This window comes from Microcoleus sp. AR_TQ3_B6 (assembly GCF_036702785.1).
Taxonomy (GTDB): domain Bacteria; phylum Cyanobacteriota; class Cyanobacteriia; order Cyanobacteriales; family Microcoleaceae; genus Microcoleus.
On sequence record NZ_JAUBVJ010000010.1, the window covers coordinates 57,672 to 115,342 of the forward strand.

Sequence of the window (57,671 nt, forward strand, 5' to 3'; positions counted from 1 at the left end):
CGGCAACTCTAACGGTGGCAATGTTAGCATCACTAGCGCTAATGGAAGTATTTTGATTGGTGAACAGGGCATCCGCACCTACTCTTATCCTCTAAGTGAATCAGGTACTACCGCCCTTAATGCTAACAGCGGTTCAGTTAAGCTTGAAGCTTCTGGTGATATTACAGTTGGTTTTATAGCCGCATTTGCAGGTCAAGGTACTGATACTGCTGTTAAGTTTGGCTCTGGCGCTCCTCCTATTTCTGTAACTGGTACATCCAATGCAGGAAACCTCAGTGTCACTACTAAAAATGGTTCAATTACTGTTAATTCAGCTATTGATCTGTCATCTGACAAAGCCACTGGTGGTTCAATTAATTTCCAGGCTGGAGGTAATATCACCACTGGTGAAATCCGAACGCACGGTCAGCAACAGGGTGGAAGCATAAATCTGAATAGTGGTGGTTTTATAGATACAAAAGCTGGGAGCTTATCTGCGTTTTCTGATAAAGGCAATGGCGGTAAAATTAGCTTGGAAGGTTCTGGCAACATTACTACCAGCAACATTAGCTCAACTGGCTTCCAAAACGGCGGTTCCATCACCTTTAAAAGTGGTGGCAGTATCGATACAACCGCCGGAATTATCAACGCAATGGGCGGCAACAACGGTGGTAATATTTCCCTCGAAGCCACAAAGAATATCACTACAGCCGGAATTGGGAACTCGGCTGTATTGTTAAGCGGGTTCAATGCCAATAGTGGCAATCTTCGCATTCAAAGCGGCGGTAACATTAACACAACTGCCGGCCCAATTATTACCGCTGCGGCGAATGGTAAGGGCGGAGATATTACCATAAACGCTCAAGGAAATGCTTCGACATCGGATATTAATTCCCGCACTTTCGCTCCCAGTACCACTGTGACTGGTGGCAATATTGATGTGAAGGCAAATGACTCTATTACTGCCAGTGGCGAGATCGCAACTAACCGCAACAACATTACTTTTAACGCTCCAGTAACATTAGGTAACGACCTCTCGGTCAAAATTTTAGAGACTGGCGATATTACTTTTAAGTCTACTGTTGATGGGCCTTACACTCTTACTGTGAAGCCAGAGGCGGGAATTGTGCAGTTTGGCGATGCTGTTGGCAGCCTCAATCCCCTCAACAGCATCAATATTCAAGACGATCTCCCCAAAAATCCCGTCGCAATTAACATTATTACTACGAATAACATTACCGCCCAAAATATTACCTCAACCGCCGGAATTTCTTTGGATAGCGACAAAGGAGAAATCACCACAGGTAATCTCGATACGACTTCCCCTAATAATGGCGGTAATATTGCTTTGAGCGCTGGAACTAATATTTTGGCGGACGATATCAATACCTCGTCTGGTGGTAATGGGGGCAGTATCTTGCTCGACGCTACCGGAAGTATTACTGTTGGTAAAATTGACTCTTCGGCGCAGGGGAATGCAGGGAATGTCACGGCTTATAACCGCAGCACTTCTGGCAATATTACTGTGAATCAAATTAATGCTCAAAGTCGCAGCGGTATTGGCGGAAATGTGGAGATTCTGATGGGAGGGTTTTTTCGATCGCTAACTTCGTTCACAGACGGAAACTGCATCAATGCTAGCATTTGTACCGCGGGAAATCCTGGAGATAGCAACGGCGGTACTATAATTATCCGCCACGGAGGCGCAGGATTAACGCCGTTTATTGTTGGTGATCCTGCCACAAATGGAACTGCGGGTGCAATTACTAGGGGAAATTCTAATCCTAATCAAACAATTTTGCGGGATAATTCCTATCTTTATACTTACAGACAGGATGCCGATCGCATTCAAATTATTTCCGTACCGTCGCCAACGCCTGCACCCACACCCACAGTTACTCCAACGCCTACACCCACACCCCCAGATCCTCCAACGCCTACACCCACACCCACAGTTACTCCAACGCCTACACCCACACCCGCAGATACTCCAACGCCTGCACCCACACCCGCAGATACTCCAGAGCCCGCACCCACGCCCTCACCGCTATTCCCACCGCGTTTACGCGTCGCACCATCACCAACACCCGAAAGCTCGATCGCACCCTCCCCAACACCCGAAACTTCGATCGCACCATCCCCAAATCCCCAAATATTTATCCCACCTGCCCCAACACCCGAAACTTCGATCGCACCATCCCCAACACCCGATCCGACTGGTTTTGACTTCAAACTACCTGAATTGCCCGGTTTATCATCCATACTGCCACCCCGCGCGCGCCCCACCACCCAGCCCTCAACACCCACAACGCCAAACGCTGCTGCCCGCATAGCTTCGACACCTACCCTTCCCTCTGTTTCCCAAATCACCTCCTCCTTCGCCACTCAACCTGCGATCGCCCCCCAACCTTCAAACGCGCCAAATCCGGCGCCCACAGCCCCTCTTACCTCTGTAACCCAGCCTGTAGATCAAATTCAGCCAGCGCCTGCAAGTGCGATCGTCCCCGCGCCTGCAAGTGCGATCGCCCCCGCCCCTGCAAGTGCGATCGCCCCCGCCCCTGCTGTCAGCCAAAGCCAAGATCCCCCACAAGAGTTAGCTTATTTAATTGGCGATTTATTGGGAGCTAAAACCTCTATTAGCCAAAACGCTGCAACGGGAAATACCCAATTTAATTGGGAGCGCAACAACGAAACAATTATCTCCATAGAACTTCCTTACACCCCATCAGTTAACACCATAGCCGGAGCCGAAGCAGATAACCTGACTTCTCCACAGCCAGCCGCTGACAATTTAACTGTTTCAGTCGCAGAAACTCCGCCGGAAATAATCGATGAAACTCCTAGTTTACCGATTGCTACTTCTGAACCATTTGACATCAACCTTTCTAACTTGTGGGAGACAATTGCTGCAATAAATACAGCGCCAGTTCAAGAATCACCGACTGTTGCTCCAGCACCCTCACCAGTTCCCGCCCCCTCACCAGTTCCCGCACCCGCACCAGTTCCCTCCCCCGCACCAATTCCGACTCCTGCACCAACTCCCGCAGCAGAAACGCCAAATATCCCCAATATCCCCAATCAAAATTCCTCTCAAATAACTCGATCGCTCGTAGAACAAACTCTCGACCAAAACAATGCTAACGATGCTGTTTCCCTAATAGACCAACTGTTTGAACAAGATTACGAAAATTATTATGGGGAAAATTTCACGGATAAAAAAATAAACGTTCAATATTTGAGAGAAACTCTGAAAAAGATTAAGGAAGAAACCGGAAAACAAGCAGTCATTGTTTACGCGATCGTCCGGCTCAACGAATTATCCCTAGTTTTAGTAGTCCCCGACGGCCCTCCGATTCTCAGAAACATCTCTGTCGAGAGCAAAGATTTGCTAGCAACAGTGGCAGAGTTTCATCATTCCTTGGGTCAAATAAATGATTATGAAAATGAAGAATTTTTGCCAATAGCTCAGCTACTTTACCAGTGGTTAATTGCGCCGATTAGTTCAGATTTAGAAGGATTAAATATCGATACGTTAGTGTTTTCCTTCGATGCCGGTTTGCGCCAATTACCGCTAGCAGCTTTGCACGACGGCAAGCAATTTCTAGTAGAAAAGTACAGCCTCGGCTCAATTCCCAGTGTCAGCTTGACTAACACCAATTATCAAAGTTTGCAAAACGCCCAAGTATTAGCAATGGGTGCTTCAAAGTTTTCCCACACCGATAAAAACCCTTTGCCAGCGGTGCCGATCGAACTATCTGCGATCGCCGGTACCAGAAACGACAGGAAAAAGCAAGCTGCATTCAGCAGAAATGAAAGTTTTGTCAATCCTGCTGCCGAATTTCCGTTGTGGCCAGGCCGCTTTTTTCTCAATCAAGACTTTACCCTGGAAAATCTCAGCAGACAGCGACAGCAACAGGCTTTTGACATAGTTCACTTAGCTACTCACGCCAGCTTTCCCCTAGGTCCAAACGGACGCAAGGAAGCTGAGATCGATCTGTGGAACCGTTCTTTAGCCCTGGATGAATTTAGGCTGGCGAAGTGGTACGATCGCCGACAAGTAGAGTTATTAGTGCTGAGTGCTTGCTCCACGGCGATCGGCGATAACACAGCAGAAATGGGATTTGCGGGACTGGCCGTCCGCAGCGGTGTAAAATCAGCCCTAGCGAGTTTGTGGAAAGTTAATGATATCGGCACTTTGGGACTGATGACCGAATTTTACCGCCATTTGCGATCGCAGCCAATTAAAGCTGAAGCCCTCCGAAAAGCTCAACTGGCAATGATCCACAAACAAATTGTAGTAAAAGACGGTCAATTGCGGGGAACTGAAAGCGCGATCGACCTTACTCAATCGGCACAAGTAGCAAATTCAGATTTATCTCACCCGAAGTTTTGGGCCGGATTTACAATAATTGGCAGTCCTTGGTAATAGGCGATATCTGTAGGAAAACCGCACGGCCCATAGGTGTCAACTTAAGCTGTCAGTCGGTTCACCCGGTAGTCCGCCAGGGAATGAATTCCACGGGGCTTATAGCTAAAGTCCTCGCTATGAGGACTAATGAGTTTAAAAATTTTTCTTTTCAGTCCTCTTGAGAGGACTTTAGCTTTGAGGCAGGGGTTTCAACCCCTGTCGGACTATCGGTTTAACGTGTTTGTTGACACCAATGGGCACGGCCCCCTCTCCGGCGCCCAGAGTAACGAGGCCTACTATCTTTTTATGCCATAAATTTGCTATGAAGAGTACAACTCAACTCTAGTGGAGCAAAATCAGTGGGCACTTTTGATAAAATATTCAATTCAGAAGACAAATCCGAAGCAAGCTTTACTCCAGAGGAATCGCTAGCAGCCGTAGCACTTGTCGCAGCGGAGGCAAATTTCCCTGATACGAATGCTGATATCTTAGAAAGCATACTTTTGGAATCAGAAATATTTGCTGAATATTCCGAAGATGATATGTTAGCAATGTTTGAAAAATTCGACAGTATTGTCGCCCAAGACGGTTTAGGAGCATTATTTAATACTGCTTGGGAATCTATGCCAGATGAGTTAGTGTTGGATACTTTTGCAATAACCGCAGCAATGTTTGTCGGAAATGGAGAAATATCTCAGAAGCACCAGGCTTTTCTCCAGGAATTCCAGCAAGCATTAGGTGTGGAAGACGAGGAAGCGGCGGAAATTATCGAGGAGGTAATTGCTGCTTACTCGGAAGTAGAGGGCGAAGAGTTTGATGTAGATGGGGAATTGTACGTATCTCCTGAAGGCAATTTTAGCGTCCCCATTCCTGTTGACGAGCAACGAGGGGGTAGAATTGACGAGGAAGAAGGCTCTGTGGCATTTTCTGACGACCTTGGTGTTTTGCTGAAAATTGATTATTTCCCTATTGCTGGTGAAGTGGAAGAAACAATCGAGTCGGTTGGCGAGGAAGCTTATCTCAAGTCTTTTTTAGACAATTTTGTTTCTGAGGCAATTCTTACTAATATTGCCAACTCTAAGTTACTTCACGCGGAATATTTAGAAGATGAAGAAGCTTATTTCGCGGTTGTCGATTTGCCTGCGGGTGCAACTATGAGTATGCAGAAAAACCAGGATCCTGTTACTCGGCTGGATGCTTACCGGGGACTTATGGCTTTTATCGCTGACGATTTTTGCTACACGGTAAGCTGTCAGCGAATTTATCAGGAGGGGGACGAATTGGGTTCCCTTGAGTCTGAAGTTGAGGGAATTTTGAACAAGATTTTCGAGTTTATTGAGACTATCGAATTCTCGGCACTCGAATAATATCGATTCTGGTAACACCGTCCGTGATTGTTGACTGTTGAGAGTTGACTGTGTTGTTTGGCTTCCAGGCTCTACCTGATAACGCAGATTCGGAGGCTGTGCCTCCAATTTTTCTCCGCAATTGAGGCTCTTCCTCGCTTATATCGCTGTATTGGCTCGACCTCGGAACCAGTTCAATCTAAAATCTAAAATCTAAAATCTAAAATCGATTGACTGTTGACGGGCGGGTCAAAAAAATGAAAATTGCGCGAATTATTTGTTGGCCTGGGGATTCGACTTTACGCCCGACTTTTGAAGCAAGGATGTGATATCATTCCGGCCTGACTGCCGGAATTGATGTAAAATAGTGCGATCGAGAACAGGCTTTTTTGAGCGGTTCTCGATCGCACTTCCAGATACATTCAGTCAACCACAGTCCAGAGACAGCAGCAATTAGCCGCCATTTTCGACTAATTAGTAGTCTGAGCTTCCACCAATCTTTGCTTGAGTTCTTCCAGAGCGCTCGCCCAGCGCGGATCTGGCTGCACCGAGCCGGAATCGGCGTTCGACACCGTTGTTGCTGATTGATTGCGGCGAGACTTGTTGTTGTCACCCCGACGGCGATTGCTTTTGCTGGAACCTCCTCCACCTTGGGTAGGGGAAGCCTCCCGCTGCTGCGGCTGCGGCACAGGTACAGGCACCGACGGCGACGCCGATGCCGACACCAACTGCGGTGACTGCGGCGACGACTGCTGCTGATCTTCTTCGCCCTTCTCAGATTTACCCTTAGACCGGGGCAGTGCCTTCTCTATTTTCAGCGGGTTTTCTTTGAACATCAAGCCGTTGTATTTCTCAATAACTTGGTCGGCTTGTTCGTCGGTTAGCACCGTCACAAAACCGAAGCCTCTGCATTTACCAGTTTTGCGGTCTGTAATTACCTTTGTGGTAACAGATTCGCCCTCCGGCGCAAAAACTTCTTGCAATTCTTGGCGATCGAGTTCCTTGGGTAGATTGCCAACATAAAGACGAATAGACATGAAAAATTCCTCCAGACTTGGATTTTAATTAATTTGCTCGAAGATAATTCCCTGAAGTCAACTGAATATTTACTTCAGGGAAACACCACATAACCGGAGAATTTGCACATTCCTCCCACCAACCTTGACAGATCCCCCCACCTTTTAGAACAAAAAGATGATTTACTCTGATAAGGCAGGAACTTAACCGCCGATGCAGAGAGCTTTTAAATCTCAGGTTGTTGTGTAAACTTTTAGTCATCACTCAAATGTTGAGGCTATTGGCTATTCTGTATTACTTGCTTCCGGTTTTGATTCAGAATGTTTATAGCCAGGGCCGTGTAGAAATTTATGTCCAAGGATGTGTCAATTGCCAGCGATCGGAATGCCAGTATTCAGTTTAATACAGTGATGGGTAAAATCGCTAACATTTTTTTAGCCAGTAATCTTACCCCGCTCCTAATCTCGCTCCTAATGCTGAGAACTACTCACTTACCCGGTATCCCTTAATTTGGGCCCGGCAGCGTCCGACCATTCTTTAAAGGTATCACAGCCTTGGTAACAGAGCTAGTTATTTAGGAAGATTTCAGGGTTAATTTAACGGAAACTACATCTGAATCACTTTTGAGAATTCATCCCGCACAGCAATAATAGCGGTCGAAAAAAAACAGCCGACAAGCGGCTGGCTGTACTTGCTGTGTTGGGATGTTGACAATTTTTACGCAATGCCTTATCGATTTTAGCCAACTGAAGTTATCGCGCTATTTGCTTTAATCCAATTCATGTAAATAAATGTAACAGAATGTCGGCAAAAAAGCAACTTTTCTTTACGAAAGAAGAAGTCCGATGGAAGTCGCAAGGAGGAAGAAGAGTGTCGGGTGGGCCACCAGCACGGAGAACATCGTTAGCGCAGCCCTCGTAGACGATCGCCCATCCGCTGTTTAACTCAAAACCGATCGAGGCTGGGCGTTGTTGGCGACTCGCGCGGCAATCCGTGAAGCGTAGCTATCCCGTAGGGAATCGCTATTCCTCACCTTGGGCCCTGGATAATGATGTAGGCGCCCCAAATAGCAGCAGCAAAGGCCAAAACCGCAGACCAAATCGGATGTCCGCTGTCACTGACTCTCCCTCCTTGACTGCGGAGACTTTCAAGGTCGATCGCCACAGTAGCACCCCGGCGCAGCCAACCAATCGCCACAACAGATTTTCCGATCAAATCGCTAGGGCGAGTAGTGTCTTTGATAAAAAATTGCCACAAAGAGCCAATGTAGCCAAACCTCGAAACATAGTGCAACCTCACCAAACCAGTCTCCGTTTGCAAAATCAAATCTTGTCCCAACCAATTACCCATACCCGATCGCCCCAAAAGTTGCCCCGAGAGGCGCACCGGTTGAGCATCCAGCGGTAAAGTCTCGGGATTTGACAAAATTTCCGGCACACTCGGCGAAGCGGTTTCTTTCGGTGTAATGTCCGGGAAGAAATAATTGATCCGTATGAAAGTACCGAGAGAAAACCCGATCGGCAAACAGCCCCAAATAAGCGATCGATCGCCCCACAGCCAATCCAGCAGCCAGATACTCGTCCTCGATAAAATCCCCCCTATCAGCCAAAGCAGGGCCACTATCCCCAAACTCATCGGAATCCCAAAAAACGGCGCACCCTGTAAAAATAGTTTTGAGTCTTTAAATTCGAGTATTGACTTAAACAGAGAGAATTTTCCTTTCCTGGGTTGTGCTTGCACTCCCGCGTTTGCCAAATCTAACTCTGTCTCCAACTTCCAGAATTGAGCATAAAGGGCCAACAGCTTCAAACGCTCTCCCAGCAAAGGATGCGCGCTGTTAACCGTCAACCAATTGCGCTCCCGATTGCTGACATCCCACAGCAAAATCTGTTCCAGGGGCGCGTGCAATGCAGCAGAACCAAGGGTTACAGCTTGTCCAACCCCTACAGGTAACAATAGATCGAAACTTTCCAGGAAAAAGCTAGTTTGTTTTTGCTGCTCGATATTACCAGCAATGCCGATCGCAATTTTAGCCAGTGCCCGGGTCAAACCGTTAGGATTGCCCGTAATTTCTGCAGCAGTACGATCGCTAAAATACACTCTGCGGCGGGACACCCACAACATCGGCCAGCGCAACAGCTTATAAATCCCGTAACAGGTAGCAGAAATTGCCGCGGCCACAAACTTGACAGCCGATCGAAAAAACTCGATCGTCATTAAATCACACAACCGCTCTTGCCAGTGCGCCACCTGCCAATAAATCAAGTAAGGAATCTGAATCAGCAGCAGCGCCAGCGACATCGGCGCAAAATCCCAGTGAGAGATATGGGCCAACTCCCGCGCAAAAATAGTAGCAATTTCATCATCCGTCAACTGTTCCAAAAGCCCGCGACTCACAGCAATCCGAGCAAAACGGGGCAAACAGCCGTAACTAAAAGCTACAGGAACATTCAGCGGCAAGAGTTTCAGCCCCGGTGCCGGCATATTTTGCTTCGTACAAAAACTTCGCAGTACCCGACTAGCTTCCTTGCTGTGCTTGGATAAAACCGACCCGCGCAGGGTTTCGATACCGCAAAACAGTTTCAGCAGGGCGTCTATCAGCCAGGGAGACGAGGCCAAAAGCAATCCAAAAACCATCTGAACAAACGGAGTTGGATCGCGGTAAAAAAGCTGAATCGGCGTGAAGATAGGCAGTCTACTGAATATGTAAAGCTGAACCAACAGAGAATTAGTGTTTGTCAGCAGGAATTGCAGGACAAACCGGGCTAGGAAAAATAGGGCGATGGTACTTGCAACGGCTTGCACCCGAAATTCCAGCAACTTCAGCGGTTTCAGCGGGCGCGGGCTTTTGGCGCGCCCTGCTTGGCGCCAAGTGAGTTGGTAAGTATCTGGGCTGGCGAATCCGGGGATATCTGTTGGGAAAGGGGAACTATTTTCGCCGCTAATTTCTGTATCGGGTGCGGTTTCTGTAGGGGCGGTGCCCCCGTGCCCGCCCTCTGATGTCGCGGGAATCGGCGGTGTGGGGGGTGGAGGGGGCGGCGAAATCGATTGCGCTTTGGTGTTTCCAGGCTCTACACTCGGCTCAAAAGGTAAAAAACCTGTTTTTTGGTCTGCGGTCGGTCGATCGCCCTCTATCGATTTTTTCGGCGATTTTTTCGGCGATTTTGTTCCGGCATCAAAGGGGACAAATCCTGTTTCGGGGGGAGTTTCTGGGGATTTTGGTTTATTTTCCGGTGGTTTTGGGGGGGGAGGGGGGGTTAATTCTGTTAAAGCGCGATCGGCCCAAGTTTTGACTTGAGAGTTGGGACTTTTGGCGAGGGAAGAGCACAGGGCGATCGCCTTTTTCCGATTACCGATTGCTTTGTACGCAGCCACTAACCCCATCTGCGCGCGGATTCCCGATGGCCGATTAGTGGCGGTTTGGGTAAGGGATTCTAAAAGGGCGATCGCGGTGGGGTAATCCTGCTGTTTCAAAGCTGCTAGCCCAGCCTCTAAAGACTGTTTTGCAGATGTATCCGCGGGATTTGGATTAGTGGGAGGTGCCATGACTGTGCTTTCGCTAGCGTCCTTTATTAAGATAGCTTGGCTGGTCGATCGATACCTGTTCTAACACAGCTCTATTTCTCTGTCACCAGTTGTTGCAAGCTTTGCCCCATTGCACCACAGCCACGATCCGGCAGGGGTTTCAACCCCTGCCTCAAAGCTAAAGTCCTCTCAAGAGGACTGAAGAATTATGCCTATTTGTGCTTAAATACTTCCTTGCTCTATTAGTCTCGCGTTGGGCGGACTTTGTTTGTGTAGAGGCGATTTCAATCGCCAGGTTTGAATCTTGCTCTATTTGTCTCGCGTTGCGCGGGGTTTGTTTGTGTAGACGCGATTTCAATCGCTGAGCCCATCTAATTTTTCCTTATAATTAAATTAACACCTCACCTGCACATTTATGCCAATTGACGACGAAGATTTTGAAAGCGAATCTATTAGCGGCGATCGCCAATTAGAACTATTCACAGGCAGACACGAATTTACCCGCCGATTTGCCATTTATTTAAACGAAGACCCGCCCCGCGAACAAATTTTGTATTTTTACGGCGATGGAGGCAACGGCAAGTCATTGCTGCTAAAACACTTGCAGTTTCACTGCTGCAAAAGATTTTCGCCGCAGGTTTGGCAACAATTGCGCGCATTCCCAGAATCACAAGCCGCCGAAGTTGCTAATTTCGTCCGCCACGCTGAACCTAAAACCTACACTCCCATACCCGCAGTCAGGCACGATTTCGGATTGATACCGATTAAAGAAGATAAACCGCAAGATAGATTTTATGGGTTGCTGATGTTGCGGCGCAATCTGGCAGAAGCAGCAAAGAAATATAAATTTAAGTTTCCCAATTATGATTTTGCTTGCTTTTGGTATTTGCTGAACAAAAGCGAGTCAAACGCAACTCTCGAACAACTTTTCCCCGATGATGTCATGGAATTGTTGACACCTGCGATTGAAGCTTTAGCGGGATTTCCCGTGGTGGCGCCAGGTGTAGCACTCCTCAAATGGCTAGATAAATTGGGCGGCATTGAGCGGGCGATGGAATTAATTAAAAATCGCCTCGGTGTCAGCGACGACAAGGCAGAGGAAATTCGCGGCAAAGATATTGATACTGAGTTAATCGACTGTTTGCCGAAATTATTTGCAGGTGATTTGAATGCGGCAATGGCTGGCAAAGACAAACCAAAACGCCTCGTCATGCTGTTCGATACTCACGAGAAATTGTGGGATGAAAAACGCAGTTTTCAGGGAATAAAATTTTGGTATCAAGATGAGTGGTTTCGGCGCTTGCTGAGGGCGCTGGATTGCAAAGCGGGAATTGTGGTTGCGGTTGCGGGGCGAGATTGTCCTGTCACACAACTGCAGTGGCCGAATGCGTCCAAGTTTCCGATTCCCAAACCTTTGATAGATGCACAATTGGTTGGGCATTTGTCTGCCGCCGATGCTAGGGATTATTTGCACAAAGTGGAGATTGACAAGGCAAATTTGGCTGATGCTGTGATTAAATATGCCAGCGTCAATCCTGATGAGAGTTGGGATAAGTTGCAGGTACATCCGTTTTATTTGGGTTTGTGCGCGGATGTGGTGCTGGCAGAAAGAAAGCGGGGAATTGAGTTGCTGTCGTCGGATTTTGCGCGGATTCCGAAGTGGGAAGATAAGACTGCGGAGTTAACGGATCGGTTGCTGAGTTATGTCGATCGCGAAGTGCGATCGGCGGTGCATTCGCTGAGTGCTTGCCGCGCTTTTGATGAGGATTTGTACATAAAATTGGGAGCAGGCTGCCACTTCCAGGCAAGTAGTGCAAATTTTGAGATTTTGACGAGTTTTTCCTTTGTGTGGAAAGAGCCGCAGCGGGGTGAAAAGTGGTATCAAATTCACGATTTATTGCGGCGCTTGGATGCGGAGAGGGATAACGATAAAACTCGCAGAGCTCATGAAGTTTTAGAGGGCTACTACCGGGGATTGGGGAATGCGGCTGAGGCAATTTTTCATGCTAATCGCTTGGATTGGCAGCGGGGTGTAGATGAATGGGTAACAGTGTTTGAGGAAGCGTCGCGGCTGAGTCGTTACGGGGAATGCGAGTCGCTGCTGGAAGTTAGAGGTGAGTTGTGGATTAAAAGTGATTTTTGGCTTGGTAGAATTTCATTATCGGAGGGAGATTACTATGCTCAATTGGCTCGACACGCAGAGGCAAAACAGGAATATTTGGAGGCAATTGCAGCTTGCGATCGCCAAATCATTATAACTCCCGATGATGTAGGTACGCTCAACAACAAAGGGATTGCGCTGCTAAGACTGGGTGATTTGCAAGCAGGGCTAAGTGAATTTGAGGCGGCAAAACAGTCTTGCTCAGAGGCGATCGCTGCCTTTAATTCTGCTTTACTTATTGCACCGGATAATATCGCTATGCTCAACAACAAAGGGAATGCGCTGCGATGTCTGGGTGATTTGCAAGCAGGGCTAAGTGAGTTTGAGGCGGCAAAACAGTCTTACTCAGAGGCGATCGCTGCCTTTAATTCTGCTTTACTTATTGCACCGGATTATAACTCTGCTTTCAACAACAAAGGGATGGCGCTGGGATGTCTGGGTAAGTTACAAGCAGAGCTAAGTGAATCTGAGGCGGCAAAACAGTCTTACTCAGAGGCGATCGCTGCCTTTAATTCTGCTTTACTTATTGCACCGGATGATATCGCTGCTCTCACCAACAAATGGATTGCGCTGCAACGTCTGGGTGATTTGCAAGCAGGGCTAAGTGAGTTTGAGGCGGCAAAACAGTCTTACTCAGAGGCGATCGCTGCCTTTAATTCTGCGTTACTTATTGCACCGGATTATAACTATGCTCTCAACAACAAAGGGATTGCGCTGCGATGTCTGGGTGATTTGCAAGTAGGGCTAAGTGAATTTGAGGCAGCAAAACAGTCTTACTCTGATGCGATCGCAGCCTTTGATTCTGCTTTACTTATTGCACCGGATGATATCGCTGCTCTCAACAACAAAGCGATTGCGCTGCAAAGTCTGGGTAACTTACAGGCACGGCTAAGTGAATTTGAAGGGGCAAAACAGTCTTCCTGTGAGGTGATCGCAGCCTTTAATTCGGCTTTACGAATTGCACCGGATGATATCGCTGCTCTCAACCACAAAGGGATTGCGCTGCGATGTCTGGGTGATTTGCAGGCAGAGCTAAGTGAGTTTGAGGATGCACAACTATGTTACTGTGAGGCGATCGCAGCCTTTAATTCGGCTTTACTTATTGCACCGGATGATATCGCTGCTCTCAACAACAAAGGGAAGGCGCTGCTAAGACTGGGTGTGTTACAGGCAAAATTATCTGAGGAGCAGGAAGCACTCAAGAATTGGCAAGAGGCACTGGAAATGTGGAATCGATCTTTAGCTATTGCTCCTAATGACGATTATGTTCGCAGTGGCCGCGATGCGCTGCAAGAATCTCTCAATAATTTGGGTGATGATACTATCAGCAGTTAGCTCGATCGAAATTAGTAAAGACGCGGCATTCATTCCCTGCCTTAAACCGAAAGCCCGCCAGGGAATGAATTCCCTGGCTAATAGCAAAAGTCCTCTTCAGAGGACTAATGAATTCTTCAGTCCTCTTCAGAGGACTTTAGCTTTGAGGCAGGGGTTGAAACCCCTGCCGGACTGCCGGACTGCCGGACTGCCGGACTGCCGGACTGCCGGACTGCCGGACTGCCGGACTGCCGGACTGCCGGACTGAGGGACAAAGCGTTAAAAGCCCGCCCTCGAATTTAGCTATTTAACCTTGCAGCTTACCGCCCAGATTGTCTCGGCGATGTACCGTCAGCCCCCGAACGACGGATCAGCACGCTGATTACCTGCTTCGGATTAGCCGCACGCTGTGGGGGACTCCAATCGCCCACTTGTGCAAATCCCAGCCGGTACAAAGTCAGTATGGTTTCCCGGACACCCTTGGGCGAACCGACAACCGTTAACAGCACCACTTCCTGTTCGCATACTGCTGCTGAGTCGTCATTTGGGCGATCGGATAAGTTGTCGTCAGGCACGAATTCCTGTGACATAATATGTTCTCCTGCTTTTGGGTTTTCTAGAAAAACCCAAAAACCCAGCCGCCCCGCAGCTCAACGCATAGCAAGGCGGCTACAGAGGATGTTAGAATCTTCCGTTAGCCTCCAGACTGGTGCTTTCAGTTTGGCGGTTATGCTGTCCATTGCTGTTACCGCAGCTTTGGGCAGTGCAACTAGAGTTTTGGGCGACGCGGGCTGCCTCCTCTACAAGCAAGCAACCTCTCACTTCAAAGCGTAGCCGCAGATGGGGGCCCTCGTCAACCGATTTTAGATTTTAGATTTTGGATTTTCGATTGAAAAGGGGGATTGGGAGGTTTTGGGCGGGGCTGAGGATTTAGCGTTATAACTAGAGTAAGAGAGCCCCAGGATAATTATGTCGCACAATCTTCAGCAATCTCACCAACAAGACATACAGACTATTACTCAGGTTTTGGCAAAAATCACCAACCGCACGCCGGCTCAGATTAAACCATTACTAAATGCGATGCTCAAACGGCTAATAGAACCTCAACAACGTCCCTTTTACGAAACAGCTACCCCAACAGAATGGTCAATAGCATTTCAGGAATGGGTTGACAGTCCTCGTACCCTAAATCTCCCCACTCTTTGAGATATAGAACCTCAACAACGTCCCTTTTACGAAACAGCTACCCCAACAGAATGGTCAATAGCATTTCAGGAATGGGTTGACAGTCATCGTACCCTCAATCTCCCCACTCTTTCAGATGAAGCTATTAGCCGAGAGAGCATTTATGGAGACAGAGGTTAAATGCCATTCCTCGTAGATACAAACATACTTCTGCGTAGCGTCGATACAGCACACCCAATGAATCCTGATGCCGTCAATGCCGTAATTACTCTGCGCGATCGCGGGAACTTTATATCGTACCACAAAATTTGATAGAGTTTTGGAACCTCTGCACGCGCCCCATCCAGAGAAATGGGTTAGGACGAACTGCAACAGAAGCAGAGGCAGAAATTAATCGCTTAAAACAACTTTTTCCTCTGTTGTTGGATACAGAAGCAATTTATCAAGAATGGGAGCAACTGCTCATAAAATATAAGGTTATAGGTGTCAACGTTCATGATGCGCGGCTAGTTGATGCTATGCTTGTTCATGGTTTAACCCATATCCTAACTTTTAACATTACTGACTTTGCTCGTTATTCAGAAATTACTGCCGTTAATCCCCCAACTGTAAGGCCTTGATTAATTTCAATTTTCTCAGATGGCGATCGCCCTTCAAAAAAACTCACCCCGATTTTTGGGAGGAAACGGCAGTGCCGTTTCCCTACAACCAACCCATCATCCCCCTCAATCCTCGCTAATTTCCAAACCAGAAACCACAGGGGCGATCGCATTTAACTTCAACACAGGATGTTCCCCTTCCACCTGTCGGCAATTCCAGTCATTTCTAAACAGCAAAACAGGCCGGCCCCAACTATCTTTCACCGTCACCGTATTAAACAGCCGTCCAACTTTTGCCAGCGCATCCCAACCGCCATCAACCCAACGAGCTACACTGTAAGGCAACATATCGATCGTCGTTTCCACATTATATTCCGACTGCATTCTGAACTGCACCACCTCAAATTGCAGTTGCCCGACGGCCGCCAAAATTGGCTCGCGTTTCGACTCATCAACCGAGTACATAATTTGCACAGCCCCTTCTTCCTGCAACTCCGAAACGCCCTTGCGGAACTGCTTAAACTTAGAAGGATTGGGATTTCTCAAAAAAGCAAAAAGTTCAGGAGAAAAACAGGGAATCCCTTCATATTCCAGTTTTTGCCCAGTGTAAATAGTATCCCCGATCGCAAAAACCCCCGGATTGTTCAAACCGATCACATCGCCCGGATAAGCAACCTCGATCGACTCCCGATCCTGAGCAAATAACTTTTGAGGTCTTGACAAACGCACCGTTTTACCGCTGCGAGCGTGAGTCACGTTCATGTCCTTTTCAAACTTGCCCGTACAAACCCGAATAAACGCCACCCGATCGCGGTGTCTCGGGTCCATATTCGCTTGCAATTTAAACACAAACCCGCTAAAGTCTTCATAAGTTGGCGGCAAATCTCCGGCGCTGCTCTTGCGGGCGATCGGCTTCATAGCGTAATCTAAAAACGCCTCTAAAAACAGTTCCACCCCAAAATTGCTCATCGCGCTGCCAAAGAAAACAGGCGTCATTTTGCCAGCCCGAACCAAGTCTAAATCGAGTTCAGTTCCCAACTCATCCAACAGTTCTAACTCTTCCTTGAGCTGATAGTAAAGGTCTTGTTCCAACAAATCTTCAATCCGCGGATCGCCCAATTCGACCACAGTATCAACAGCAGCGCGAGAACCGTGTTTAGTCCGCTCGAATAAGTGAATTTTGCGCCCTCTGCGATCGAAAACACCTTTAAAGCGATCGCCCGTACCTATCGGCCAATTTACCGGATAAGTCTGCAACCCCAATTCCTTCTCAATTTCGTCCAACAAATCCAAAGGTTCTCTGCTAGGGCGATCGAGCTTATTAAAGAAAGTAAAAATAGGCAGACTTCGCAACTTACAAACTTCAAATAACTTCCGAGTTTGCGGTTCCAAACCCTTAGCAGCATCCTCAAGCATCACCGCATTGTCAGCCGCCGCCAGAGTGCGATAAGTATCTTCGCTAAAATCTTGGTGTCCCGGAGTATCGAGCAGATTAATGTGATAATTTTGATACTCAAACTGCAAAACAGTAGAAGTAATAGAAATTCCCCGCTGCTGTTCCATCGCCATCCAGTCAGAAGTAGCGTGTCGCTGAGCCCGCCGCGCTTTCACAGAACCTGCTTCGTGAATTGCACCTCCGTACAGCAGCAGCTTTTCTGTCAAAGTAGTTTTACCCGCGTCGGGGTGCGAGATAATAGCAAAGTTGCGCCGGCGCTCAACAGCAGTTAGCAGTTCAGTTTCGAGTTCAGTGGTCATTACAAATTAGGTAGGGGAATCATCACCCGATCGCCATTATAGCCTGTGCTACAGTTGCTATTAAAGGTAAAATTATCACTAAAGTCAAGGAAGAAAAATAATATGTACGACTCTGACAAACGGAAGCTGCTATCACTGGTGTGCCACGGGGCTATTTTTTTCAGTACGTTACTGTTCTCGATCGGAGCGCCGATCGCTGTATTGCTAGTATCAGATGACCCCGTTGTCAAAGAAAACGCCACAGAAGCCATCAATTTTCACCTTAATGTATGGGTGTACAGCACCGTAATTGTGGTGTTAACTATCGTCACTTTCGGTCTGGCTGGCTTTATTTTAGTGCCACTAGGTTATCTGCTACACTGGGGACTGACAATAATGGCTATCCTCCAGGTTTTGCAAAATCCTAACCAACCTTACCGCTACCCTTTTATTTTCCGAATAGTTTAGACAGCAAATCGCGCTTCACCATCCATTTCCACAACCCGCTTTCTTCACAAAGAAACCGGGTTTTTAATTGTCTGATCACTTACTAAAAAATTATTAAACAAGACTGCAAAAGTCATAAACTATCTTGAAAAGCATCTGCGTCGGTGTGTGTTTATCTGCTTTTCATCTGCGGTCGAGCTATCAAATATTTATGCAATGCGAGTCTATTGTAGGGTGTGCAATACCCACCCTACAATATAAATTGTGCCAACTTGCGCTCGACTAAAACACAATTACCAATTCCCAACCTTCATCGCATTTCAGCAACTCTAGCAGTCTCTGTCGGCGGCATAACCGCCTCTTTAGCATTCAACTTTTGATTCAACTCGCGAATCCGGCGCGACAGCAAGCGAATAATATTAACAGCAATTCCCGGCGTTTCATCAATCGCATCGTAGAGCTGCATTTGAGTCAACATCAAACACTCGGATTGTTCGATAGTAGAAATAGAAGCCGATCGAGGTTCAGCATCAAATAGCGACATTTCCCCGAAACAAGCCCCCGCTTTCAACTGTGCCAAATCGCGATCGCCTATATGCACCCGCACCGTTCCCGATACCAAAATATAGAGCGATCGACCTTCTTGTCCTTCCGTAAAAATCCTGTGCTTGGAAGGAAAAGAAAGTTCATCCATTACCGATGCTAGACGCACGAGAAAATCATCCCGCAGTTCCTTAAAAATCGGAACCTCCCTGACAAACAATAGGCGTTCGACGCTGGTTAACATAATGCGATGCAGTGATTATTTTAAAGGGGAAGGGGAAGGCGAAGGCGAAGAAAAAGGCGACCGGCAGAATTTTTTTTATTTTATTCTGCCTTATGCCTTCTACATAAGTAGGTCGTTACAAATAAACATTAGATGGGTCGGGCGGGTGAGCTCGCTCATAAACTCGTTTGTATCATAGATTATTAGCTCTCACCCGCCCTACAAGATACTATGTTGTTTGCCCTGACCTAATTAAGAGCCTTCTACCCACCGATGACTCATTGTTAACTTTTAATGTCTAGCATTACCTTTTTGGGCTAGTCCCCAACTCAGCCATCATCTCTTCAACTTGAGCTGATACCAAATTATCGGGGTCATTTTGCAGCCTCGGCAACAATTCGACCAAAGCCCGGGGCGAGGCTATTTTCAAATAGGCTAACACTGCTTCGCGGACAAAACCCGTCGGGTGTTGCAGACAGACAAGAGTTTGTTGAGCGGTAAGGCTCCAGCGCGCTTCCCTCGCCAAGTGAAAGCAGCACGCCAAAGCCCAATCCGAAAGGAAGTGGCGCAATTCTAGCAAGCGACGCAAGCGATCGCTAGGGGGTAGAGGTTTGTACACCATCAATTCCGAGAGGTTGCTCAATTTTTCTCTTTCCGAGTGCTGGTCCAACAAATTGATCAGCGATCGCTTGCTAGCTATATCCACAGTATTGTCGAGAATTTCCAATCCCCTAGCAACCAAAGAAGGTTGAGCAGAAGCGAGGTTGAAAGCAGCCGCTTGTACTGTGTCGAGCGGATAAAGAAACTTCATCAGCAAAAAACACCGCTCCTTAGCATCAGCTTCCAACCCAGCCAGAGCCCGCTGCAACAATTGAGCCGTATCGTTACCGGGTTGCCGGGTGCTGTTGGCTTCCCGATCCGAGAAATTGCCGTAGCTTGTTACCCCAGACAAATCTACCAGAGCTGCATAAATTTGACCGATAAACATTAACTCCTGTTCGATGAGAGTTTCCAAGCCGCTGCGGCCGATGCGGTCTAGAACCCCTTCTATCCCCGCTTCTGAGGGCATTTTCAAGAGGATGCGGAGGATATTGCGCCTGGTAGTTCCCCAAGCCGTCATCAAATTGCTGACCAAAATGTCGATCGCCTCCACAGTCCCAATTTGACCCAGAGCCGTCCAAGCCTGCAACCTGACCAAATCCGACTTGTGGATGTCCTCAGCCAAATACATCAGCAAAGGAATAGCGTCATTGTGAAGTTTGACTATAGCCTGCAAAGCCGCGTCCCTAGTCGATTTGTAACCGAGTCCGCGCAGCAGCGAAGGATAATATTCTTCCGAATGAGTAGAAGAAATCACGTCTAACAGAGCGCAGCGCACTCGCAGAGATTCATCTTGCAACAGATTGGGGATGTACAGCCGCAGTCCTTGCAAATAATCCGCCTCTCCCAGAGCCCGCGTCCCCATAACACGTTCCCGCTCTTGCTTGTGGGTCAGCATTTGCCGCAGCGTATTAGTAGCCTCTGCCTTTTGCTGGCGATCGCCCCTTCTCAAAATTAAAGCAGCCGCCGTACCCCGCACCACCGGATCGACGGTCGGCTGCAAGTAAGGTCGCAAGTTATCAATATTCGGTTCAGCTTCCGTCAGCCAGATGTAGCGCAAAGCCAAGGCCAGCACCTCCGGCGGCAAGGATTGCTGCGAAAGTGTGCGGACAGCTTGTAAATATGCGGGGTTCGGGTGTTGCAGCATTGTTTCCAAGCTCTGGCGCTGCAAAACTGGGGACAGCGTATCCAGGAGGGGAGCGAGAACTTCACCGACATTTTTGGGGTCAATTTGCGTCAGGAGTTCGATGCAAGAGCGCTTTTCCTCTTCGCCCCCCGGCTGTTCTAGAGTTTCCACCACTGCGCGCTTGAGAGCTTTGAGGTCAACGTCTGTGACGCCCAAGCGCCCCCGTTCCGCACTTTTGACCAACAGCCCCACATATTGAGAGCGGATCAGCCAGACCACAAACACCCACAGCAGCGCCAACACTACGATCGCGGCAATAAATATCAAGCTTTGCTGGTCGTGAAATGCCTTTTCGTTTTGCTCGGGGAGTATCTTGCCTGTCACCCACAGCATAATCAGGATGCCGACTCCTGTAGCTCCGCAGGACAAAGGTTCGCCCACACCGTTTACCAGAGTTTGAATGCCCGATCGAATATTGTCAGGAATCGGTTGAAACAAAACCGGGCTAACGGTTTCCAACAGCGTGTAGTGCAGCAGTTCGTCTAAAAATCTCAGCAGTATCAGCCCGATGAACACAGACACTAGCTGGCCCAGGGATGCTCCTATGGTCAGCACCCCCAGTATCGCGATGCCCGCCGGCAAAATCATCGCCGTCACGAATACACCGATTCTTTCCACCAACCGGCTCGAAGCGAACCACTGAGTCGCCACTTGAAACAGGCCTTGTATGCCTTCGTAAATGCCCAGGAAGCTAGCTATCCAGCTAGCTCCGTCCCCCGGGTTTTGGTATTCTAGCTGGCTGTAGAATTGGAAATCTACCAGGACGTAGAGGACTTCTGCAAGAACAAAGAAACTGACTAGAGGTACGGCGTATTTTTGGAGCGGGCCTGTAACTTTGCGGGCGGTAAATTCTTCTTGGTCGTCTTCGTCGTCATCTGTCCAGTGAGCCGTTTCCGGGAATGCTTGGCTGTATTTTTCCGTGAGGTAGTACAGCAACACCGAGCCTATCGCCACCATCAACCCCGAGATGACGGTAACGTTTTTGAGTCCGACTACGTGCAGCAAAACAGGCAGAGAAAATCCGCTGACTACTCCAGCTACTAGATAGCCGCTGCTGACTAGCGGATAGGTGCGCTTGATTTCTCTAATATTAAACAGTTGGTTGGAAGTGATGGAAGTGTTGAGGTCGTTGAGGACATAGCAAGCTTCCACCCACAGCCACATCAAAAAAATAGTAATAAAAGCAATGCTGATGCCAGCTATCTTAGTATTTTCGTACCCGATGCCGAATCGAAACAAAAATAGCGGTACCGACATCATTCCCAGAACAACTACGACGGTGCGCCTCAGCGGCAGGATTTTTTGCAGCCACGAGTAAACAAATCCCAAGCCTGAACCGATAAAGGCGCTGGCTATGTAGATATAAGGCATTTTGTCGGCACCGTACTCGTCTAGGAACAGACCTACCGTGCTCAGTTCCAGCCAGATCAGCCCGACGGAGGTTAGAGTGTAGACGAGAAACATCAGTACGGTTCGCTCTACTTCTTCCGATCGCAGGTTGAGCGAGCGCAGCACTTTTTGTCCGGCTCCCGCCCAAGCGCTGATTTGAAAATTTTCCATTGCTTAAGAGTGCGTTGATATCCCGATGTGTGCTAGCGTGTCACCGAGTTCCGGCATCCACGGGAGCGATCGCCAGTCGGTCTAGTTTAGATTTTAGATTTTAGATTTTAGATTTACTCCACAGACGAACCTGGGATGTCGAACTAGGGTCTAAAATTTTTTGCCCTCCACAACAGGAGTTGGAAACTTCTAGGCGTTTTTGGGCGGGGTCATTAGTCATTAGTCACCAGTCTATTACTATTGACTGATGACTGATGACTAATGACTATCTATTTATACTTTCTTGGGCGACAGCAGCATCATCATACTGCGTCCTTCTTTTTTGGGGGCTTGCTGCACTTCTGCTATTTCCTGCAGATCTGTGGCCATGCGCTTGAGCAAGTCCTCTGCTAGGTTGCTGTGTTGGATTTCCCGACCTCTGAACATGATCGTGGCTTTTACTTTGTCCCCAGATTTGATAAAGCGGTCTGCTAGTTTGAGGCGCACTTGGTAGTCGTGTTCTTCAATTTTGTAGCGCATCTTCACTTCCTTCACGTCAGCAGTGTGCTGCTTCCGCTTTGCTTCTCGCGCTTTCTTTTCCTGCTCGAATTTGTACTTCCCATAGTCCATGACCCGGCATACGGGCGGGTCAGCTTTGTCGCTGACAAGTACGAGATCGAGTTCTTTTTCCTCTGCCAGGCGCAGCGCTTCTGCAGGCGTCAATATCCCTAGTTGCGCGCCGTCGGTATCGATCACCCGGATTTTGGGGTATCGAATGTTTTCGTTGATCTGGGGTAGGTTGCGATTTTGTCTTCTTTCAATCACAGGCATGAATGGTTTTACAAGCAGTAGTTTAATAGCGAAGCTTCTTGATAGTTACAGGTTCTCGCGGCCAATATTTCACGATTGACGATCGAACTGTGTTGTAAGGTATTACCCTTACCGGACGTACTAGCGCGCCCTGTGTGCCCTCCGCGATCGCGTTGGGGAATATTGGGACGATCGTAAATGAATTCTTACAATACTTGCTATTCTACTCAGTCTGGCTGAGTTTCTGCCTAGTTTTATTTTAACTTCACACACGATCGCCCGCCCACTTGCCCGATTTATGACAAAACGGTCAAAAATTCAGCGTCAAAGGTTAAGGATGAGGTAAAACGGCTTTTCCTACCCCATCGGAGCCGGTTTGCCAAGTCCCCCAAGTCGCCGTCCAAGCCTTGTAGAATAGGTATAAGCAAGTGTAAATTTATGTTGCGAGCTGAGGCAAAATTGACAAATTCTCTGCTGTGGCACCAACGGGTGGGAACTCAACGAGACTGGGTGTGGCGGGGTTGGCAAACTCGCTACAGTTTTTTGCGGCCGACTTGGGGGCGAAATCAAGGCGCGCTCGAATCTCAAGATTCCGAGGCCGGGGGAATTGCCCCGCGCGCATCGGGAACGCCGATTATTTTACTGCACGGGTTTGGAGCTTCGATCGGTCACTGGCGACAAAATCTCGCCCCTCTGGCCGAAAACCAAACGGTTTACGCCTTGGATTTGTTGGGGTTTGGCGCTTCCCAAAAAGCTCCGGTCAACTACTCTGTGTCTTTGTGGGTCGATCAAGTTTATGATTTTTGGCTGACTTTTATCAGAGAGCCCGTAATATTGGCAGGAAACTCGATCGGCTCGCTGATTTGTCTGGCCGTCGCCGCGGCTCACCCGGACATGGTGGCCGGCACGGTGATGATTAGCCTCCCAGACCCATCTGTGCGAGCCGAGGCGGTGCCCGGATGGCTCCTCCCGGCAATCGTCGCGGTTGAAAGTTTGTTTGTTTCCCCGATGATAATCAGGCCTCTGTTTTATTTTGCCCGCAAGCCGGACTTTGTGCGCCGCTGGGTTTCCTTTGCCTACGCCAACCCCGAAGCTGTTACCGACGAATTAGTGGAAATTCTAGCAGGGCCAGCAGGCGATCGGGGAGCCGCCCGGGCCTTCTGCGCTTTATTTAAAGCTGTAGGCAGTTCACAATTTGGCCCCAGTGTCAAGACTGTGCTGCGGAATTTAACAATCCCGATGCTGTTAATTTGGGGCAAACAAGACCGGATGATTCCCCCTCGGTTCGCCCGACCCCACCAATTTGTCGAATGCAATCCCAATTATGTAGAGCTAGTTGAATTAGACAATGCGGGTCACTGTCCCCAGGATGAATGCCCCGAACAAGTAAATCAAGCAATTTTGAACTGGATGAGCCGGAATTTTGCACAATTGGGCGAGAGCCAATTGCAGCGCTGTTGATTAGACACCCAGCGGTGCGTTCCTAATGGACAAAAATAACTTGCGGGTATCTATCCCGCTCAAAAATAAAGTGGTTAGAACTCGATCGCACTCGGTGGTATGGTATGGCAGATGTTGAAGCAAGAATGAAGAAGGAAGACCTCCGTTGCAATCGACCATTTATGTTTCAGCAATTAAGAACGTCCTCACCGTAAGGTGCGGTTGCTATATTACAAAACTTCCCTCACAGCATCGAGTCAGTCGATTTGAGAATTGAGATTTGAGATTGACACGACGGACCGCTCATGGAGGATAGAACTAACCTCAACAACTTTTTGGCTAAGGGCAAATCCTCACAGAAAGCAAGTTTCCGTCTTTCTGTCATGTCATTTATCTACTTTTTTTATGCTTCCTTGTTTCAGAAATTCAGAGATTGACACAATCGCCAAGATAGTGTATCTTCTCTAACTGGTAGTATATATATAAGTCATGGAGTTAGTCGAAAGGCAGATTATCACACCAAATGACAGGTTTTATCCAGAAGCCGCTCGATTGTTTTTGCTGTCAAAAAAACTTGACAACTGCCAGAACTATATCTACTGTCAAAACTTTTTATCCCGTCAACCAACCAATGCTCTGGCTGCCAATCGTGCACTCAAAAAGAGTGTTAATGACAAAGCATTGCCCGCTAAATTAACACACAACACTCTCCGGTTACTGCTGACAGCATGGACTAGCTATCATAGTGTCACCTTGGCGGGCGCCGTCGATCGCGCCCAACGAAGTTTCAAGCAGCACCGAAAATCCCTGACTATAAAAAGTCAAGAAAAAAAAGAGAGAAGGGGCGCTATGTAGTTGTACTTAACTGTCAAAGTCTCAGCAACAAGGCTTGTCCAAAAGAATATGCTATTTGGTCTGGGACTAACTTTGGCTGCCTTCAAAAGTCGCATCAATCTTGGAAATCCGGATTGTTCCCAAGGTAGGTTGTTAAGTTGTTGGGGTGGTTTATGAAAAGTTAGAATAAAACGCAAATGTAAAGCGGATTATAACCCTTGCCGTAACGAGCTTCGCCCATATTAAAGAGCTATGAAACCCCTCCCCTGAAGCTCCATAAAATTGTACGTTCTAGCTTCAAGAGACGCCTTGTTTCTTGTTCCTAAAAATAAATACCTTCCCTTGTACCAGCAATCTTTGAGTCACCTTATAACCGATCGCCCCCAAGTATACGGGAAAGTTCAAAAATGCCAGAAGCAGGCATTTCAGAGCCTGTTAACGCATAAAAAAGTCAAATTAGCCAACAACTGACGGCCGATCGCCCCCGGTCTGCTGGCGGCCCGCCTGCTGAAAGCCTTCCGAGCAAGCAGCGCCCTTCCAGCTTTTGGCAGTAACGCAAACGAGGAAAAAACTGACGTGAAATTCCACTGGCTACTACCGAGTTTCTTAAGTGTATTTTTGCTCGCCGGGACCGCCGAAGCAGCTAGACTGCAATCTTGGCGGTTTGATGCTTCAGAGAACCGGCTCTACATTACAACAGACGGGGGAGTACAACCCAAGGCTCAACTGATTTTCAACCCGACGCGGTTGGTGATTGACTTGCCGGGGACGAGTCTGGGCCGTCCCTCGGTCAGCAAACCGCTCTCAGGGGCGATCGAATCGGTGCGGGTAGGGCAGTTTGACGCCGATACGACCAGAATTGTGGTCGAGATCAGAGACGGGTTTACTTTAGACCCCCAGCAAGTAAAATTCCGGGGGATTTCTCCGAGCGAGTGGACAGTGGATTTGCCAACGCCGGTGCGGGCAGGAACTCAAAATCCCATTTCAGAGCCAGGGGGAGAAAGGTTATCGGTTGAACCTTCAGCACCCATCGCCCAGTCGGCCGGGGCGACTGTAGTTCAGAACGTTCAGGTGACGGCGGACGGTTTTTTAGTCCGCACCCAGGGCGGCCGCCCCCAAATTAATTTTGAACAAAGTCGGGCCGGGGACATCGCTACCCTCGATATTGAAGGAGCTACTTTAGCACCCGGCTCTAGCAGCCAGCAGCCTCAAACGAACGGCAAGCACGGGGTTGACAAGATTGAAGTTCGGCAACTGCCAACAGACCCGCCCGTTACCCGCGTGACTTTGCGGATGAAGAGTTCTAATACACAGTGGCGGGCGTCTGTAAGCAATTTGGGCGGGGTTATGTTATTGCCCCTGGGCGGCCGGCAGCCAGCCCAGGGCCGCCCCCTACCTGTAGCTGTTCCTCAGAGACAAGCTCAAGGAAATTTAGCAAAAGTTCAGTCAATTGATTTAAGCAGTAACGGCACGCAACTGTTGGTGAGAACTGACCGCCAAGTCTCCTATAGCAGCGGGTGGGACCAGGGGTCGAGAGCTTACTGGATCAGGATCGCCTCTAGTTCCCTGGCGGGGCAAATTCCTCAGCTCGATGCCAACAGTCCTGTCTCGTTTACGGCCAGCCAAGAAGACGCGGAGACTGTGGTGATTTGGGTGCAGCCGCGATCGGGGGTACAGGTAGGCAGGGTGACGAGGCCGAACCCGCAGTTGCTGTCTTTGCAGTTGCTATCGAATGCTAGCGCGCAGCCGCCTTTGACTCGCACTCCCAGCAGCCTGCAGCCTTTGCCGAGAAGGACTCTCGGCACCGGCGATTTGCCCGAGGTTTCTAACCGCCGCGCTGTGGTAACGATCGATCCGGGCCACGGCGGCCGCGACCCGGGGGCAGTCGGGATTCAGGGCATTCAGGAGAAGGAGATTGTTTTGGATATCTCGTTTCAGGTGGCGAGGCTGCTGGAACAGCAGGGGGTGCAGGTGGTGATGACTCGGACTGACGACAGCGAAATCGACCTGGAACCCAGAGTTTCATTGGCAGAACGGGTGAATGCTAGTTTATTTGTCAGCATTCACGCTAATGCGATTAATATGAGTCGGCCGGATATTAGCGGGATTGAGACTTATTATTTCAATAACGGCGAAGATTTGGCGCGGGTGATTCACGGCAGTATTTTGCAGGGGACGGGGGCGACTGACCGCCGGGTGCGGCAGGCGAGATTTTATGTTTTGAGGAAGACTTCTATGCCTTCTGTTTTGGTGGAGGTGGGTTTTGTCACGGGTGCTGAGGATGCTGCTAGGCTTTCTGACCCAGCTTACCGCAGTCAAATGGCGGCTTCGATCGCTCGCGGCATTTTACTTTATCTTCAACAAAGATAATATATTGCCGGAGGGATTGGTAATTCGTAATTGGTAATTGGTAATTTTCCCGTCAGACTAATGACTGATGACTAATAACTGATGACTGATGACTGATGACTGATGACTGATGCCTGCTGACTATTGACAACTGACTATTGACAATTAACAAATGACAACAGACTCTGGACAAAAAAGAATCGGTATTTTTGACAGCGGCGTGGGCGGTTTGACTGTTTTGACCCAGTTGTACCGACAATTGCCCAACGAATCGATACTTTATTTTGGAGATACGGCGAGGCTGCCTTACGGCACTCGCGCGCCGTCGGAAATTGTGCAGTTTGTCCGCGAAATTATGACCTGGCTGGTGGAACAGGATGTGAAAATGGTGATTATGGCCTGCAACACCAGTTCTGCTTTGGCGATGGAGATGGTGCAGGCTGAGTTTGATATTCCGGTGTTGGGAGTAATTCTGCCGGGGGCGCAGGCTGCGGTGCAGCAAGGCAAGCGGATCGGAGTCATCGCAACTCCTGCTACGGCTGCTAGCAATGCTTATCGAAATGCGATTTTGGAGATGGACGATTCTTGCCTGGTGTGGCAGGTTAGCTGTCCGGCTTTTGTGCCGCTGGTCGAGCAAAACCGGATTTACGACCCTTACACTTGTGAGGTGGCTCGGGAATATTTGGCTCCTTTGATTCAGCAGCGCATCGATACGCTGATTTACGGCTGCACTCATTATCCGCTGTTGGCTCCTGTGCTGCGCTCGCTTTTGCCCGCTGGGGTGACATCGATCGATCCTGCGGTGCGGGTGGTGGCTGCCGCTGCCAAAGAGTTGGAGCTTTTGGGGCTGCGGAATGCTGGTACTGCGCTGCCGACTCGTTTTTGCGTGAGCGGCCAGGAGCAGCAGTTTGCCCAGTTGTCGGTGCAGTGGCTCGGTTGTACTCCTGCTGTTGAGAAAATATCCCTGCCGACAGTTGTACGATCGCCCGTATCCCTGCAATCTGCCGAATAAGCCCGAAAATTTATCGGTTGCAAAGCTCGAACAACTCTTATATCAAATCCGTTAGCATCGGAATAGTAAATTCGAGTTCACTGTTGACTGTTGACTGTTGACGGTTCACTGTTCACAGTCAACAGTCAACAGTCAACCGTCAACATCACGGACGGTGTAACCGGAAATGATATTACCCCCCAAAACCCCAGGCGCCTAGGTTTTGGGGGGTTGAGTTTTTGTCGCCATTATCTTGCCGAATGCCTTGCTCGCACCTGGTTTCTCAGAAAAATCCGGGCGTGCCGGCGGCGATATCTCCACGCAGAAATCGGGTTTCTGACTCCGCGCGATCGACTGCTGCCGCGATCGAACCTAGCAATTACACATCAATTTGTAATAAAATGCAACAAAAGCTTTGATGAAGAATGCAAATAATGTCCTGTATGTGCTGGAGCTATTCAGCCTTGAACCATGTCAACCTATGTATCGCAAGCAGTTTTACTTGTAGACGGCTATAACATCATTGGACTTTGGCCTCGACTCCGAGAGAAGCGCGATCGCGACGAACTCGAAACAGCTCGCCGCGAGTTAATAGAGGTTTTAGTTAACTACAGCGCTGTTCAAGATTTTGAGGCTCGGCTGGTGTTTGACGCCCACTATCGAGATACTCCCGGCGTTAAAGAAATTATTACTAAAAATTTATCGGTGCACTACACTGACTTCGGTCAGACAGCAGATACTTATATTGAAAAATCTTGTGCTAGTTTTCGCTACGACTTGCGATCGGTCAAAGGCAAAAGCCGCATGATTGTGGCCACCTCAGACCGAGCGCAACAATTGACCGTAGTCGGCTACGGTGCCGAATGGATGTCCGCCGAACAACTAGCGGCTGACGTAGAAGCCACCGCCCGCCGCAGCGAGCGCCAGCACAAATCCCGCAAACACAACTCCAGTCGCTTTCTCGCCAATTCCCTCGATCCCGAATCCCAGAAGCGCCTCGCCAAGTTGAGAATGGGGCTGCATTAGCTGCTGAAACCCTGTGGCGGTATGACAAAAAAAAGTTTATCAAAGGCCTTGCCAAATCGAGTAAGTTCAGCTATTGTTAGTAAATGTGGGTAACAAAAACCCCCAATCCTCGGTAGCTCAGTGGCAGAGCGGTCGGCTGTAATGAATGCAAGCCTTTGGCATCAACCAAAAGCCCTAGTGACATAGCAGCTCTATCCGGTAACGGGTACTGAAAAATCGGGTGAATTCAAGGAAACCGCAGCACTTCGGGTGGCGGCAATCTTGAGCCAAGTCTGGCGAAAGGCAGCGGTTGCGATCGCAAGTAGCCGGAAAGGTGCAGAGACTAGAGATGAGGAGCCTAACCGATAAATCTCACAGCGCCTGACATCCGACGACAGATCACAAAATTGATTTGTAGGGATGATGAAATAGTCCGCCCCCTTCGGAAACGTTGGGATAAGTGTAACCGATTGGTCGTAGGTTCAAATCCTACCCGGGGAGTTAGTAAAAGTCTGAAGTTGGAATTTTCCAGCTTCAGATTTTTTGTTTTTATTTTCCGATATGTTTTTCTCTAATGTAGATGCAAACACTTTACCTGTATCATGAGCTATCGCGACATCATTACCATAGAGCCGGATAAGCGAGGTGGCCAGCCCTGCATTCGTCGGATGCGGATTACGGTTTACGACGTTCTTGGCTGGCTGGCTTCTGGAATGTCTATGACTGAGATTATTGACGACTTCCCAGAACTGACAGAAACAGACATTAGAGCCTGTCTAGAGTTTGTCGCCGCGATCGTCGTTTAGTTGCTTCCGTCGGATTGCCTTAACTGAACTATATTGAAGCATCATTCTGTTTTCTCCTGAAACGAGAAACCTAAGGTTTACGCTCACCGGACGTAGATAACACTTGCACCTCAACCGATTATTTGCGGCGTTCCGGTGCAGCGAGATTTTTATAGACTACGTTCGTTATGTGTGTCTAATAAAAACTCAGCTAAAGTCGATGCTGCTCCTACTGCGAGTTTTGCATGTCGAGAGCCTAAGCCTTTGGCTTTTGAATCTTTACCATGCCCGGTGCCGTAACTATTTCTCAATTCAGCTATTCCGTTTGTAATTGTAGCTAAGTTGCTGAGAATTCGTTGGATATTCTCTCGCGCCTTAGCTTCGTTAGGAATATCGTCGGGCGTCAGCTTTAGTTCTTTAACAGTCTGCTTGACTAACTTGGGCAACTCCAGATTATTCTCTATTTCCTGGCCTCGTTCAGACAAAATAGTTTTGCAAATAGTTTCTATCAACTCCTTTGCTGTACCAATAGCCAAAATAGGGTCATTCTCAATAGCACTTTGCATCCGATTAATTTGGCTCAAAACGTATTGGGTATCCGTACCACAAAAATGTTGCTTCAGGCTCCTAAGGTTTGATTCCGCACCAAGTGAAATTCTTCTTGCTGTATACACTGCACGACCAGAAATTTGCGTGTTGGAAACGATTTCATAACCTTGATCCCGTAATAGTAGGTTAAAAGCCTGCTCTAAACGCCTGATTTGTTCTGCATCAATACGAACAACAGGATGAATGGTTTCGCAAAGAAACCGTAAAAACATATTGTCATCACAATGAAGCAAATTAAACCTTGGGTCAGTAAAAACCCAATTGTCCATCCAGTCATCGTTATCAACGCAATGTTTCCAAATATCCCTAGAATCTGAAGGTTCAAGATTGAACAGACGCTGTAGAAATTCTAAGTCGTTTAAACTACCCGCCCAATGAGTTTTTTCAATCGAAAATAGGTCAATAATATGTTTACGTGTGGCTTCCGATATTTGCATAAATCCCTAGTCAAGAAAATAGCATATAACTTATAATTGTATCGCAGATGCTGTGTAATACTTTATTTAACCGAAAAATACCGCCCATCGCTTATATATGTCAACCCCTTCTTACTGTTCATCGGAATCTTCTTTTGTTTATCGAGTTTTTTCTGCAGCCGTTTATTTATGGTCAAGTGCGTCAAAAACGAGATTTTTGAGTTGGATAGAAAATCTGGCTGACGCACCCTACCGAATGCTACCGAATACTAAACATCGCGTTCTGTCCGTACCCATTTAGTTTGCCACTTCAGGAGAAAACCCAGATACAAAGGGATTTACCACAGGATGTAAAAAGGTACGGATAACAGAGTTGAACCGGAAATGTCGGTCCGCCCGAATTTTGCCCAAGCGCTGACAATTGAAACTAAAATTAGCAGTCCTTATACAGCTAACAATATCGCAGGATTCGGGGATGCTCCGATAATTGTTGCTAGTATGGATGCTGCAAAAGCGGCTAGCCAAATAGCAACTAAAAGCGATAGGGGTGGGACGGATAATTCAAGGGCGATCGCCCATAAGTCAAAACGCTGTTGCCCGACAGAAGCTGTAGCCAGCCGGGGAGTTTGAGTTAGCAACGTCTGCAAGTGTCCCTGTTCCCATCTGGTTCTTTGACTTTTAGCTGCTTGCTGCTGCTGTGGCCAACACCCGGTGGCTCCGGCTTAGGGGCAGAATACGGTTGGATGTCCGGCGATCGCCAAATCCAAACTCATTTGCATATCTTTAAAAATATTCCTGCTGGCTAGAGAAACCGATCGAATTATCAACCAGGGAAAAGCCAGGCCTGTTCCTGTTAGTAACGATGGGAATCCTAACTGTTTTAATCCGCTGGGACGGACTAAGTTTTTCACGAGAAATGCTAAAGCAGAAATGGAATCTTTCGGAGTATGATTGGGCGACTGTTCCAAATGATACACCTGATAATGAAAATATGCTACCAAGCCGATCAATTTCCACTTGCGATCTGAATCATGCTTGTTTGCGATCGAAGTCATATTAAATTGTGTTCTCGATCGCCTAAACCTGCGTTTTCAAGCCCAGGGCGTCCCATTCGTTCTGGGTGACAAGGCTCAAACATCGAGCTAAACCTTGAATTCATAAGGCTCTGTCGCTCATGTGTGCCCTCAACCTCACAGAATTTGTTACACTATGGCAATCTACTCGGTCAGATGTGAGACCGTACATGATTACGTCGCAGTTCAAATCAGAGGTTCTGCTGTCGGCCCGTCTAGACCCTCTAAACCTTTAGGCATCCCGCATCTACAAAATCTACCAGTAATTAACTATACCTGAAGGTATAAAAAATTATAGTTAGTAGCAAAAATATTTACGTACACCAGGCTCGTGCCCTTGTCAAAATCAAGCGCGATTTTAGCTATCTAACACTTCGTCTGAGAATAAAAGCAATGAATACACTTCCCGGTTACCAAATCACAGAAGTTGTTCAACTTGGTGTGAAGTCCATCATTTATCGCGGAGTCAGGGAATCCGATCGAGCGTCAGTCATCATTAAAACACTCCAGAGCGAGTATCCCACAATAGAACAAATTACCCGCTTGAGACATGAATACAAAATTAGCTCAAATCTCAAAATCAAAGGCATTATTAAACCCTATAGCTTAGAAAAATATAAAAACAGTTTCGCTCTGATCTTAGAAGACTGCGGCGGTCAATCTCTCAGCCACCATATCGCAGGTAAAACTATGACACTTGAGAAGTTTTTGCCGCTGGCTATTCAACTGGCTCAAACTCTCGGAGAATTGCATCAAAACCAGATTATCCACAAAAATATTAAACCCTCAAATATTATCATTACACCAGATTTTCAACAACTAAAAATTACAGATTTTAGCATAGCGACCCGCCTAGCGAGAGAGGTTCACCAAAATAGCAATACCAGTCTGCTAGAAGGCACTGTAGCCTATATATCCCCAGAGCAAACTGGTCGAATAAACCGGGATATTGACTACCGAACAGACTTGTACTCTCTCGGCATCACTTTTTATGAAATGCTGACAGGAGAGTTGCCTTTTAACTCCACCGACACCCGAGAATTAATTCACAGCCACATTGCGGTGACACCACTTTCTCCCCATCAGCGAAACAATCAAGTCCCGCAGATAGTTTCATCCATTGTAATGAAACTATTAGCTAAAAATTCGGAAGACCGATATCAAAGCGCCTTTGGAGTAAAAGCCGACCTAGAAAATTGTCTAACTCAACTTCTAACTACGGGCAAAATAGAAAATTTCATTCCGGGAACCCTTGATAAATCAGGTCAATTTTTGATTCCCCAAAAGCTCTACGGCCGCAAACAAGAAGTCGCTGATTTGATGGCATCATTCGAGCGAGTCAGCTTTGGGAAAATAGAGATGGTGTTGGTAAGCGGTTACTCAGGCATCGGTAAAACCTCTGTTGTCAATGAAATCCACAAACCAATTGTCAGGCAGCGGGGTTATTTTATTGCTGGCAAGTTTGACCAATTTAAGCGGGGTATTCCTTATGCTGCAATAACTCAAGCGTTTGAATCATTAATGCAGCAGTTATTAACAAAAAGCTCAGAAGAGTTGGCAATTTGGAAAGAAAAGCTCTTGTCGCGACTAGGTCAAAACGGTGAAATTATTATTGATGTTGTCCCTTCTGTCGAACTAATAATTGGTTCGCAGCCTGCTGTTCCACAATTGGAACCGACAGAATCTCACAATCGCTTTAATCGATTGTTTAAAGAATTTTTGAAGGTTTTTGCCCAACCAGAACACCCCCTCGTTCTATTTATAGATGATTTGCATTGGGCAGATTTAGCTTCCTTAAAATTGATTCAGGAACTGGTAACAGACTTGGATACCAGATATTGTTTACTGATAGGAGCCTATCGAGATAACGAAGTTAATTCGGCTCATCCCTTAGTTCAAACTTTAGAAAATATTCAAGAGACTGATGCAGCAGTGCATCACATTATTATCCCATGTTTAGAGTTGAATAGTGTCACGCAGCTAGTGGGCGATACTTTGCGCAATGAAACCAAAAATTTTCAGTCCCTGGCCGAGTTAATTTTTAATAAAACTGGCGGAAATCCATTTTTTCTAACTCAACTGCTTTTAACCATGCACTCAGAAAAGCTGTTAGCATTTAATTTCACAGTTGGTGCGTGGCAGTGGGACATCACGAAAATTGAAGCCGCTGGCATTGTAGATTACAGTGTGGTTGGATTAGTTGCTCGGAAGCTTCAACAACTGCCGGAGGAGACGCAGCAAGTATTAAAATTAGCTGCTTGTATCGGCAACCATTTTAATTTAGACAATTTGGCAATTGTTACGGAAAAACCAGGCTCAGAAACCGCGGCTGATTTATGGGAGGCGCTTCAAGCTGGTTTAATTCTGCCAATGAGGGATGCTTACAAAATCCCCCTGGTTGAGGAAATCGACTCCCAGCGACGACGGCAAGGGGAGGGAGTTGGGAGTGGCCCTCAACACCCAATATCTTACAGGTTTTTGCACGATCGCGTACAGCAAGCCGCCTATTCTCTCATCCCTGACTCCCAGAAAAAACAAACCCACTTAAAAATCGGCTTCCTGCTGCTGAATTCAACTCCGCCATCGGAGATAGCAGAAAATATCTTTGATATTGTCAACCAACTTAATATGGGCGTCGAATTCATCACAAATCAGGAAAAGCGAAATGAACTAGCTAACTTTAATCTCATAGCAGGTAAGAAAGCTAAGAGTTCTGCCGCCTATGAAGCAGCACTTAAATATTTTAATGTAGGTCTAGAACTTCTACCCGATAGAGCTTGGCAGAGTCACTATGGTTTAATCATGGAACTGCATACCAAAGCGCTGGAATTGTCCTATATAAATACCGAGTTGGATCGAGCGTTCCAGCTATCAGAGGTTATTATAGCGCGCGCCAAAAATTTGCTCGAAAAAGTCAAAGCTTACGAGCTAAAACTTATTTTTTACTTTAAGCAAAATCAATACCAAGCTTCCATAGATATAGGTCTAGAAGCTTTGAAACTGCTGGGAGTCGCTCTTCCTCAAAAACCCAATAAATTAACTTTTTTCATGTGGCTAATACGGACAAAATTAGCTGTGGGAAACAAACGGATTGAGGATTTAGCTGAGTTGCCAGAAATGACTGATGCTAATAAAATTGCGACTCTACGGATTTTAACGCATATGGGTTCGGCTGCTTTTATAGTAGCACCAGATATGTTCCCACTACTCGTATTTAAAATGGTTGCTCTTTCTCTTAAATACGGGAATGCGCCGCTGTCTAGTGTCGGGTATGCCTACTATGCTACGATCCACTCTGCAGTGTTAGGAGATATGGATTCTGGATACCGATACGGTCAAATGGCTAAGGAACTTTTAGAGAGATTTCAGACCAAATTGTATAACTCTCTAATCTCACTAATTTTTAATGCTTTTATCGACCACTGGTCTGAGCCGATCAGGGAAAGTCTTATGGGTTTACTGGAGGGTATTCAGAGTGGACTAGAAACGGGAGATGTCAACAATGCTTGTTATTGTGCTAGTGTTTATAGCAATTATATATTGTTGAGGGGGGAACCTCTGGAGTCTGTGAAAAATAAGCAGAGTCAATATATTCAAATGTTAGTGAATTATAAGAGTGAATTTATACTCGATCGAGCCAGAGTCGGGGCACAAGTTGTCTTAAATTTGCAAGGTAAAACAGCTAATCCTTGTCTGTTAGTTGGCGAGATATTTAATGAAGAAACGATGGCGATCGCCTTAAATAAAAGTCAAAATGATATGATAATATTTGTAGTTTTTTTATATAAATCGTGGTTAAGCTATTTATTTAAAGATTATGTTAAATCGGCGGAATATGCCAGGACAGCCTCAAATTACTCTCAGGCTGCAATGGGTCTGATGTATGTTCCCATCCACAATTTTTACTATTCCCTAGCGCTATTAGCTTTGTATCCCATAGTTGCCAAAAATGAACAGAAAAAACATTTAAAAGAAGTGGCTTCGCTTCAGAAAAAAATGAAGCAGTGGGCTTTGAACAGTCCGGGAAATTATCAGCACAAATATGACTTAGTAGAGGCAGAGAAAGCGCGAGTATTGGGACAAGATGAAAAAGCTGGTCTGTATTACGATCGAGCGGTAAAAGGAGCCTCGATGAATGAATACATCCATGAAGCAGCGCTAGCAAATGAACGGGCGGCAGAATTTTATTGGGCTAAGGGTCGAAACAAAGTGGCTCAGAGTTATCTGAGAGAGGCTTACTACGGCTATATTCACTGGGGAGCAACCGCCAAGGTCAAAGATTTGGAGTCAGAGTATCCGGTGTCTTTACCCCCTGCATCAGCGGTCAAATCTAGTGGCTATCGAACTATTACTAGCACTAATTATACCACTATCAGCAGTCACAGCAGTTTATTAGATTTGACAACTGTTGTGAAAGCGTCTCAAGCGCTAGCTAGCGAAATTGTGCTGGATAAGTTGTTAGAAAAGTTGATGAAAATGGTGATTGAGAATGCTGGGGCCCAAAAAGGTTTTCTCCTGATGCCCAAGGAAGGAAAATTGCTGATTAAAGCAGCGGCAGCGGTGGAGTCTTCGGCTGTTGCAGTTGAGCAATGCCCTAGAGTATCTCCTGCAGAGGTTTTGCCAATAACGGTGATTAATTATGTTGAAAAAACGCACTCTGATGTAGTTTTAAGTCAGGCTGCTAGGGAAGGTCTATTTACAGATGACCCCTATATTAAAAAGCAGCAAGTGAAATCTGCGCTTTGTACTCCTATTCTGAATCAAAGCAAACTCGTAGGCCTCCTTTATCTAGAAAATAATTTAGCTACTGAAGCGTTTTCTCCAACTCGGTTGGAGGTTTTGAAAATTCTTTCTTCTCAAGCGGCTATCTCTTTAGAAAATGCGGTACTTGTTGCTAATTTGTCGGAGGCTAAGGAACAGTTGGAGGATTATTCGCGGACGCTGGAGGTGAGAGTTGAAGAGCGCACGCAGGAACTAAAGACTAAAGAAGCTAAGCTGCAAGAAGCTCAAAAACTGGCGCACCTCGGCAACTGGGAATTTGATTTGGAGGGGGATAAATTAACTTGGTCTGAGGAAGTATTCCGAATTTTTGGTCTTGACCCTGAGCTACCAGAACCCACTATTTTAGAACACAGGAAGCAAATTCATCCAGATGACCTACAGTTGTGGTTAAAGCAAGTAGAGGGGATTAGTCAGTTAGGAAATCCTCGCGAGTATGAGATGAGAATTTTGCGCCCTGATGGAGCTGTCAGATATATTTATGTTAAGGCCCAAGCTATTTTTAATGGCGGTAAGGTGATTAAGTTATTTGGGACGATACAGGACATTACGGATCGCAAGTTAGCGGAGGATGCTTTGCGACAGTCGGAGAGGCAGTTGAGAGAAAAAGCGACACAATTGGAAGTTACTTTGTCCGAATTACGCTCGACGCAGACTCAACTAATTCAAACTGAAAAAATGTCTTCTTTGGGGCTGTTGGTGGCGGGGGTTGCACACGAAATTAATAATCCGATTAATTTCATCTATGGCAATGTCATGCACGCTAGCGAATATAGCTCGGATTTGCTGGGATTGATTAAGCTTTACCAGCAGTCTTACCCGGATCCTAATCCTGAGATTGTTGCTACAACAGAAGAGATTGAGCTCCCTTTTATTCAAGAAGATTTACCTAAAATCCTGCAATCTATGCAGGTTGGGGTCGATCGCGTTCGCAATATTGTGCTGTCGCTGCGGAATTTCTCACGGCTTGATGAAGCCGAGATGAAACCAGTGGATATTCACTCCGGGATTGATTCGACTCTGCTAATTTTGCAGCACCGGTTGAAAAAGGATGCACTCGGACACGCCATTGAGGTAGTTAAAGAGTACGGTCAACTGCCGAAGGTAACTTGTTATGCTTCTGGGTTAAATCAGGTGTTTATGAATATTTTGAGCAATGCGATCGATGCAGTAGAGTTAAGAGTGGGGCTGGAGGAAATAACTGCTAGCCTCGAAAATCCTTTATCTCCAAGATTTGAGCGCAAGATTGTGGTTCGGACTGAGGTATGCGACAAAAATTGGGTGAGAATTTCTATTGCTAACAACGGCGCCGGTATGACTGAGGAAGTGCGATCGAGGGTATTTGACCCTTTCTTTACTACAAAAGCTGTGGGTAAAGGAACGGGTTTGGGGTTGAGTATCAGTTATCAGATTGTAGTCGAGAAACACGGCGGGAAGCTCATGTGCATTTCGGCACCGGGCCAAGGGGCGGAGTTTGTGATTGAAATTCCGGTAAAGCAGTGAACTTTTTTTAATTTTTTATATAATTTTTTTAACTGCCGATGAAGGCAGATGAACGCAGATAAAATTTTATCTGCGTTCATCTCTGTTGAGCTGCTGAGATCTGCGGTTAAACGCTCTCAATCTAAATATTAAACATCCCGTTCTGTCCGCACCCATTTGGTTTGCCGCTTCAGGATAAAACCCAAATACAAAGGGATTTTCCACAGGATGTAAAAAGGTACAGATAAAAGAGTTGTTCCCGAAATATCGCCACGCCCGAATTTTGCCCAAGCGCCGACAATTGAAACTAAAATCAGCAGTCCTTGTACTGCTAAAAGGACGGCGGGAATCGGGGATGTTCCAAAGGTTGCTGCTAGTAACGAGGTGGCAAAAGCAGCTACCCAGATGGTGACTAAAAGCGATAGGGGAGGGACTGACAAGTCGAGGGCGATCGCCAATAAGTCAAAACGTTTTTGCCCGATAGAAGCTGTAGCCAGCCTGGGAGTTTGAGTTAGCAACGTCTGCAAGTGACCGTGTTCCCATCTGGTTCTTTGAGTTTTAGCGGCTTGCTGAAGCTGCGGCAAACACCCTGTGACTTTGGCTTCGGGGCAGAATACGGCTGGATGTCCGGCGATCGCCAAATCCAAACTCATTTGCATATCTTCAACAATATTGCTGCTGGCTAGAGAAACCGATCGAATTATCGACCAGGGAAAAGCCATGCCTGTTCCTGTTAGTAATGATGGGAATCCTAACTGTTTTAATCCGCTGGGACGGACTAAGTTTTTCACGAGAAATGCTAAAGCAGAAATCGAATCTTTCGGAGTAGGATTGGGCGGCTGTTCCATGAGATAAGTTGCTTGCACTGGTCGTTTGGAAGCAAGTGCAGCACGGGCTAATTTTTCTATAGAGTCTGGCTGACAAATGCAGTCTGCGTCCACCATGATGACTACTTCTGGGGGGTCTGATTCGAGCGACTGCAAGCCGAAATCCAGTGCGTATCCTTTGCCCTTGCGTTGTGTGTCTTGGCGCTCGATCGCACTTGCACCGCAGTTACGGGCGATTTCTGCCGTGGCGTCCGTGCAGTTGTCAGCAACCACTAACAGGCGGTCTTGAGGTGTTAGCTGCGGCAATATGGTGTCCAGGGTGGCGGCAATTCCTGCTGCTTCGTTGTAGGCGGGAATTAAAACTGCTACTTTGGGGCGGGGCGCTTTAGTTTCCCCTGTGGGGCGGAAGCCGGACAAGAAAGCTGCACTGCATTCTAGAAATAGAACTGTAATGGGAATTAGAAGGATCAGGGCGATCGCCAATAGCACCACATCAATCAATATGAACAGTAGCTGATTAATTTCCACAATTCTCGTACCTTAATTTAATTTAATTTGTTGCGTTCATTGAGTTCATTTAATCTAATTGCACCTTGGTTAACTCAGTGCGCCACGCTATCTAAAGTATGATCGTATCATGCCCGGAAAAAATAACCTTTATAACGTTTGTAGTGATGACTTAGCTCCTCATAAAACTACTAGGACTGCCGTCCGCACTACCAATTAATTTGATGGCGGTTGTGCTATCGCAAATAATATCATATCATGTCGATTCTGACAAGGTTAAGTAAATCAATTTAATTAAACCTCCAACAGACGCAGAATTGAGAAACCCGGTTTCTCAATTCTGTTTTTAACATGACTTACGGAAAAAATGGTTTAAGCCAGTAGTTATACCGGTAAGGTGCGCGCCCAGCACCCTGCATAAGCTGCAGAGCATCTAAATTTAATATAGAGACGGGATCTCCTGCCCGTCCCACAATAATTGTAGAAAAATTGACTGTCTAATTAGATGCAAAGCAGCTTAATTAGGTTCTGCGTTCAGGACTGCTTAATCAACTAACAACTTGGTCGATGTGCCGGCTCATTCACCCCCCGTGGGTTGCCAGTCAATCGATTTGAGATTTGAGATTTTAGATTTTAGATTGACTTGCGCGAGATAAATGCTCTTTCTTGAGGATTTTCGAAAATCGATTTGGGATCGATTCCACGGATAAATCACGTGGCGGGTACCACCTTTGAAATTCGCTTGTCAGGCAGCAATCTCCTTTCCTCAAAACTATGTTCCAGCTACGCTGCATCGCCTACAGCAACAGGTTGAGATTGTTTGGGGTTCAAATGTGCGGGGGGTACAACTTCTCTGATATCTCTCGACATCGATCGCAAATATCCGACTTCTGCTTGAATACAATCCAGGGTAGAAAGACTCTCAACTAAGCCATCCAATTCATCAGCAGTAACTCCAGCACTGTTCAAGACTTCTTGGTTAAGTCGCCCGTAGATTCCTTGCAGGAGGAGTTCGATAATCTCGCTGTAGTCAGCGATTTCCGTTTTGTAACCTTGCAATTTCTTCGGATTGATCCCCCACTGCAAAATCTTTAACAAGTCTTGGGGGGAACTCCACGCAAAAGAGGAAGCAATCACTTCTTTTTTCGCTGCGACAAGAGCCTGCTTGATTTGTACTTCGGGGAAATCGGGAGCGAGGATTAAGCTTTCCAGCTTCGACACTTGTTTATCTAACACGCGCAAAGAAAAAGGAGCTACTTCTGCACTCACCATGTCGCCAGCATCGTTAAGACTTTTAAAAGGAGTTTCCAAAACATTAATTAGGAGGTGAATTTCTGTAGGTTTTGTCCAGTCAAACTGTCCCAGAAAAAACGGTTCTTGGTATCCCGGCACAAGTCCTTGAAAATAAATCGGCAGATTTTTGCCTGATTCAATAATTTTATAAAGAGCTACTTCCAATGTTTCTGTCGGCCACCCGAGATTACTCACGGCGACAAATTTCAGTTTTCCGGGAACGGACACAACCAGCGAATTCAGCAATAAATGTACGGCTTCGACAAGATTTTGAGCGGTTACGTAGCGGTGGGGAGCGTGAACGTTGACAGCTTTACCTTGCTGTACTTTGTTAGACATTTCCTCGCAGAACAAGCTATTTTCCAAGATATGAGTAAAGCGAACCATCCCGTAAATGACATCTCCTTCTTGAGCTGCTTTGGCAAATTGCCATTCGGCAAACTTTTGGGAGGCGGCGTAAACATCGGTTGTAAAATATCGAGATGCTTTGCCTGTGGAAGAGAAGATACAGTGTTCTACGCCGTATTCTTCGCACAGTTGGATGATGTGTTTACATCCTAACAGGCTGGTTGTAACTGTTTCTCGGATTTTGATTTCAGCTAGTCCGGGTTGGCGTTGGGCTGCTAGGTGAAAAACAATTTCTGGTTTTTCCACTTCAAATATATGTTTCAGTGCTTCGAAGTTGCGAATGTCGGCGGCATAGAAAGTTACTGCACCTTCTCGGGTAAAAAGCGGGAGATTTTCTTCGGGGTTGTGACATCGGGCGTTGTCTGCTGAAATGATTTTAGTTGCGCCTAATTCGAGGAGTTTTTGGATTAAGAAACTGCCGACACATCCTTCTCCACCGGTAATGAGGATGGTTTTTGCTTTGATTTTGCTGCTGATTGCCGATGCGTATAGGTTAATGGTGCGATCTCGCACCTCGCTAAATGGTTCGCTTTCTAATTGTCCGTCGCCTTGATATACCGAGATTAGCTGTGCGGTGAGAGTTTGTAAGGCCGCTAGGATTTCAGGATCTTGCGGTTCCGGGGAACCCGGGGGAACTAGCTGTTGGATGCTAGCGATTATTTCTGCTTTGCTGGCACCTTCAAACACTTCTGAGGATTTAAATGCACTCTTCACTTTTTGGGCTCCTTTAAATTTTATAAATACCGTTGCTTATCGGCGATTTGTTAAACAGATTTTCGAGGGACAGAAGCTTTAAAAGTCTGCTGGGTTTTAGGATTGTTTAGACTGAAAGCCACTTAATCGAAAAGACAGGCGATCGGCTCTGCTACTAATTGCTTGTTGTATTAAGCCTACTTGTACTTTTATTATTAAGCGCTTTTTTAACCTGCTTACTTTTGCGACCGGCAAAGGCGGAACCTTTTCTGTCCTAAATTGGTCACTCTAACTATAAACTTAAGTTGCTGACTGTGGGCCATACTCAGAACATATCTTTACTATTGCCTTGTAATCACCTGTGAGTTTTCACACTCTTTTACAGTTAATTTAAAGTAGCGTCTGCCTTTAAAAAACTTAACAATCTACTTGACATTTATTAGATAATTTACCTGATTAATCTGTATAATTTGATACAAACATAACTTGGATTTTAAGTAAAAATACGCAGAACAGCTCCCAATATTTCGGTCTGCTGAAAAGATTGCTAATTGATGGGTGGGGTAGTGCTGTGGCTACCCCTGGATGTGTGCTGCTAACGGGCGCGAACGGTGCGTTCTTTTTTGCTGCCTTCAAAGTCGCGAGCCGAGGACGAAGCATCATAGCCTCCGGTACGCAAGCGACGGTCTAAATCGCTGGCTTCGGGAGAAGTTTTTGCCGCTTCTTCGAGGGCGACTCTGCCTTCAAGCACCAGTTTGTAAAGACCCTGGTTGATAATCTGCATTCCTTCGTAGGTGTCAGTTTCCATTAACCGGAAAGCTTCATCATCAGCACCTTTCATCAAGTAATCGTGCATGGCAGGTGTATTCACCAAAATATCGTGAACTGCTACACGACGGTTGTCAACTGTTGGGAGCAAAAGTTGGGCAATTACAGCTACTAAAGTATCGCAAATTTGAATCCGCATCGCGTGTTGTTCCTCCGGGGGGTAGAGGTTCAACAATCGGTTAATAGCGTTAATGGCGCTGCGAGTGTGGAGAGTTCCCAATACTAAGTGACCGGTTTGAGCTGCTTGCAACGCTGTATTGATGGTAACGCGGTCGCGCATTTCCCCGATCAAAATTACATCTGGATCTTCCCGCAAAACTGCCCGCAAAGCCTGCTGGAACTCGTGGGTATGCAAGCCGACTTCCCGCTGGCTGATTAAGCATTTTTTAGAAGGGTGAATGAATTCGATCGGGTCTTCAATTGTAACTACGTGCTTTTGCTCCATCTGATTGAGGTGGTCGATCATCGCAGCTACTGTTGTTGATTTTCCCGAACCGGTAGGCCCGGTAACCAATATTAATCCCTGCGATCGCAAAATGATATTTTTGAGAACTTCTGGCAACCTTAAGGAATCGATAGTAGGTATTTCCAAACTGATCAACCGCAATACTAGGGCACCGCCGCTGAGGGACTCAAAACAGTTTAGCCGACACCGCACGAAGCCCGGGTAAAAAATTGCTGAATCTAATTCTTTGTTAGTTGCAAACTGTTTTCGCTGTTCGGGGGTGAGAATTTCGGCTAGGTAATGTTCAAAAATTTCTGGCGTTACTTTGGGGTGGTTAGTTGCTACTTGCATCGCGCCCCGAATCCGAAATCGAGGTACTTGACCGACTCGAATGTGAATGTCGGAAGCTCCTGCAACATGGGCATCTCTGACCATTTGTTCGATCGTGCTCAGGGGTGTCTCGACAGGCCGCTGCTGGGCTGGGGGGGGCGGACTCGGCGCGGGTGCATGAGCCGCGGGTGTTGCAGCCAAGGGCGGGGGCGGGGGCGGCGAGCGGCGGGCTTGAGCGTCTGGTTGAAGCGGTGTAGGATTGTTTAATGGGCTCATTTTTTTGTCTCCAGTCAATCGATTTTTGATTTTTGATTTTTGATTTTTGATTTACTCCACAGATTAATCTGGGAGCTTGAACTAAGTTCTAAAATTGGGGTATCTCCACAAAGCGAGTGTTGGGGCTTGTATCCGTTTTTGGGCGCGGTCAATGTATTAATTGCGAAAAAATGCCCAATTTCTAATCTAATCACTCTCGGCTAATTCGGTGCTAAATGCTGAGAATATTTTACAATTAGGCTTGATAGGGCGATCGAGTAATTAACAATTTCAACTCCTATGAACATCGGTCACAAAATTGCAGACTGGCTCGAAAATCGCGCTGTCGCCCCCGCCTACGCGGGTTGGCTGCTCTCGGGGATGACGGTTTTCTTTTTTGGGTCTGCGACTAATACAATGTCTGGGTGGCTGTACGCGCTCAGCGGTGGGAGTTTGGCGCTGTTGGGAGTAGCGGCGGTTTTGCCGGGAAAATCGCTCCGTTTCTTGGAAGTCCGTCGCCGGACGATCGAACCGGTGAGTGCGGGCGATCGCATCACGGTCGAATTAGAAATCGAAAATCGCGCCCGCGAACCTAAGACTTTGTTGCAAGTGGTAGACATCTTGCCGTTTGTATTGGGAGAACCGATCGTCCGCCCGATCGAAGTCATAGACCCTAACAGTATATACAGGGATACATACTATCTAGAAGTCAGGCAGCGCGGCGTCTATCGCTGGCAAGAGGTAAACTTGAGGACGGCGGCGCCTTTAGGGTTGTTTTGGTGCCGGCGCAGCCGCCGAGTCAAAGCTGTGGCGGTTGTCTATCCACAGGTTTTGCCGTTGAGCACTTGCCCGATTATCGATCGCATCGGTCAAGAAGACAGCCCGCAATTTTACAATCGCAGCCGATCGCAAACTGCTACCGAAGGCCTCACCCGCAACCTGAGACCTTACCGCCACGGAGACCCCACCCGCCTGATTCACTGGCGCACCAGCGCCCGCTACGGAGAACTGCGGGTCAGAGAGTTAGAAGTTGCAGCCGGCGGTCAAGAAATTATTATTGCTCTCGACAGCAGTGCGGCGTGGCAGCCAGAAGAATTTGAACGAGCCGTGACAGTAGCTGCGTCTCTTTACTTTTATGCTAGCAAGCGGCTGTTAAACGTCAAACTTTGGACGGCCGGGACTGGACTCGTCTCGGGAAACCGGGTAGTTTTGGAAACTTTAGCGGCGGTTAATGCTGGGGAAGATGGGGTTGAGAATCGGCCGAAACTGCCGATAATTTGGCTGACTCAAAACTCTGCAACTTTAAGCACTCTTTCCCTAGGCAGCCGCTGGGTACTCTGGCCGTTGGCAACTGCTGAAACAGGCGAAAAAATGTTAGTCAAACATGAGTTACCCGGTTTAGAAATTCGCTCCGGCAGACCTTTAGAACTCCAGTTACAGGATCCTCTGGAAAGAGCGATTAGTTATTAAGATAGTCCGGGACGCAAAATCGTCTGGAAAGAGCGATTAGTTATGAAGATTAACTTCATGAGTTTTCAGGTAAGCAGGGTAAAGGCATCTTGTCAATAACGAGGGGTTTTAGCACTGCTGACCCGGCTTTATTGTTGTTTATTGAGAAGGGTTTTTCCACCTGTAGCGCTTTTGTCTCTACTCAAACGCTATATATGCGAATTTAGAAATTAGATGCGTTTACCCTGTTCAGGTAAGTAGGTCGGGGGGAAATTTTACAAGTATGTAACAAATTATTAAGTAGGGTGAAGTGAACCGCATTGTAGTAGTAGAATTTTGAGGATTTAACCCAAGTTGGCGGGTACTAGCAATGCAGGGCTAGCTGAAGCGATTGGTTTGCCACCCGGTCAGAGAAGCGATCGGGATGTGGGGTATCATATAGAAGCATTTTACACCTACCGTGTAAATGACAATATCGCTGTTACTCCCTGTCTGATTTTGTTGACTGCCGCCAATCAAAACGAACGCAATCCAGATGTCGTTCTTGGGGTAGTTCGGACTAGCTTTAATTTTTAGGGTCGCGCTAGGGTTTCAATTCATAGACAAAGCAGCAGATTCCTGACTAATTCTCGCTCAAACTATTACCACGAGTGATTGATTGTTGCTCAGGTAGGCTAGCCTCAAGACGATCGTCGGTTAAATCTAATACTCTAATAAATTAAGACAAAAAACAATGCTAAAGTTTGAAGATCTAACTCAACATGAAGTTGAGGCACTTAAGCAAAAGTATAACTATGCTGATGCTCATACTCATCAATCACAATCTAAGTCCCAACTAGAGATTATTAAAAGGTTGCCTGAGTTATGGCTTGAATCTGAAAAAACTAAGCAAGAAACTTTAGAAAAAAAGTTTATAGAAAATTTTTATAAAATAAGGGGATTGGAAACAGCATTAGAAGGCAACAATGTTATGCTTTATTATGCTGCCTCAATCGCCACCATTCACATAGCAAACTACCTTTTGAAAAAACGCTTGAGCGTTAGTTTACTTGAGCCTTGTTTTGACAATCTATATGAAATATTAATGCACATGGAAATTCCTCTTTCTCCTTTGAAAGAGGACTTATTACACGATGATGATAAGATTTATGAAAATCTCAAAACTCATGTGAAAAGTGATGCAATATTTCTTGTAGACCCCAATAACCCAACAGGTTTCACTCTGCTCGGCAAAAAAAACAAAAAGGCTTTTGAAAAGGTTGTTCAGTTTTGTAAAGACTATGACAAAATACTGATTATAGATTATTGCTTTGCCAATTTTTTGATGAACGATGAGGAAATTGAACTCTATGATACCTATAAGGTATTAAAGGAATCGGGAATTAAATATATGGCTATTGAAGACACAGGGAAAACCTGGCCTATTCAGGATGCCAAAATAGCGATGCTGAAAGTCAGCGATCATCTCTATGAAGAGATGTACAGCATTTATACAGCATATATTCTTAATGTATCTCCTTTCATTCTCAACTTCCTTACAGAATACCTACTAGATGCACAAAAATGCCAGTTTGCTTCCACCCGAAATATTTTAAATACAAACCGTCAAATTTTATCAAAAAGTTTTCAGGATAGTATCTTGACACCGCTCAAACCAAAGAGTAAAGTAAGTGTAGCTTGGTGTGAAATTAGGGAACCTCATCTTAAGGCAACTGAATTGCAAAGAATTTTATATGAAGAGGGGGTCTACGTTTTACCGGGAACCTACTTTTTCTGGCACAATCCTAACCTAGGAGAGAAATACATCAGAATAGCTCTAGCGCGAGATCCCGAGAATTTTGCTGAGGGGATGTCCTTAATTAAAGACGTACTGGAAAGGCTGGATAAAAACTTATACAATCCACTAGCGGCAGGATAACATCTTTTACCCCGCAGGGGTTAAACGGGAGCTTCTTAACGGAAGGAAGATTTTTATTTCACCCCCGCAGGAGTTAAACGCTAGCTTCTTAACGGAAGGAAGATTTCTAGAGCGCTCAAACTCATTGCTCAAAACACACTGAGATACCACGTAACGCAATGGAATGGAAAGGCGTAATGCCAGCTATTACTACTGGCTTTGAAAAAGATTTAACTATCGCTTGCGAACATATAGCTAAGCACGTTAGTTGGCTAGTGGATAATGGATGCACGGGTATTGTAGCTAATGGTACACTTGGCGAAGCAACTTCTTTAAGTTTTGAAGAAAAAATACAGCTTCTCCAAACTTGCATAAAAGCAGTAGGCTGGCGCGTACCTGTGGTGGCTGGTGTAGGTGCTATGACTACAGCCGCCTCTGTCGCTTTAGCAGAAAAAGCAGCATCCGTAGGCTGTAGCGGTTTAATGATTTTACCTCCCTATCTATATAGTACCGACTGGCGCGAGATGAAAGCGCACGTTGCTGCTGTAATTGAAGCTACAAACCTTCCCTGTATGCTATATAATGATCCCTCTGCCTACGGGACTGATTTTTTGCCAGAACAGATTGCCGAACTTGCTGAGGAACATCCCAATCTTCGTGCTGTTAAGGAAGCAACGACTGATGTGCGTCGAATCACGGCTATTCGTGCGTTAATGGGAGATCGGCTGTCTATTGCTGTTGGTATGGATGATGTTTTGGTGGAAGGGATAACAGCAGGAGCAACCTGTTGGGTAGCAGGAACTGCCAATGCTTTGCCACAAGAATGCGTTGCTCTTTTTAACCATGCCATACAAGGGGACTACGATAAAGCTTTTCATCTTTACAAATGGATTATGCCCTTAATGCGGCTCAATGCTGTACCTAAGTTTGTGCAGATGACTAAGCTGATGCAGTCGGTTGTTGGTTGGGGAAATAGCACCGTGCGTCCCCCACGATTAGAACTGGAAGGAACTGAACTTCAGACAGCCCTCAACATCATTAAAACAGTTTTGTCACAGCGGACAAAGCTCTAAAAATACAGTAATGAATTCGTCAAATGACAAAAAGAGACATAGAAATAATGATAGAAGGAAATTTAGAATATCAACTGATTGAGGCATTAGAGCCTATCAGACATCATGTTTTAGCAACGGGGATATATCACCTTTTTAACGAAGGTATTTACGATAAATTGTTGGAGTCAGACCATTCTATTGAATCTTTAGCCAAAGCGCTTCATTTTGATGAAACTAAACTTCTGGGTTTTCTAAGGTATTTGGCTAATGAGGGGATTGTTGAATTCATTGATGAAAAAGTGCGACTGACTAAGAAAAGCAAACAAATCAATGAATTTCGTGGTTGGTATACCCTGATGATAGGGGGATATGGTCATACTTACCTTCAAATAGGTGAAAAACTCAAAGAAGGTAGTGGTTGGGCAGAGCGAGATAGCGGGCAGGTTGGGGTTGGTAGCTGTCAAATGAGCAAGTTCGATGCCATACCTCTGACTCGTTCCTTGATGGCAGAAATACCAAAAGAGTGTAAATATTTGCTAGATGTTGGATGTGGGGAAGGACTATATCTTGTTGAATTTTGTAGAGCCTTCCCTAATTTGAAGGCATGGGGAGTGGAGCCAAGCAAGGGAGGATACCAGGCAGCCGTTGAATTAGTTCGCCGCAGTGGTTTAGAGGAGCGGATTGTCCTGACCAATGCCTCAGCTTTAGAACTCTTAGAATCTCCTTTCAAGCATGAGCCAGACTTTTTGATCGTTGGTTATGTATTGCAGGAGGTTCTCGGTCAGGACGGAGAGTCAGGAGTAAGCAAATTTTTGACGGGGATTTTGGAGCGGTTTCCTGATATTTACATTATCGTTATCGAGATAGAAGACCAAATTACTAACAAGAAAATAATGGGACATAGTATGTCTCTGGCCTTTTACAACCCTTACTACTTATTGCACTACTTTACTAATCAAAGACTGGAGAAACTCGAATTCTGGGAAAGACTATTTGAGAAGTGCCAGCTTGAGGTTAAAGCTAAGAAGTTTGCCGATATTAATGTAGACTCCACTGACTTAACCGTTGGATATCTTTTGCATCGAAAACAAAGTTGAGTGTGATTGTGGGCGTTTAATTATGCAACCTTTAGACTTGATATACGACTGGAATCAGCCGTTAGGAAAGAATCTAAAATCGGTTAAGCTGTGCGATGAAACTTTACGGGACGGCTTGGAGGGTGGTGTCAACCATATCCCTTCTCTGGAGGAAAAACTCAACTTGCTGACTCTGGCAAACGCCCTGGAAATCAGTGATGCAGTTGTTGGGTTTCCTGCCCAAGAGACAGCTTACGAGGAAGCCCTTAGCTTGTGTAAAGGGGCACAAGCAAGGGCTTTGGATATGCGCTTTGCACTATTAGGGCGCATGATAGAAGCAGATATCCAAGCCATTGACCGCATTCAACAAACCAGCGGACACCCAGTGACAGCTCACTTGTTTATCGGTTGCTCTCCTATCCGTCGTTATGTGGAAAAGTGGGAAATAGATGAATTGGAACGCTTAACCCGTTTTGGCGTTGGTTTAGCAACTAAACTCGGGTTACATGTCAATTTTGCTACTGAAGATACTTCCAGATCAGAGCCAGAGGTAGTGGAATGCTTGTGCCTAGCTGCAATTGAGGAGGGAGCCGCCGAGATTACAATTAGCGATACAGTAGGCTACTTAACTCCAACGGGAACACAACGGCTGGTTCAGCATTTTCGACGTTTCGTAGATGAGCGGGGTTTTAAAGTGCGCCTAGATTTCCACGGTCACAATGACCGTGGTTTAGGGTTAGCAAATTCCTTAGCGGCTGTGAGTGCAGGGATTGATTGCATCCACAGTACCGTCTTTGGCATTGGGGAACGAGCTGGTAACGCACCTTTGGAGTTAGTAATGGTGAATTTAAAGATGCAAGGACTGTGGACTGGTGAAAACTTGGGGGCGTTAAGAGATTACTGTACAGAAGTTGCTAGAGTTTGCGAGCTAAAAATTCCAGATAAATATCCAATTTTTGGTGCGAATAGCTTCCTAACTCAGATGGGCGTGCATGCTTCTGCCATTCTCAAAGCAGAAGTCCAAGGGGAAGCAGACATAGCCGCCTCTGTTTACTCAGGGGTCGATCCGCGCTTAGTCGGCTTGGACTATGGCATTCAAGTAGGTCCGTACAGTGGCCGCTCAAATGTACGGCTTCTATTACGTCGCAAAGGGTTAGAAGTAGCCGACGAAATAATAGACCAAATTTTGGTAAAAGCTCGAACTGAAAAACGGATTCTACCTAATGAAGAAGTTTATGCTATGGCTGGGGCGGAAGTTTAATAAACAGTTCAGAGTTATTGATAACTAGATCCTTGGATAGTACAGTCATTTCAAAAGGAAGAAAAGTATATTATGAGTCAATCTGAAAAAGTATTGATGCTTGGCGATCACATTAATACGGATGATATTATTGCGGTCAAGCATTTAACTAATCCCGATCCAGACTATTTAAAACGCTACGGTTTTGAATATCTGATTGGAGAAGGGAAACTGCTCGAATACGACATAATTGAGGCTGGAGAAAATTTTGGCTGTGGCTCGGGCCGGGAAGAAGCCCCAATTGTGATTAAAGCAGCAGGAATCAAAAAAGTTTGCGCTTTTTCTTTTGCCGAGATTTTCTATCGGAATAGTATTAATATTGGTTTGCCTCTAGAAATTATCGGACAATTCCAAACGCAATCATTGGTAGAAGCGATCGCTGCGGAAGGGGGCTTGACACCTTTTAATCAGAAGCGTCGTCGCCTTGAGGTATCAACTCCTAAAAGCCTAACTCAGCCTCGACCAATGACTATGGCGGAAAAAATCTTAGCGCGAGCTTCGGGTAATGCCTACGTTCAGCCAGGAGAGGTAGTATTTGCCAAGGTCGATCTGGCAATGTCTTATGATGCCGTAGTTGGAATTGTTGCACAGACTTTTCACCAGCATTTTGGAAAAGAGGCAAGGCTTTGGGATGCTAACAAAGTGGTTTTAGTAGCGGATCATCTGATCCAGATCAAGGAGATTAGAGAAGATAAGCACGCTGATATTTTATATCAGCAAATGTTAGAGTGGGCGCGTCAGCAAGGATGTCACTTATTTGATGTGGTTTCTCCAGGAGAAGCAGCCGGGATTTGCCATGTTTTACTACCAGAAAAGGGTTTTATCCGCCCAGGAACGGTTGTAGTCGGAACAGACTCTCATAGCTGTACATACGGAGCCTTTGGTTGCTTTGCTACAGGTGTAGGCTATACAGAGATGGCAAATATTTTTGCTATGGGCGATACCTGGCTGCGCGTTCCGGGAACCATACTTTTTAAATTATCAGGCACTCTCCCAAAACATATCAGTGCTAAAGATATTATCCTGTTTATTATCAGTAAAATTGGCTGCGATGGTGCTGTTAGCAAGGTGATAGAATTCCGGGGCAGCATTATCGATCAATTGCCAATCGATGAGCGGATGACTTTATCTAACATGGCAGTCGAGTGTGGAGCGATGAGTGGTTTGATTATCCCAGATAATGTTACCCTAGAGTACGTTCAAAGTCGCACTCATGAGGAATTTGAAGAAATTATCGGCGATCCAGATGCTGAATACGAAAAGGTCTATGAATTTGACCTTAGTAATTTGGAAGCCCAAGTTGCTTGTCCTCACACACTCGAACACATTGTGGGAATTAGTCAATTAGGGGAAGTTCTCATTACACGAGCTTTTATTGGTTCCTGCACAGGAGGAAAGCTGTTCGATTTAGCTCAGGCTGCGGAAGTTTTGCAAAGTCGTAAAATTGCTCCTGGAGTGAGTATGTTTGTCGTGCCCGCTTCTGTTGAGGTACGTCAAAAAGCACAAGAGTTGGGCTACCTAGATATTTTTGAAAAAGCCGGAGTACAGGTGCTTAAATCAGGCTGTGGAGCTTGTAGTAATACTGGAATTGGGGTTTTGGGCAAAGAAGAAACAGGAGTATATGCCACCAATCGTAACTTTAAAGGACGGAGTGGCGATCCGAGTGCAAATAACTATTTGGCTTCCCCACGAGTGGTAGCCATCTCGGCAATCCAAGGAAGGATCGCTGACCAACTATAAAGTCAATGTTTTGACTTTAGGAAATAGGGGAATCCTGAAAATTTAATGATGAGCAGTAATTGCTGCTCATCATTAAATTTCCCAAAAATTATTACTGTTTTAGCACTACTTTTATAGACTGTTTGGGCGATCGCTGATCGGTTCAATAGTCACAGGATAACTCCCAAATGTCCTGAGTAACTGTACGCCAAGCAACACAGTGATTGCTGCCATATATGACGCCAAAGCCAACCACAAGATATGGTTACTGTGCAAATACCAGGCAACAATAGCCATCGGCGCAAATCCTACTCCAAAGGCAGCTAAGGCAGAGTCACGCAAGACCTTACCTTCTGTTAAGCCGATGAAGTATCCCTCCAGCATTAAAGAAGTTGCACTAAAGCACAAAACAGGTATTAACCAGGTTACATAGCTATCAATTTGTTCCGTGATTTCAGCATGGTTAGTTAGCAGCCCAAATACAGTTTCAGGAAAGAAGACACAAACCAAAGCGATAGAAAGCGCAAGAAACAAACTGGTGACCGTAGCTAACCTAAGTAGGGACACTAACTGCTGGTAAGCTCCTTGACCTTTAAAGTTCCCGGCCAAGCTTGAAGTAGCGTATCCTACTCCTTGAATGACGAACAAGCTCAACTCTACTACCTGCATTAGCAAGCCGTTTTCAGCAAGGAACGTTGTCCCCAGTGCGGAACTTAGGCTGGTGAAGATGGCTAAGGTGGAAGATAGAGCAACATACCTGATAAATATATTTCCGTTGAGGATAAAGGCGGCTTTGAGTGCTGACCAGTCCAAAATCTTTTGGGTGGCGGTTAATAATTCTTGCCACTTAATGTTGAAGCATACCAGAATCAGACCCCCCAGCAATGATAGATACTGGCTGATAGCTGTAGCCAGTCCAGCTCCGGCACTTTCCCAACCCCACTGGATAATAAATAAGTACGCCAGCACAATATTAGCGCCGTTGCCAACGAAGGTTAACAGCAAAACAAAACCATTCATCTGTTGTCCCAGAAACCAACCAATTAGGACAAAGTTAAGCGCAACGGCGGGTGCTGCCCAGATGCGAAGGTTGAAATAGCTAATACCAGCATCTTTCACCTCTTTGCTGGCACTCAGAAGGGCAAATCCCATCTCTCCCAAGGGGTAGTGCAAAGTCAGGATGAGTGTGCCGAGCGCGAGCGCGATTAAGCCATTTCGCAATCCTCCCAGCAGCATTGCCTCTCGGTCATCTTCTCCAACAGCCTGAGCTGTCATTCCGTTAGTAGTCGATCGTAAACAGGCTAAAACTTGGTAGAGGTACTCAAACAGGATCGACGCTAGAATGACCCCAGCTAAGTGACGGATGTCGGGAAGGTGTCCCAAAAAGGCCGCTGCAATTAAACTTGCCAGGGGGATAGTGATGTTGGAGAGAATATTGGTAATCACCAATCGGGAAAAGCGAGGAAGGAAATCGTATTGCTTTGGAAGGGTTATGTTCATGAATTAATATCAGTAGCAAAGTACGGTGTTGCTGAAAGACTAATGGTTATGGTGGTAAAATAGGAATAAGTAGAGTGGACGGACGTTAATCGCGATGAAGTGTCCGGCGTTGCGACTCAAGGGAGCTCTATAAGAATGGTCATCGTACTGAGAGACAGTGCTACAAATGCAAGCAGTGCGGTCGCCAATTCCTCTAAAGCTATCGCGATTGGAAATATTCTGACGATGTTAAGCAACTGTGCGTGAAAATGTAGCTCAATGGTATGGGACTTCGGGGCACCCTTGCGAGTCACCGGAATCCACCACACTACGATCATCCACTGGATAAGGGAACCTGGTTGCCAAATCCCCGATCGGTCACTGTTCGAGGAAATCCCCGAAATTATAGACCTTGATGAACTCCAGACCTTCATTGGCAACAAGCGTAATCAACTTTGGATTTGGACAGCAGTTAATCACACGCAACCAGGAGTCTTAGCCTGGACAATCGGAGATCGTAGTGCAGAAACTTTTAAGCCTTTATGGCGGATTGTCAAGTCTTGGCACTGTTTCTTTTATGTTACTGACTGCTGGCGAGTATATCCAATTTTTATCGAAGATGCCGACCAGATTGTCAGTAAGACCTATATGACAAGGGTGGAAGGAGAAAAGACTAGACTAAGACATCCGGATAGCTCGACTACATCGCACAACAAAAGTGCTACTTCCAAGTCGGCCCTTGATGTTGAAGTGTTCCCTACGGTTATTGCTGCACTATCTGAAACATCAAACTATTCCTTTACCTGCTTAAATCATTACCCTTTCAGCAACGCCTAAATGACGAGCCGATCGAACTCTTTGCCTGACAATAAAAGCTCAATCCCTATCACTCTTGAGTGTCGGGCAGACTTTCGACTACATACTCCGGTACATATTCGGGTCGATTCTCGGGCTGATTCTGGGGCAAATTCTCGGGCAAATTCCTCGGTGGATGTTCGACCCTGACTCGCCGGATCGGGAGATTTGCAATCAGTGCTGTGGCCCGCTGGTCGCTCTCGAGCGAGAACTCAGACCCGGTGGTATCGATTTCCACGTAACGAGATACCACCTCTAGAATTTCTCGGCGCATCGACTCAACCATTTCTGGGCTGAGTTCTGAGCGATCGTGGGCTAGAACCAGTTTGAGGCGACGTTTTACCTCGTCGCGGCTGTTGTCAGGGGTGCGCGGGAAAAGTCGTTCGAGAAGTGTATGTATCATGGGTCGGGCGGGTTTGTCAAGGGTTAGGCATAGAAAAGGTCATAGCATTTTCGATTTTCGATTTTCGATTTTCGATTGGGGAATTACTTATTCCCTAAGGGTTTGGAATTGACATACAGTTTCATTTTTTTGGGGAAAGTGGTATCCCAGGAGGACAATCTCGGCTAGTTTCTGTGATGCAGTCCCTTTCGATTTTCGATTTTCGATTTTCGATTTTCCTTTGGGAATTACTTATTCCCTAAGGGTTTGGAGTTGACATACAGTTTCATTTTTTTGCGGAAGAGGTATCGCAGGAGGACAATCTCGGCTAGTTTCTGTGATGCAGTCGCTTTCGATTTTCGATTTTCGATTTTCGATTTTCGATTTTCGATTGGGAATTACTTATTCCCTAAGGGTTTGGAGTTGACATATTCATTTTTTTGGGGAAGTGGTATCACAGGAGGACAATCTCGGCTAGTTTCTGTGATGCAGTCCCTGCTGTTGAAGACCGATCGCCAATAAGCACATCACATAATTTTAGTGTTTAAGAACTTGCGGAGCCGAGTGAAGAAGTTTTCCCGACGGGGATTGAGATCTAGAAATTCAACTTTTTCGCCTTCTAAGCGGCGGGCAATATTGTCGAAGGCGGTTCCAGCTAAAGAAGCCGTTTCCGATAATACTAATGGTTCGCCTCGGTTGGTGGAAACGATGACGCGCTCGTCGTCGGGAACCACGCCTAACAGCGCAATGGCGAGGATTTCCCGCACGTCTTGCACCGACATCATATCATTTGCCAGCACCATTGCGGGCCTGATCCGGTTGACGATCAGGTTGATTTTTTTGACGTTGTTGGCTTCCAGCAGGCCGATGACTCGATCGGCATCGCGCACAGCAGCGATTTCGGGAGTTGTGACAATGATGCCTTCAGAGGCTGGGGCGATCGCATTTTGAAAACCTTGTTCAATTCCAGCAGGAGAGTCGATCAAAATATAGTCGTATTTTGCTGCCAACATCCCCACAAGCTGCTTCATTTGCTCGGCGCTGATGGCATCTTTCATCCGAGTTTGGGCAGCCGGCAACAGCACCAAACGCGGCTGCCGCTTGTCTTTCACCAAAGCTTGCTCTAACCGGCACTCTCCTGCGAGAACTTCTAATGCCGTGTAAACAATGCGATTTTCTAAGCCCAGCAGCAAGTCTAAATTTCTGAGGCCGAAATCGGCATCTATTACGGCAACGTTGCGTCCCCGCTTAGCTAACGCCATGCCGAGATTGGCTGTGGAGGTGGTTTTTCCTACCCCGCCTTTCCCTGATGTAACAACAATAATGCGAGCCATAAGCGATTTTAGATTTATTGGGAATTGGTGATTGGGGAAAAGGTAATTGGTAATTGGTAATTGGTAATTGGTAATGGATAATTTGTCTTTTTGTTGGTTGATAATTAGCAATTATTCTTGGGAAACTTGGCAGCCCTCTGTTATTCAGTAAATTAACTCAACACTCAAAACTCTCCTTGTTCTACTAATTCTCTCTGAATTTGCAGTTAATTTTAAAATGTCCTTTAGTGACTGATTTAGCCCAGACCAAAATTATCAACTGCAGGCTTAAAGAGAAATAGTATTAACAATTACCCATTACCAATGACTAATTACCGATTACTCATTACCCCCGACTAACTGCGATTTGTCAAAATCAGAGGCTCTACCGATCCGAATCCCTTGAGGCGTCACATAGGCGACTTCCGGGAAAAACTGAGCGGGTGAGGTTTCTGGGCCTCTGGCAACATACTTAGCAATCCTAATCACCATCGGTTCCATCTGCAAGGTCATAATCACGCTTTTGGTGTTGCCAGCGGCACCGGCGTGCACGACGCCCCGCAAACGGCCCCAAACTAGGATATCGCCTCCGGCGATGACTGAGCCACCGGGATTTACATCTCCCAAAAGTACGACGGTGCCAGGATGACGAATTTCTACGCCCGATCGCACTGTCATCTGCAAATATAAAGGTTCCGCCAGCGATTGCGGTTTTTCGGCAGTGGCTTTATTCAGGGAAGAAACCGGAGGCTGTTGTTCTACACAATAGCCTGCCGTAGCTGCGGCAACGGCGGTTTGGCGGCGGTTGGTGTAGACTCGTTTGAGTTGTAGTTCCACTTCCTCAAGGGCCTGCGCTATCTCTTGCAGTTGGCGGATATCTAAAAGTCGATCGTTCCCCATCAATTGTACTTCTGCGTTTGGCTGCCAAAAGCGTTCTCCTGCATTCAGCCTGACTTTTAGCTGCTGCCAAAGTTCAGTCCAAGTCGAAGCCGCGGCTGTGGCGGGTTCGCTGTTGGTTTCTGGGGGGAGTAGCAACAGTAGCTGTCCATCTTCTGTCTTGAGTCGGACTTGCAACTCTAAGCTGACTTCGGGTGTTGATTGAGGGGCGGCAGCGGCTCCGGCGGAGGCATCGGGTGTCATCAGAACTATGGGTTTGAAACCCCGTCCTTTTAGGACGGCTT

The 57,671-nt window shown here is 46.5% G+C and carries 44 protein-coding genes and 1 pseudogene (1 of these 45 only partly in view); 27 read left to right on the forward strand and 18 right to left on the reverse strand.

The genetic code is table 11. The features are described 5' to 3' along the window. Positions 1-4,405, forward strand: the 3' portion of a protein-coding gene (locus QUB56_RS07620; RefSeq protein WP_445243318.1) for a CHAT domain-containing protein. 2,435 nt of this gene lie to the left of the window's left edge; the window shows 4,405 of its 6,840 coding nt (coding positions 2,436-6,840); its start codon lies beyond the left edge, outside the window; its stop codon occupies positions 4,403-4,405. 341 nt (positions 4,406-4,746) lie between these two features. Next, complete coding sequence (locus QUB56_RS07625) at positions 4,747-5,754, forward strand: hypothetical protein (protein ID WP_332954480.1); 1,008 nt, start codon at positions 4,747-4,749, stop codon at positions 5,752-5,754. A gap of 449 nt (positions 5,755-6,203) precedes the next feature. On the opposite strand, the gene QUB56_RS07630 is transcribed toward QUB56_RS07625, so the two are convergent. Next, positions 6,204-6,770: an RNA-binding protein gene (locus QUB56_RS07630; protein ID WP_332954481.1), complete on the reverse strand. Its 567-nt coding sequence runs from the start codon at positions 6,768-6,770 to the stop codon at positions 6,204-6,206. A gap of 1,009 nt (positions 6,771-7,779) precedes the next feature. Continuing rightward, on the reverse strand, positions 7,780-10,296 hold the full coding sequence (locus tag QUB56_RS07635) for a zinc metalloprotease HtpX (protein WP_332954482.1): 2,517 nt from the start codon (positions 10,294-10,296) through the stop codon (positions 7,780-7,782). Between the two features lie 394 nt (positions 10,297-10,690). Here QUB56_RS07635 and QUB56_RS07640 point away from each other — a divergent pair, with 394 nt between their 5' ends. Further along, a complete protein-coding gene (locus QUB56_RS07640) occupies positions 10,691-13,771 on the forward strand; it encodes a tetratricopeptide repeat protein (protein WP_332954483.1) in 3,081 nt (1,026 codons plus the stop codon). After that, positions 13,752-14,018: a hypothetical protein gene (locus tag QUB56_RS07645; protein WP_332954484.1), complete on the forward strand. Its 267-nt coding sequence runs from the start codon at positions 13,752-13,754 to the stop codon at positions 14,016-14,018. The genes QUB56_RS07640 and QUB56_RS07645 overlap by 20 nt, the downstream gene beginning before the upstream one ends. A gap of 52 nt (positions 14,019-14,070) precedes the next feature. On the opposite strand, the gene QUB56_RS07650 is transcribed toward QUB56_RS07645, so the two are convergent. After that, complete coding sequence (locus QUB56_RS07650) at positions 14,071-14,340, reverse strand: hypothetical protein (protein ID WP_332954485.1); 270 nt, start codon at positions 14,338-14,340, stop codon at positions 14,071-14,073. Positions 14,341-14,428: 88 nt separating this feature from the next. On the opposite strand from QUB56_RS07650, the gene QUB56_RS07655 reads away from it, so the two are divergent. Continuing rightward, the gene (locus QUB56_RS07655) at positions 14,429-14,584 is read left to right on the forward strand and encodes a hypothetical protein (protein WP_332954486.1); all 156 of its coding nucleotides are present in this window, start codon (positions 14,429-14,431) and stop codon (positions 14,582-14,584) included. Positions 14,585-14,719: 135 nt separating this feature from the next. After that, on the forward strand, positions 14,720-14,956 hold the full coding sequence (locus tag QUB56_RS07660) for a hypothetical protein (RefSeq protein WP_332954487.1): 237 nt from the start codon (positions 14,720-14,722) through the stop codon (positions 14,954-14,956). A 111-nt stretch (positions 14,957-15,067) separates the two neighbouring features. Here QUB56_RS07660 and QUB56_RS07665 read toward each other — a convergent pair whose 3' ends face one another. Next, a complete protein-coding gene (locus QUB56_RS07665; protein ID WP_332954488.1) occupies positions 15,068-15,238 on the reverse strand; it encodes a hypothetical protein in 171 nt (56 codons plus the stop codon). Positions 15,239-15,243: 5 nt separating this feature from the next. Between QUB56_RS07665 and QUB56_RS07670 the strand changes: the two genes are divergently transcribed. Together QUB56_RS07670 and QUB56_RS07675 are read left to right on the forward strand one after the other, a co-directional pair. Further along, entirely contained in the window at positions 15,244-15,555 is a 312-nt protein-coding gene (locus QUB56_RS07670) for a hypothetical protein (protein WP_332954489.1), read from the forward strand. Then, positions 15,552-15,674 carry a hypothetical protein gene (locus QUB56_RS07675; protein WP_332954490.1) on the forward strand — a complete coding sequence of 41 codons (123 nt, stop codon included), beginning with the start codon at positions 15,552-15,554 and terminating at the stop codon, positions 15,672-15,674. Before QUB56_RS07670 ends, QUB56_RS07675 begins: the two co-directional genes overlap by 4 nt. On the opposite strand, the gene prfC is transcribed toward QUB56_RS07675, so the two are convergent. Further along, the gene (prfC, locus tag QUB56_RS07680) at positions 15,661-17,289 is read right to left on the reverse strand and encodes a peptide chain release factor 3 (protein WP_332954491.1); all 1,629 of its coding nucleotides are present in this window, start codon (positions 17,287-17,289) and stop codon (positions 15,661-15,663) included. The genes QUB56_RS07675 and prfC overlap by 14 nt on opposite strands. A gap of 102 nt (positions 17,290-17,391) precedes the next feature. Here prfC and QUB56_RS07685 point away from each other — a divergent pair, with 102 nt between their 5' ends. Further along, complete coding sequence (locus QUB56_RS07685) at positions 17,392-17,736, forward strand: DUF4870 domain-containing protein (RefSeq protein WP_332954492.1); 345 nt, start codon at positions 17,392-17,394, stop codon at positions 17,734-17,736. 289 nt (positions 17,737-18,025) lie between these two features. Here QUB56_RS07685 and QUB56_RS07690 read toward each other — a convergent pair whose 3' ends face one another. The 3 genes from QUB56_RS07690 to infC all read right to left on the reverse strand — a co-directional run bounded on the left by QUB56_RS07690 (position 18,026) and on the right by infC (position 22,637). Further along, entirely contained in the window at positions 18,026-18,502 is a 477-nt protein-coding gene (locus tag QUB56_RS07690; protein ID WP_332954494.1) for a cyclic nucleotide-binding domain-containing protein, read from the reverse strand. A 283-nt stretch (positions 18,503-18,785) separates the two neighbouring features. Further along, entirely contained in the window at positions 18,786-21,827 is a 3,042-nt protein-coding gene (locus tag QUB56_RS07695) for a HEAT repeat domain-containing protein (protein ID WP_332954495.1), read from the reverse strand. 273 nt (positions 21,828-22,100) lie between these two features. Further along, positions 22,101-22,637: a translation initiation factor IF-3 gene (gene infC, locus QUB56_RS07700; RefSeq protein WP_006635262.1), complete on the reverse strand. Its 537-nt coding sequence runs from the start codon at positions 22,635-22,637 to the stop codon at positions 22,101-22,103. Between the two features lie 417 nt (positions 22,638-23,054). Between infC and QUB56_RS07705 the strand changes: the two genes are divergently transcribed. Both QUB56_RS07705 and QUB56_RS07710 read left to right on the forward strand, forming a co-directional pair. Further along, positions 23,055-24,077, forward strand: a complete 1,023-nt coding sequence (locus QUB56_RS07705; RefSeq protein WP_332954499.1) for an alpha/beta fold hydrolase — start codon at positions 23,055-23,057, stop codon at positions 24,075-24,077. Positions 24,078-24,545: 468 nt separating this feature from the next. Then, positions 24,546-24,911, forward strand: coding sequence for a hypothetical protein (locus QUB56_RS07710; RefSeq protein WP_332954501.1), 366 nt, complete (start codon positions 24,546-24,548; stop codon positions 24,909-24,911). A gap of 435 nt (positions 24,912-25,346) precedes the next feature. On the opposite strand, the gene QUB56_RS07715 is transcribed toward QUB56_RS07710, so the two are convergent. Further along, entirely contained in the window at positions 25,347-25,478 is a 132-nt protein-coding gene (locus QUB56_RS07715; protein WP_332954502.1) for a hypothetical protein, read from the reverse strand. On the opposite strand from QUB56_RS07715, the gene QUB56_RS07720 reads away from it, so the two are divergent. From QUB56_RS07720 to QUB56_RS07740, 5 genes are all read left to right on the forward strand, one after another. Beyond that, positions 25,467-27,260 (forward strand): N-acetylmuramoyl-L-alanine amidase, encoded by a 1,794-nt coding sequence (locus QUB56_RS07720; RefSeq protein ID WP_332954503.1) that lies wholly within the window; start codon positions 25,467-25,469, stop codon positions 27,258-27,260. The two genes, QUB56_RS07715 and QUB56_RS07720, sit on opposite strands and share 12 nt — an antisense overlap. A gap of 151 nt (positions 27,261-27,411) precedes the next feature. Then, positions 27,412-28,251: a glutamate racemase gene (gene murI, locus QUB56_RS07725; RefSeq protein WP_332954504.1), complete on the forward strand. Its 840-nt coding sequence runs from the start codon at positions 27,412-27,414 to the stop codon at positions 28,249-28,251. 90 nt (positions 28,252-28,341) lie between these two features. After that, positions 28,342-28,665 carry a hypothetical protein gene (locus QUB56_RS07730; RefSeq protein WP_332954505.1) on the forward strand — a complete coding sequence of 108 codons (324 nt, stop codon included), beginning with the start codon at positions 28,342-28,344 and terminating at the stop codon, positions 28,663-28,665. Between the two features lie 36 nt (positions 28,666-28,701). Next, positions 28,702-29,256 carry an NYN domain-containing protein gene (locus QUB56_RS07735; RefSeq protein WP_332954506.1) on the forward strand — a complete coding sequence of 185 codons (555 nt, stop codon included), beginning with the start codon at positions 28,702-28,704 and terminating at the stop codon, positions 29,254-29,256. 581 nt (positions 29,257-29,837) lie between these two features. After that, on the forward strand, positions 29,838-30,041 hold the full coding sequence (locus QUB56_RS07740) for a DUF433 domain-containing protein (protein WP_332954507.1): 204 nt from the start codon (positions 29,838-29,840) through the stop codon (positions 30,039-30,041). A gap of 149 nt (positions 30,042-30,190) precedes the next feature. Here QUB56_RS07740 and QUB56_RS07745 read toward each other — a convergent pair whose 3' ends face one another. After that, positions 30,191-31,066 carry an abortive infection family protein gene (locus QUB56_RS07745; RefSeq protein WP_332954508.1) on the reverse strand — a complete coding sequence of 292 codons (876 nt, stop codon included), beginning with the start codon at positions 31,064-31,066 and terminating at the stop codon, positions 30,191-30,193. A 363-nt stretch (positions 31,067-31,429) separates the two neighbouring features. On the opposite strand from QUB56_RS07745, the gene QUB56_RS07750 reads away from it, so the two are divergent. Next, on the forward strand, positions 31,430-31,675 hold the full coding sequence (locus QUB56_RS07750; protein ID WP_332954509.1) for a hypothetical protein: 246 nt from the start codon (positions 31,430-31,432) through the stop codon (positions 31,673-31,675). Between the two features lie 92 nt (positions 31,676-31,767). Here the strand turns inward: QUB56_RS07750 and QUB56_RS07755 are convergent, their stop codons facing one another. Continuing rightward, positions 31,768-32,100 (reverse strand): hypothetical protein, encoded by a 333-nt coding sequence (locus QUB56_RS07755; protein WP_332954511.1) that lies wholly within the window; start codon positions 32,098-32,100, stop codon positions 31,768-31,770. Between the two features lie 411 nt (positions 32,101-32,511). On the opposite strand from QUB56_RS07755, the gene QUB56_RS07760 reads away from it, so the two are divergent. Beyond that, positions 32,512-38,400: an AAA family ATPase gene (locus tag QUB56_RS07760; RefSeq protein WP_332954512.1), complete on the forward strand. Its 5,889-nt coding sequence runs from the start codon at positions 32,512-32,514 to the stop codon at positions 38,398-38,400. Between the two features lie 128 nt (positions 38,401-38,528). Here the strand turns inward: QUB56_RS07760 and QUB56_RS07765 are convergent, their stop codons facing one another. The 3 genes from QUB56_RS07765 to QUB56_RS07775 form a co-directional block, all read right to left on the reverse strand. Beyond that, positions 38,529-39,734, reverse strand: coding sequence for a glycosyltransferase family 2 protein (locus tag QUB56_RS07765; protein WP_332954513.1), 1,206 nt, complete (start codon positions 39,732-39,734; stop codon positions 38,529-38,531). Positions 39,735-40,496: 762 nt separating this feature from the next. Beyond that, positions 40,497-42,128, reverse strand: coding sequence for a polysaccharide biosynthesis protein (locus QUB56_RS07770; RefSeq protein WP_332954514.1), 1,632 nt, complete (start codon positions 42,126-42,128; stop codon positions 40,497-40,499). A gap of 574 nt (positions 42,129-42,702) precedes the next feature. Next, complete coding sequence (locus QUB56_RS07775; protein ID WP_332954515.1) at positions 42,703-43,986, reverse strand: PilT/PilU family type 4a pilus ATPase; 1,284 nt, start codon at positions 43,984-43,986, stop codon at positions 42,703-42,705. A 279-nt stretch (positions 43,987-44,265) separates the two neighbouring features. Between QUB56_RS07775 and QUB56_RS07780 the strand changes: the two genes are divergently transcribed. The 7 genes from QUB56_RS07780 (at position 44,266) to QUB56_RS07810 (ending at position 52,482) form a co-directional block, all read left to right on the forward strand. Continuing rightward, a complete protein-coding gene (locus QUB56_RS07780; RefSeq protein WP_332954516.1) occupies positions 44,266-45,435 on the forward strand; it encodes a DUF58 domain-containing protein in 1,170 nt (389 codons plus the stop codon). 333 nt (positions 45,436-45,768) lie between these two features. Beyond that, on the forward strand, positions 45,769-45,990 hold the full coding sequence (locus tag QUB56_RS07785; RefSeq protein WP_332954517.1) for a carbohydrate porin: 222 nt from the start codon (positions 45,769-45,771) through the stop codon (positions 45,988-45,990). A 157-nt stretch (positions 45,991-46,147) separates the two neighbouring features. Beyond that, complete coding sequence (locus QUB56_RS07790; protein ID WP_332954518.1) at positions 46,148-47,332, forward strand: pyridoxal phosphate-dependent aminotransferase; 1,185 nt, start codon at positions 46,148-46,150, stop codon at positions 47,330-47,332. Positions 47,333-47,508: 176 nt separating this feature from the next. After that, on the forward strand, positions 47,509-48,384 hold the full coding sequence (locus QUB56_RS07795) for a dihydrodipicolinate synthase family protein (protein ID WP_332954519.1): 876 nt from the start codon (positions 47,509-47,511) through the stop codon (positions 48,382-48,384). 23 nt (positions 48,385-48,407) lie between these two features. Further along, positions 48,408-49,463, forward strand: coding sequence for a 2-ketoarginine methyltransferase (locus tag QUB56_RS07800; RefSeq protein WP_332954520.1), 1,056 nt, complete (start codon positions 48,408-48,410; stop codon positions 49,461-49,463). Between the two features lie 22 nt (positions 49,464-49,485). Next, positions 49,486-50,703: a LeuA family protein gene (locus QUB56_RS07805; protein WP_332954521.1), complete on the forward strand. Its 1,218-nt coding sequence runs from the start codon at positions 49,486-49,488 to the stop codon at positions 50,701-50,703. 72 nt (positions 50,704-50,775) lie between these two features. After that, positions 50,776-52,482, forward strand: a complete 1,707-nt coding sequence (locus QUB56_RS07810) for an aconitase/3-isopropylmalate dehydratase large subunit family protein (protein WP_332954522.1) — start codon at positions 50,776-50,778, stop codon at positions 52,480-52,482. Positions 52,483-52,593: 111 nt separating this feature from the next. Here the strand turns inward: QUB56_RS07810 and gntT are convergent, their stop codons facing one another. Beyond that, complete coding sequence (gene gntT, locus QUB56_RS07815) at positions 52,594-53,961, reverse strand: guanitoxin biosynthesis MATE family efflux transporter GntT (RefSeq protein ID WP_332954523.1); 1,368 nt, start codon at positions 53,959-53,961, stop codon at positions 52,594-52,596. Positions 53,962-54,107: 146 nt separating this feature from the next. Here gntT and QUB56_RS37150 point away from each other — a divergent pair. Both QUB56_RS37150 and QUB56_RS07820 read left to right on the forward strand, forming a co-directional pair. Beyond that, positions 54,108-54,158 (forward strand): annotated as a pseudogene (locus QUB56_RS37150) (hypothetical protein); the annotation flags it as partial. A gap of 61 nt (positions 54,159-54,219) precedes the next feature. After that, on the forward strand, positions 54,220-54,777 hold the full coding sequence (locus QUB56_RS07820; RefSeq protein ID WP_332954524.1) for an IS1 family transposase: 558 nt from the start codon (positions 54,220-54,222) through the stop codon (positions 54,775-54,777). Between the two features lie 49 nt (positions 54,778-54,826). Here the strand turns inward: QUB56_RS07820 and minE are convergent, their stop codons facing one another. The 3 genes from minE to minC form a co-directional block, all read right to left on the reverse strand. After that, on the reverse strand, positions 54,827-55,198 hold the full coding sequence (gene minE, locus QUB56_RS07825; RefSeq protein WP_332954526.1) for a cell division topological specificity factor MinE: 372 nt from the start codon (positions 55,196-55,198) through the stop codon (positions 54,827-54,829). A gap of 506 nt (positions 55,199-55,704) precedes the next feature. Continuing rightward, a complete protein-coding gene (gene minD / locus QUB56_RS07830) occupies positions 55,705-56,511 on the reverse strand; it encodes a septum site-determining protein MinD (RefSeq protein WP_332954527.1) in 807 nt (268 codons plus the stop codon). A gap of 318 nt (positions 56,512-56,829) precedes the next feature. Next, positions 56,830-57,630 (reverse strand): septum site-determining protein MinC, encoded by an 801-nt coding sequence (gene minC, locus QUB56_RS07835; RefSeq protein ID WP_332954528.1) that lies wholly within the window; start codon positions 57,628-57,630, stop codon positions 56,830-56,832. Positions 57,631-57,671: the final 41 nt, after the last annotated feature.

Bases quoted from the DNA above. Each gene is read 5' to 3' on its own strand.
- QUB56_RS07630 (WP_332954481.1), bottom strand. From the start codon at position 6,770: ATGTCTATTCGTCTTTATGTTGGCAATCTACCCAAGGAACTCGATCGC.
- QUB56_RS07635 (WP_332954482.1), bottom strand. From the start codon at position 10,296: ATGGCACCTCCCACTAATCCAAATCCCGCGGATACATCTGCAAAACAG.
- QUB56_RS07640 (WP_332954483.1), top strand. From the start codon at position 10,691: ATGCCAATTGACGACGAAGATTTTGAAAGCGAATCTATTAGCGGCGAT.
- QUB56_RS07645 (WP_332954484.1), top strand. From the start codon at position 13,752: ATGATACTATCAGCAGTTAGCTCGATCGAAATTAGTAAAGACGCGGCA.
- QUB56_RS07650 (WP_332954485.1), bottom strand. From the start codon at position 14,340: ATGTCACAGGAATTCGTGCCTGACGACAACTTATCCGATCGCCCAAAT.
- QUB56_RS07655 (WP_332954486.1), top strand. From the start codon at position 14,429: ATGTTAGAATCTTCCGTTAGCCTCCAGACTGGTGCTTTCAGTTTGGCG.
- QUB56_RS07660 (WP_332954487.1), top strand. From the start codon at position 14,720: ATGTCGCACAATCTTCAGCAATCTCACCAACAAGACATACAGACTATT.
- prfC (WP_332954491.1), bottom strand. From the start codon at position 17,289: ATGACCACTGAACTCGAAACTGAACTGCTAACTGCTGTTGAGCGCCGG.
- QUB56_RS07685 (WP_332954492.1), top strand. From the start codon at position 17,392: ATGTACGACTCTGACAAACGGAAGCTGCTATCACTGGTGTGCCACGGG.
- QUB56_RS07690 (WP_332954494.1), bottom strand. From the start codon at position 18,502: ATGTTAACCAGCGTCGAACGCCTATTGTTTGTCAGGGAGGTTCCGATT.
- QUB56_RS07695 (WP_332954495.1), bottom strand. From the start codon at position 21,827: ATGGAAAATTTTCAAATCAGCGCTTGGGCGGGAGCCGGACAAAAAGTG.
- infC (WP_006635262.1), bottom strand. From the start codon at position 22,637: ATGCCTGTGATTGAAAGAAGACAAAATCGCAACCTACCCCAGATCAAC.
- QUB56_RS07705 (WP_332954499.1), top strand. From the start codon at position 23,055: ATGTTGCGAGCTGAGGCAAAATTGACAAATTCTCTGCTGTGGCACCAA.
- QUB56_RS07710 (WP_332954501.1), top strand. From the start codon at position 24,546: ATGGAGTTAGTCGAAAGGCAGATTATCACACCAAATGACAGGTTTTAT.
- murI (WP_332954504.1), top strand. From the start codon at position 27,412: ATGACAACAGACTCTGGACAAAAAAGAATCGGTATTTTTGACAGCGGC.
- QUB56_RS07735 (WP_332954506.1), top strand. From the start codon at position 28,702: ATGTCAACCTATGTATCGCAAGCAGTTTTACTTGTAGACGGCTATAAC.
- QUB56_RS07740 (WP_332954507.1), top strand. From the start codon at position 29,838: ATGAGCTATCGCGACATCATTACCATAGAGCCGGATAAGCGAGGTGGC.
- QUB56_RS07745 (WP_332954508.1), bottom strand. From the start codon at position 31,066: ATGCAAATATCGGAAGCCACACGTAAACATATTATTGACCTATTTTCG.
- QUB56_RS07750 (WP_332954509.1), top strand. From the start codon at position 31,430: ATGTCGGTCCGCCCGAATTTTGCCCAAGCGCTGACAATTGAAACTAAA.
- QUB56_RS07755 (WP_332954511.1), bottom strand. From the start codon at position 32,100: ATGACTTCGATCGCAAACAAGCATGATTCAGATCGCAAGTGGAAATTG.
- QUB56_RS07760 (WP_332954512.1), top strand. From the start codon at position 32,512: ATGAATACACTTCCCGGTTACCAAATCACAGAAGTTGTTCAACTTGGT.
- QUB56_RS07775 (WP_332954515.1), bottom strand. From the start codon at position 43,986: ATGAGCCCATTAAACAATCCTACACCGCTTCAACCAGACGCTCAAGCC.
- QUB56_RS07780 (WP_332954516.1), top strand. From the start codon at position 44,266: ATGAACATCGGTCACAAAATTGCAGACTGGCTCGAAAATCGCGCTGTC.
- QUB56_RS07790 (WP_332954518.1), top strand. From the start codon at position 46,148: ATGCTAAAGTTTGAAGATCTAACTCAACATGAAGTTGAGGCACTTAAG.
- QUB56_RS07795 (WP_332954519.1), top strand. From the start codon at position 47,509: ATGCCAGCTATTACTACTGGCTTTGAAAAAGATTTAACTATCGCTTGC.
- QUB56_RS07800 (WP_332954520.1), top strand. From the start codon at position 48,408: ATGACAAAAAGAGACATAGAAATAATGATAGAAGGAAATTTAGAATAT.
- QUB56_RS07805 (WP_332954521.1), top strand. From the start codon at position 49,486: ATGCAACCTTTAGACTTGATATACGACTGGAATCAGCCGTTAGGAAAG.
- QUB56_RS07810 (WP_332954522.1), top strand. From the start codon at position 50,776: ATGAGTCAATCTGAAAAAGTATTGATGCTTGGCGATCACATTAATACG.
- gntT (WP_332954523.1), bottom strand. From the start codon at position 53,961: ATGAACATAACCCTTCCAAAGCAATACGATTTCCTTCCTCGCTTTTCC.
- QUB56_RS07820 (WP_332954524.1), top strand. From the start codon at position 54,220: ATGGTATGGGACTTCGGGGCACCCTTGCGAGTCACCGGAATCCACCAC.
- minE (WP_332954526.1), bottom strand. From the start codon at position 55,198: ATGATACATACACTTCTCGAACGACTTTTCCCGCGCACCCCTGACAAC.
- minD (WP_332954527.1), bottom strand. From the start codon at position 56,511: ATGGCTCGCATTATTGTTGTTACATCAGGGAAAGGCGGGGTAGGAAAA.
- minC (WP_332954528.1), bottom strand. From the start codon at position 57,630: ATGACACCCGATGCCTCCGCCGGAGCCGCTGCCGCCCCTCAATCAACA.